This window comes from Pseudoalteromonas sp. XMcav1-K, from assembly GCF_044005875.1.
Classification (GTDB): Bacteria; Pseudomonadota; Gammaproteobacteria; order Enterobacterales; family Alteromonadaceae; genus Pseudoalteromonas; species Pseudoalteromonas spongiae.
In genome coordinates, this window is sequence record NZ_JBIPJE010000028.1 from 57,672 (window position 1) to 100,949 (window position 43,278).

At 40.8% G+C, this 43,278-nt stretch carries 40 protein-coding genes (1 of these 40 cut by a window edge); 20 read left to right on the forward strand and 20 right to left on the reverse strand.

The window, feature by feature from the left end:
- Positions 1 to 501, forward strand: partial view of a sodium-dependent transporter gene (locus tag ACHSBP_RS03785; protein ID WP_010560350.1) — the final stretch only. The gene continues 936 nt to the left of window position 1, outside the view; the window shows 501 of its 1,437 coding nt (coding positions 937–1,437); its start codon lies beyond the left edge, outside the window; it ends in the stop codon at positions 499 to 501.
- A 150-nt stretch (positions 502 to 651) separates the two neighbouring features.
- Positions 652 to 1,209, forward strand: coding sequence for a hypothetical protein (locus ACHSBP_RS03790; RefSeq protein ID WP_395388178.1), 558 nt, complete (start codon positions 652 to 654; stop codon positions 1,207 to 1,209).
- Between the two features lie 565 nt (positions 1,210 to 1,774).
- Here the strand turns inward: ACHSBP_RS03790 and ACHSBP_RS03795 are convergent.
- The 11 genes from ACHSBP_RS03795 to ACHSBP_RS03845 form a co-directional block, all read right to left on the reverse strand.
- A complete protein-coding gene (locus ACHSBP_RS03795; protein WP_010560348.1) occupies positions 1,775 to 2,107 on the reverse strand; it encodes a hypothetical protein in 333 nt (110 codons plus the stop codon).
- A gap of 85 nt (positions 2,108 to 2,192) precedes the next feature.
- Positions 2,193 to 2,702: an HNH endonuclease gene (locus ACHSBP_RS03800; protein WP_010560347.1), complete on the reverse strand. Its 510-nt coding sequence runs from the start codon at positions 2,700 to 2,702 to the stop codon at positions 2,193 to 2,195.
- 229 nt (positions 2,703 to 2,931) lie between these two features.
- The gene (locus ACHSBP_RS03805) at positions 2,932 to 3,171 is read right to left on the reverse strand and encodes a hypothetical protein (RefSeq protein ID WP_010560346.1); all 240 of its coding nucleotides are present in this window, start codon (positions 3,169 to 3,171) and stop codon (positions 2,932 to 2,934) included.
- 422 nt (positions 3,172 to 3,593) lie between these two features.
- Positions 3,594 to 4,172, reverse strand: coding sequence for an inner membrane-spanning protein YciB (locus ACHSBP_RS03810; protein ID WP_010560345.1), 579 nt, complete (start codon positions 4,170 to 4,172; stop codon positions 3,594 to 3,596).
- 114 nt (positions 4,173 to 4,286) lie between these two features.
- On the reverse strand, positions 4,287 to 5,093 hold the full coding sequence (gene trpA, locus ACHSBP_RS03815) for a tryptophan synthase subunit alpha (RefSeq protein WP_010560344.1): 807 nt from the start codon (positions 5,091 to 5,093) through the stop codon (positions 4,287 to 4,289).
- A complete protein-coding gene (gene trpB, locus ACHSBP_RS03820; RefSeq protein ID WP_010560343.1) occupies positions 5,090 to 6,280 on the reverse strand; it encodes a tryptophan synthase subunit beta in 1,191 nt (396 codons plus the stop codon). The genes trpA and trpB overlap by 4 nt, the downstream gene beginning before the upstream one ends.
- 1 nt (position 6,281) lies before the next feature.
- A complete protein-coding gene (trpCF, locus tag ACHSBP_RS03825; RefSeq protein ID WP_395388179.1) occupies positions 6,282 to 7,643 on the reverse strand; it encodes a bifunctional indole-3-glycerol-phosphate synthase TrpC/phosphoribosylanthranilate isomerase TrpF in 1,362 nt (453 codons plus the stop codon).
- Complete coding sequence (trpD, locus tag ACHSBP_RS03830) at positions 7,636 to 8,643, reverse strand: anthranilate phosphoribosyltransferase (protein ID WP_395388180.1); 1,008 nt, start codon at positions 8,641 to 8,643, stop codon at positions 7,636 to 7,638. Before trpD ends, trpCF begins: the two co-directional genes overlap by 8 nt.
- Positions 8,643 to 9,242, reverse strand: coding sequence for an aminodeoxychorismate/anthranilate synthase component II (locus ACHSBP_RS03835; RefSeq protein ID WP_010560340.1), 600 nt, complete (start codon positions 9,240 to 9,242; stop codon positions 8,643 to 8,645). The genes trpD and ACHSBP_RS03835 overlap by 1 nt, the downstream gene beginning before the upstream one ends.
- Positions 9,242 to 10,825: an anthranilate synthase component 1 gene (locus ACHSBP_RS03840; RefSeq protein WP_010560339.1), complete on the reverse strand. Its 1,584-nt coding sequence runs from the start codon at positions 10,823 to 10,825 to the stop codon at positions 9,242 to 9,244. Before ACHSBP_RS03840 ends, ACHSBP_RS03835 begins: the two co-directional genes overlap by 1 nt.
- Before the next feature lie 393 nt (positions 10,826 to 11,218).
- On the reverse strand, positions 11,219 to 12,064 hold the full coding sequence (locus ACHSBP_RS03845; RefSeq protein ID WP_010560338.1) for a DMT family transporter: 846 nt from the start codon (positions 12,062 to 12,064) through the stop codon (positions 11,219 to 11,221).
- 157 nt (positions 12,065 to 12,221) lie between these two features.
- Between ACHSBP_RS03845 and ACHSBP_RS03850 the strand changes: the two genes are divergently transcribed.
- The 5 genes from ACHSBP_RS03850 to rluB are packed head-to-tail and all read left to right on the forward strand — an operon-like array spanning position 12,222 to position 16,050.
- Complete coding sequence (locus ACHSBP_RS03850) at positions 12,222 to 13,076, forward strand: PHP domain-containing protein (protein WP_010560337.1); 855 nt, start codon at positions 12,222 to 12,224, stop codon at positions 13,074 to 13,076.
- 9 nt (positions 13,077 to 13,085) lie between these two features.
- Positions 13,086 to 13,706 (forward strand): L-threonylcarbamoyladenylate synthase, encoded by a 621-nt coding sequence (locus ACHSBP_RS03855; protein WP_010560336.1) that lies wholly within the window; start codon positions 13,086 to 13,088, stop codon positions 13,704 to 13,706.
- A gap of 24 nt (positions 13,707 to 13,730) precedes the next feature.
- Positions 13,731 to 14,525: a ScpA family protein gene (locus tag ACHSBP_RS03860; protein WP_010560335.1), complete on the forward strand. Its 795-nt coding sequence runs from the start codon at positions 13,731 to 13,733 to the stop codon at positions 14,523 to 14,525.
- Between the two features lie 17 nt (positions 14,526 to 14,542).
- Positions 14,543 to 15,121, forward strand: coding sequence for an SMC-Scp complex subunit ScpB (gene scpB, locus ACHSBP_RS03865; RefSeq protein ID WP_054979477.1), 579 nt, complete (start codon positions 14,543 to 14,545; stop codon positions 15,119 to 15,121).
- A 53-nt stretch (positions 15,122 to 15,174) separates the two neighbouring features.
- Positions 15,175 to 16,050: a 23S rRNA pseudouridine(2605) synthase RluB gene (gene rluB, locus ACHSBP_RS03870; RefSeq protein ID WP_010560333.1), complete on the forward strand. Its 876-nt coding sequence runs from the start codon at positions 15,175 to 15,177 to the stop codon at positions 16,048 to 16,050.
- Between the two features lie 76 nt (positions 16,051 to 16,126).
- Here the strand turns inward: rluB and bcp are convergent, their stop codons facing one another.
- Entirely contained in the window at positions 16,127 to 16,600 is a 474-nt protein-coding gene (gene bcp / locus ACHSBP_RS03875) for a thioredoxin-dependent thiol peroxidase (protein ID WP_010560332.1), read from the reverse strand.
- An 11-nt stretch (positions 16,601 to 16,611) separates the two neighbouring features.
- Positions 16,612 to 17,145, reverse strand: a complete 534-nt coding sequence (locus ACHSBP_RS03880) for a glycine cleavage system protein R (protein WP_010560331.1) — start codon at positions 17,143 to 17,145, stop codon at positions 16,612 to 16,614.
- A gap of 187 nt (positions 17,146 to 17,332) precedes the next feature.
- Between ACHSBP_RS03880 and bamC the strand changes: the two genes are divergently transcribed.
- Positions 17,333 to 18,463, forward strand: coding sequence for an outer membrane protein assembly factor BamC (bamC, locus tag ACHSBP_RS03885; RefSeq protein WP_010560330.1), 1,131 nt, complete (start codon positions 17,333 to 17,335; stop codon positions 18,461 to 18,463).
- A gap of 158 nt (positions 18,464 to 18,621) precedes the next feature.
- On the forward strand, positions 18,622 to 20,022 hold the full coding sequence (locus ACHSBP_RS03890; RefSeq protein WP_010560329.1) for a YjiH family protein: 1,401 nt from the start codon (positions 18,622 to 18,624) through the stop codon (positions 20,020 to 20,022).
- On the opposite strand, the gene ACHSBP_RS03895 is transcribed toward ACHSBP_RS03890, so the two are convergent.
- Positions 20,019 to 20,198: a DUF2897 family protein gene (locus ACHSBP_RS03895; protein ID WP_010560328.1), complete on the reverse strand. Its 180-nt coding sequence runs from the start codon at positions 20,196 to 20,198 to the stop codon at positions 20,019 to 20,021. The genes ACHSBP_RS03890 and ACHSBP_RS03895 overlap by 4 nt on opposite strands.
- Before the next feature lie 134 nt (positions 20,199 to 20,332).
- On the opposite strand from ACHSBP_RS03895, the gene ACHSBP_RS03900 reads away from it, so the two are divergent.
- Entirely contained in the window at positions 20,333 to 21,670 is a 1,338-nt protein-coding gene (locus ACHSBP_RS03900; protein ID WP_395388181.1) for an ankyrin repeat domain-containing protein, read from the forward strand.
- 164 nt (positions 21,671 to 21,834) lie between these two features.
- Positions 21,835 to 23,682 carry an aminotransferase class V-fold PLP-dependent enzyme gene (locus ACHSBP_RS03905; protein WP_395388182.1) on the forward strand — a complete coding sequence of 616 codons (1,848 nt, stop codon included), beginning with the start codon at positions 21,835 to 21,837 and terminating at the stop codon, positions 23,680 to 23,682.
- A 226-nt stretch (positions 23,683 to 23,908) separates the two neighbouring features.
- On the opposite strand, the gene ACHSBP_RS03910 is transcribed toward ACHSBP_RS03905, so the two are convergent.
- Positions 23,909 to 24,937, reverse strand: coding sequence for a LacI family DNA-binding transcriptional regulator (locus ACHSBP_RS03910; RefSeq protein ID WP_395388183.1), 1,029 nt, complete (start codon positions 24,935 to 24,937; stop codon positions 23,909 to 23,911).
- A gap of 285 nt (positions 24,938 to 25,222) precedes the next feature.
- Between ACHSBP_RS03910 and pgi the strand changes: the two genes are divergently transcribed.
- From pgi to pgl, 3 genes are all read left to right on the forward strand, one after another.
- A complete protein-coding gene (gene pgi / locus ACHSBP_RS03915; protein WP_395388184.1) occupies positions 25,223 to 26,866 on the forward strand; it encodes a glucose-6-phosphate isomerase in 1,644 nt (547 codons plus the stop codon).
- A 539-nt stretch (positions 26,867 to 27,405) separates the two neighbouring features.
- Positions 27,406 to 28,875, forward strand: coding sequence for a glucose-6-phosphate dehydrogenase (gene zwf / locus ACHSBP_RS03920; RefSeq protein WP_010560323.1), 1,470 nt, complete (start codon positions 27,406 to 27,408; stop codon positions 28,873 to 28,875).
- Positions 28,875 to 29,588: a 6-phosphogluconolactonase gene (pgl, locus tag ACHSBP_RS03925; RefSeq protein WP_010560322.1), complete on the forward strand. Its 714-nt coding sequence runs from the start codon at positions 28,875 to 28,877 to the stop codon at positions 29,586 to 29,588. Before zwf ends, pgl begins: the two co-directional genes overlap by 1 nt.
- Positions 29,589 to 29,639: 51 nt before the next feature.
- On the opposite strand, the gene ACHSBP_RS03930 is transcribed toward pgl, so the two are convergent.
- The 3 genes from ACHSBP_RS03930 to ACHSBP_RS03940 are packed head-to-tail and all read right to left on the reverse strand — an operon-like array spanning position 29,640 to position 31,718.
- The gene (locus ACHSBP_RS03930) at positions 29,640 to 30,533 is read right to left on the reverse strand and encodes a peroxiredoxin family protein (RefSeq protein ID WP_395388185.1); all 894 of its coding nucleotides are present in this window, start codon (positions 30,531 to 30,533) and stop codon (positions 29,640 to 29,642) included.
- Between the two features lie 5 nt (positions 30,534 to 30,538).
- Complete coding sequence (locus ACHSBP_RS03935) at positions 30,539 to 31,024, reverse strand: TlpA family protein disulfide reductase (RefSeq protein WP_395388186.1); 486 nt, start codon at positions 31,022 to 31,024, stop codon at positions 30,539 to 30,541.
- A gap of 10 nt (positions 31,025 to 31,034) precedes the next feature.
- Positions 31,035 to 31,718, reverse strand: a complete 684-nt coding sequence (locus tag ACHSBP_RS03940; protein WP_395388187.1) for a cytochrome c biogenesis protein CcdA — start codon at positions 31,716 to 31,718, stop codon at positions 31,035 to 31,037.
- Positions 31,719 to 31,925: 207 nt separating this feature from the next.
- On the opposite strand from ACHSBP_RS03940, the gene ACHSBP_RS03945 reads away from it, so the two are divergent.
- The 5 genes from ACHSBP_RS03945 (at position 31,926) to ACHSBP_RS03965 (ending at position 41,186) form a co-directional block, all read left to right on the forward strand.
- The gene (locus ACHSBP_RS03945; RefSeq protein ID WP_395388188.1) at positions 31,926 to 34,307 is read left to right on the forward strand and encodes a winged helix-turn-helix domain-containing protein; all 2,382 of its coding nucleotides are present in this window, start codon (positions 31,926 to 31,928) and stop codon (positions 34,305 to 34,307) included.
- A gap of 1,158 nt (positions 34,308 to 35,465) precedes the next feature.
- Positions 35,466 to 38,123, forward strand: a complete 2,658-nt coding sequence (locus tag ACHSBP_RS03950; protein ID WP_010560317.1) for a TonB-dependent receptor — start codon at positions 35,466 to 35,468, stop codon at positions 38,121 to 38,123.
- A 60-nt stretch (positions 38,124 to 38,183) separates the two neighbouring features.
- The gene (locus tag ACHSBP_RS03955; protein WP_395388189.1) at positions 38,184 to 39,695 is read left to right on the forward strand and encodes a tryptophan halogenase family protein; all 1,512 of its coding nucleotides are present in this window, start codon (positions 38,184 to 38,186) and stop codon (positions 39,693 to 39,695) included.
- Between the two features lie 18 nt (positions 39,696 to 39,713).
- Complete coding sequence (locus tag ACHSBP_RS03960; protein ID WP_395388190.1) at positions 39,714 to 40,361, forward strand: putative 2OG-Fe(II) oxygenase; 648 nt, start codon at positions 39,714 to 39,716, stop codon at positions 40,359 to 40,361.
- A 114-nt stretch (positions 40,362 to 40,475) separates the two neighbouring features.
- Positions 40,476 to 41,186, forward strand: a complete 711-nt coding sequence (locus tag ACHSBP_RS03965; protein ID WP_395388191.1) for a SapC family protein — start codon at positions 40,476 to 40,478, stop codon at positions 41,184 to 41,186.
- A 63-nt stretch (positions 41,187 to 41,249) separates the two neighbouring features.
- On the opposite strand, the gene ACHSBP_RS03970 is transcribed toward ACHSBP_RS03965, so the two are convergent.
- Positions 41,250 to 41,498: a YdcH family protein gene (locus tag ACHSBP_RS03970; protein WP_010560313.1), complete on the reverse strand. Its 249-nt coding sequence runs from the start codon at positions 41,496 to 41,498 to the stop codon at positions 41,250 to 41,252.
- A 12-nt stretch (positions 41,499 to 41,510) separates the two neighbouring features.
- Complete coding sequence (locus ACHSBP_RS03975; RefSeq protein WP_010560312.1) at positions 41,511 to 41,825, reverse strand: TraR/DksA C4-type zinc finger protein; 315 nt, start codon at positions 41,823 to 41,825, stop codon at positions 41,511 to 41,513.
- Positions 41,826 to 42,099: 274 nt separating this feature from the next.
- On the opposite strand from ACHSBP_RS03975, the gene ACHSBP_RS03980 reads away from it, so the two are divergent.
- Positions 42,100 to 43,116 (forward strand): isoaspartyl peptidase/L-asparaginase family protein, encoded by a 1,017-nt coding sequence (locus ACHSBP_RS03980; protein ID WP_010560311.1) that lies wholly within the window; start codon positions 42,100 to 42,102, stop codon positions 43,114 to 43,116.
- Positions 43,117 to 43,278: the final 162 nt, after the last annotated feature.

Genomic DNA, 43,278 nt, shown 5'->3' on the forward strand with positions numbered 1-43,278 from the left:
ATCGCCGTAATCTTTTTCTTACTGGTATTTTTTGCAGCAATTACATCACTTGTGTCAATTATTGAAGTACCAACAGCGACCTTAATTGAAGAAAAGGGCGTTTCGCGTTTTAAAGCATTGCTATTACTTGCAGGTAGCATGGGTATTTTAACCATTTTATGTACCATGTCGTTTGGTATGAGTGAGTGGTTAAGCACAATGTTTAACTATGGTGACCACGATCCTGCAACTAAAAAGAGCCTGTTTGATTTTATATACGATGTGTTTTACGACACCATCTTACCGTTAAACGGCTTAATGGTGTGTTTGTTCGTAATGTACCGTTGGAAAAAAGCAAAGCTAACTGAAGAGCTTAGCCAAGGTGCGCCTGAGTATGCAGGTAGCTTTACCGAGAAGTATGTAAACTTCTCACTATCAACCTTTATTCCATTTATTTTGGCGCTGATTTTTATTAATACAGTTGCTAATAAGTTCTTTGCTTACAATTTATTAGGCTTCTAATACGATTTAAATAAAGACTTAAGTTAAAAGCGGAGCAATTGCTCCGCTTTTTTGTGTTTAATGGCAATATAAGGTGATGGAAGGGCGAACTTTAATCATCTTAAAAGGTAGAATAGTTAATAGAATTAGATAGTTAAACTAGGTTGGAAGATGGTCAAAATTAACAGTGAACAAAGTAAGCGCAGCGCGCAGTTTAAGTTTGTAGCATACGCTATTTCTGTAATTTTGATTGCCGGATGCTTGATTGCAACCAGCTTGCAAGTGGCACTAAATTGGCCATTTATTGTGATTTGTTCTCTATGTATTGTTGGCCTTTTAATAGCTTCACAATCAGCAAATAATCGCTTTTTGGTGTTGGGCAAAGCGCCTTTAATGCTCGATAGTAAAATTGTGATGTTAGGTGTTGAAACAAAAGGGCAAATAGTTATTAATCAGCCGCATTTTAAGAAGTTTAATCAAGCGATACTTCAAATACTTGCGCCAGGTTATGAAAGCGGTTTAAATGAGATTTGGTCTGATACTTTACCATTAAAAATTGAGTTTGACGGCGATACTACTTTGCTTGATTTTACCTTTACGCTACCCACACAAATCAAACTTCATTCAGGCACACGTTGTTACTTAACAATAAGTTATGTTGAGAATATGCAGGAAGTGAAGCGTACTTATCGATTAAATGTGCGGGATCCGAAAGTAAGAATGTTGTAGCGGGGATTTGTAGCTGTGTTAATTGTGAGTTATTTGAAAATTGTTTAGTTGTAGCGCTTAACCTTCTCTTCTGTTAGTTGGTTCGAGCTGGCTTTTGGCAATGTCAACTGATTCTTCTATCTCCCATGAGCGTATCTTGCGCAATCCATGGCGCCCTCTTGTTCATTTTTGTTACACGACAAAAACGAGCCACAAATTTATCAGGAATAAATTTGAACAGCGAAGCTGGCCAGTATGGCGAAATACAGGGATGTATTTCGTTAAAAACGTGCCCGTAAATCAAACTGAATCTTCAAACATAATTTAAATATGAACTTAAACGCCATGAAGCTACGCGCTAAACGTCCCTGTACGCTATCCAGCTCTAAATCCTTTTATCGCGTTCATAGCTAGCCGAACTTCGTTCGTCTCTAGACGCTATTCACCCATTCATACATAGCTTGCTCGACCGCTTCGCTCCCTGTCTCGCATTATTCATTTAAATAATGTTTTCAGGTTTGATTAAGGGGAAAGATGTGTGTGAATTTTAAATGCAGCCTTTAAATGATGCCTTTTAAAATGGATATTATGTGCGCTTGTATGCCTCTTGCTGTGAGACGCCCAGACTTATTAATATTTCCTCAAAATAACCGACATTTTCTAATTCTCGATTATCTTCATAAGCTAAGCAAAAAAGAATTCTCATTTTTGCTACTTCTGATACAGATGTGTTGTAACCATCGTTACAGTCAACCCAAGACCACAAGCAGTCTCTTAACTGTTCAAGGTTAAACTCTTTATGTTCAACCCAATACTCTTTAAGTTGTAAGAAAGCATTTTTTGCCAAAAGAATTTCAGGTATACCAAGCCTTTCAAGCCAAGCAATAATATGGGCTGCATACTTATAATTTTCGTTCAAATTAGTAAATTCTCCAGAATATATAATGTCGCATTAAGCAGTAAGCAACGCATTGGGGTTCGGGTTGACCTATTTTTTAAATGCTTTACCCAAGAAGCTTTTTAATGCCACTTTGTGCCTGTTTGTACCTTAAATTTATAAGCGTCATAGCTACTTGTCCTACATCCTCATACAAGTTATCAGCGTACTCGTGTAAGTTTAGCGTGGGATCATAATTTTTAGATGCAACGAATTCATTTATGCGCTGTGTACGGGCAGCAGCTTCTTTGCCAGCTTTTGCAATAATGAACTCCAACCAAGGTCTTTGTTGCTTTTCATTGTTGCAAGGAGCACAGCATGGAACCACATTTCCCCATGCGTGTAGGCCAAGCGAAGATTTGTTCATTGGGATTAAATGATCCTGGGACAAGGACTTGCGATCAATGGATGCACCACAAAAGCAACATTGGTAATTAAAAAACTCTAACAACTCATCTTTTTGAGCTACTTTTGGACCGAATGGCTCAAAGCCTCTGGCCTCATCATAAAATTTACCAACGTCTTGTAAGAATATTCTGATGGCGCTATTTGATATGTCAGATTTACTTCGTGCCATGATGCTCCTTTTAGCACTTAACAACTTATTAGGGATACCTAACAAAGTTATGGATCTTGTAAGATAGGTGTTTTTAATCTTTGATTTCGCTTTTTAAAAAACTCATCTTAAATCAGAGTGTAAGATAAATAAACTGGTTATGTGTGGATGGTGGTGTGGGTAATAAATATTGTTATAAAAAAGGCGCTTATAAGCGCCCTTTAAATATATTGTAGAAAGTTATAGTCGTTTAATGCGGTTTGCAATCAAACTTTTCATTGGTGTAAAACGCGGCGTAGGCGATGCCGCTTAGGGTAAAGTACATGGTAAGTACAAAGAGTAAAAAAGTACCTACATTGAAGCCTGAATTATTAAATGCACTTATCATAAATACGGCAAAGCCAATACCAATCGGTAAACACAGCAGTGTTTTAAATAGGTTCTCGTTTTTTATTTCGTATTCAGGTTCTTGTTTGTTATCTGTTTCCATTTAAGCCTCGACTAATATTATTGTTCTAACCACTTTAAGTGGCCGGATTTTAGTTTTCTTTGGGCCTGTTTATCTCGTTATAGCTCCTTGAGAACAACACAACAGGTCATTAAATGTTCAATTTAATACTAGAACGATTTAATAGATTTTCCTAATTATCAAAACATAATGGGTGATATTTGTAACTTTCGCTTTATATGAAGTGTAAGTAGAAAGTTTCTAAGCAATAAATAAGTTAAACAATCGGTATTTTGCTAGCTGATAATTATATGGTAAGGGGTTGAGGCATTATTTGAGGAGCAGGGCTCAAGGCTGAGTAGCGATCGGAAAGCATTAAATCTTGAACGTCAAAACACGGATTTACTAAAAAGGAGCGGTTATCGCTCCTTTTTATATTTAAATCACGTTAAGGCTTGTTACCGTTATTCGCTTTTTTGTTCTTCATCGTCAGGCAAATATTGATAAAGCATAACGATAGTTACAATTAGCGCAACGAAAGTGGCAGCGGTAATGCCGAACACTTTGAAGTTAACCCAAAAATCCAGTGAAAATGCATAGGCAACATAAATATTAACAGCGGCGATTAGGTATAAAAACGTACTCCAAAATAAGTTTATTTTATCCCAAAGTGGCTCAGGCACTTCAATTTTCTGGCCTGTATCATTAGTTGAAGCCAAGATTGAGCCTAACATTTTTGCCATTAGGTTCTTGTTAAAGAAATAACGCGATGCTAATAAAATGGTCGCAAAGCCTGCATAGACCACGGTTGCTTTCCACTTAATAAACTGCTCATCTTGGAAAAGAATAGTGAGTGAGCCAAGACCAACCGCTAAAGCAAAGAGTCCCCAATGTTTGGTAGCGACTTTTTTCTCGATAAAGAAGTAGTAGGCTATTTGCAGAACTGACGCACCAATAAGTACCGACGTCGCCCAAAAAATATCCATGGTTTTATAAAGAATGAAAAATAAGATCAGGGGAGCATATTCAAATAATGCGAGCATTGTTTACCTCTTAAATTATGCTGAATATTTACCTTACACCAGAGTTAATATGAAACACCAGAGTTTGGGTTTAAAAAAAGGGCGCTTGGCGCCCTTTGTATTGTTTATACACAATTATTTTTGCGTTGCGGCTTTCATATTACGTACAAAGCTTTCAAGCTCGCTTAGCATAGTTTCAGGTGATTCAAGGTTATTCTCGATAATCTTAACTACTGCAGAGCCTGAAATGGCACCTGCGGCACCTGAGGCAATTGCCGCTTTTACATCTTCAGGGGTTGAAATACCAAAACCCAGAAGCGCAGGTGCTGCGTTAAAATTTAATAACTTTTTGATCATTGAATCTGCAGGCATTTGCGCTTTGGTTTCGGTACCCGTAACACCTGCGCGCGAGAGCAAATAGGTATAACCACGGCCGTAAGATGCGCATTGGCGAAGTGTATCGTCATCAGCATTTGGCGTGGCAATAAAGATAGGCTCTATCTCTGCTTGCATGGCAGCTTGTCTAAACATTTTTGACATATGCAGCGGCACATCAGCAACTAAAATTGAATCAACGCCCACTTCTTTTGCTGTGCGATAAAAGTTATCAATGCCCTGTGCTAACACTAGGTTTGAATAAAGCAGTAAGCCAATTGGAATATCCGCGTTGTACTCACGTACTTTACGAATTATTTCAAAGCTCTCAGCTGTGGTGATTTTATTTTCGAGCGCGCGAATATTGGCCGCCTGAATCACCGGGCCATCAGCGATTGGATCTGAGAATGCAATACCTAGCTCCAGCGCATCAGCGCCGCCGTCAATTAAGCGTTTAATAATCTCAAAGCTTAATTCTTTGTTTGGGTCGCCAATGGTAACAAATGGCACAAATGCACCTTGGTTAACTTCATTTAATGCGTGAAATGCTTGTTGATAGCGGCTCATAGTTTGCCTCCTTGATTTAACACTGTATGCACGTGCGCTAAATCTTTGTCACCACGGCCACTTAAATTCACTACAATAATGGTTTCTTCACTTTTTTCTTCAGCCAGCTTTAATGCGTAAGCAAGGGCATGGCTTGATTCAAGCGCCGGAATAATCCCTTCGTTTTTCGCAAGTAGCTGGAATGCTTCTAAAGCCTCATCATCACTAATGCCAACATATTGGGCACGGCCTGTTTCAGCAAGGTGTGCATGCTGAGGGCCAACCGCTGGGTAATCAAGACCTGCAGATACCGAGTAAGACTCTTCGATTTGGCCGTTGCTGTCTTGCATAATAAAGGTGTATGCACCGTGCAAAATGCCTTTTGTGCCTTTACAAATTGCCGCGCCATGCTCGTCAGTATCAAGGCCTTTACCTGCTGGCTCAACGCCAACCAGTTTTACACTTTCATCGCCAATAAAGTCATTAAACATACCAATTGCGTTAGAGCCACCACCAACACAGGCAATCACATAATCTGGTAGGCGGCCTTCTGTATCAAGTACTTGTTGTTTTGCTTCTTCACCAATCATTTTTTGGAAGTCGCGTACAAGTGTTGGGAACGGGTGCGGGCCTGCTGCTGTACCAAGTAAGTAGTGTGCCGTATCGTAGTTTGCTGACCAGTCGCGCATTGCTTCGTTAACCGCATCTTTTAATGTGCCAGAACCTGCGGTAACAGGAATGACTTCTGCGCCCATTAGTTTCATTCTAAATACGTTTGGTTGCTGGCGTTCTACGTCTTTTGCACCCATGTAAACGCGGCATTTTAAGCCAAGTAGTGCACAAGCTAGGGCGGTTGCTACACCGTGCTGACCAGCACCGGTTTCAGCAATGACTTCTTTTTTGCCCATACGTTTTGTTAGTAATGCCTGACCTAACACTTGGTTGGTTTTATGTGCGCCACCGTGCAGTAAATCTTCACGTTTAAGGTAAAGTTTTACCTTAGGGTTTTTCACTAAATTGCGTGTAAGCGTCAGTGGCGTAGGGCGACCGGCATATTCATTAAGCAGCTTTTCAAACTCTGCATGAAAGCTAGGGTCGTTCTTTGCTTTATTAAATTCACTTTCAAGTTGTTTTAAGGCGGGTACCAGAAGTTCTGGTACGTACATGCCGCCAAAATCGCCGAAATAGGCTGGGTTTTTATTTTCCACCTCAAGATTCCTTTATCTTAGAAAACACAGAATTAATTTGTTGATGACATTTTTTACCTGGGCTTGTTTCAATGCCCGAATTTAAATCAAGGCCAATGGCTTGGGTTGCAAGCGCATCAATAATATTGTCGTTATTTAAGCCGCCTGCGAGCATATAGTTGCGTTCGTTAATCAGCACATCCCAATTAAAGGTTTGCCCCGTACCACCGCTTTGGTTGCCCACTTTGGTATCAAATAAATAGCGATCAGCCCCTTGGCTCTTATGTTCAATCACATCGCTTACCGCAACGGCTTTCCATACTTGCACGCTCGCTGGTAGCGCCTTTTTAAGCGTAGCAATATAGGTTTCGTCTTCATCGCCATGTAACTGTACTGCAACCAGTTTTAGCTCAACGGCAATATGTACAATGGTGTCAATCGTTTCGTTTACAAATACGCCAACAAAGCCTAAATCGCAGCTATCGGCAATTGGTTTTGCACAGTCAATATCAACGTAACGTGGCGATTTTGCATAAAAAATCAGGCCACCAAATACCGCGCCCGCATTATATGCGGCAATCGCATCTTGTGAGCGCGTCAAACCGCACACTTTATTTTCACCTAGAATCAGCTTACGACAGGCCAAATCAAGGTTCTGTTCAGCCATCAGTGAGCTGCCAACTAAAAAGCCGTTACACAGAGATTTTAAGCGTTTTACATCAGCGTGAGTGTAAATGCCCGATTCTGAAATAACCACTTTCCCTGCAGGGATTAACGCACGAAGGGTTTCTGTAGTGGCAAGGTCGGTACTTAAATCACGCAGATTACGGTTATTAATACCAATAATCTCAGCGTCGAGTGTTAATGCGCGGTGTACTTCTTCTTCGTTACTCACTTCGGTCAAAATTTCCATATTGAGCGATTTTGCCACCTTTGCAAGCGCGGAGTACTCATCATCATTAAGCACACTTAGCATCAGTAAAATTGCATCTCCACCGTGCAGGCGTGCTAAATACACTTGGTACTCATCAATGAAGAAATCTTTACAAATAAGCGGTTGATTCACCAATGAACGTACTTTAGTTAAGTAATCAAAACTGCCTTGAAAGTATTTCTCGTCAGTCAGTACACTAATGCACGCAGCGTAATGCTTGTAAGCACCGGTAATTTCATCAAGATTAAAATCATCACGAATAAGCCCTTTGGATGGCGAGGCTTTTTTACACTCTAAAATAAAGTTAGTGCCGGGTTTTGCTAGTTCGCCGTAAAAATCACGCTCGGTTGGTACCACCTCATCAATAAAGCTTTCAAGTGGCTTATTGGCTTTACGCGATCCAAGCTCAATGCGTTTATCGGCAACAATTTTTTCTAATACATTAGCCATGAGACACCTCGATAATGCGTGATAAATGTGAAAACGCTGCGCCACTTGCCAGGTGGTTTTGTACCGCCTGTGTTGCGTCTTTAAAGTTGCTGTAGTCGCCTTGCATTACAAGCACGGCTGCAACATTTGCGGCAATCGCTGCATTGTGCGCAGGCTTGCCTTCACCTTTTAAAATCGCAAGGCTTGCCGCCGCGTTATAATCAGGCTCGCCACCTTCAATATCTGATAGGGCATAGTTATCAAGGCCAAAATCTTGCGGTTGTAGAGTGTACTCAATAATTTCACCGTCTTTTAGCTCGGCAACCTGTGTTTCACCGTGTAGGGCAATTTCATCGGTACCTGCACCGTGGACCACCATAACCCGCTTACAGCCAAGTAGTTTAAGTGTTTGCGCCATCGGGCGAAGTAATTCAGGGGTATAAACCCCAAGCAGTTGATGGCTTGGTTTTGCAGGGTTTGCCAACGGCCCTAAAATATTAAATAAGGTGCGTGTTTTAAGTGCGGTACGCACTGGCATCGCGTATTTCACACCTGCATGGTAAAGCGGTGCAAATAAAAAGGTAAAATGGGTTTTTGCTAGGCAGTTTTCTGCTTGTGCCACACTCATATTAATATTGATGCCAAGGGCATTAAGTAAGTCAGACGAGCCCGATTTACTTGAAACACTGCGGTTGCCGTGTTTTACCATATTAACGCCCATGCTCGCGGCAACAATGGCAGCAGTAGTTGACACGTTAATTGAATTGGCACCATCACCACCGGTGCCACATGAATCAAAGCTTATGGCACTTGGGTTAGTAAATGTCACTGCATTATCGCGCATGGCTTTTGCAGCACCTGCAATTTCGTTGTCGGTTTCGCCTTTAATTTTAAGCGCGGTTAACGCTGCGGTAAGCTCGATTTCGCTAACTTGACCTGTCATTACAAGATTAAAAAACTCGCTGCTCTGTTCAAACGTTAAATCTTGTTGTTCGATTAAGAGATTAACAAGTGGTTGCATTATGCGCCCTCCACATTGGCTAAATAAGCTAGGCTTTGCTTTAACAGCTGTGAGCCATTTGGCGTTAAAATTGATTCTGGGTGAAACTGAAACCCAATTACTTTATCTTGCTCTTGAATAATTGCCATAGGAATTGTGTCGTAGCTGGCAATGACATCAAGGCTATCTGGTACTTCGGTTGCCATGAGTGAATGGTAACGCGCCACTGGTATTTGCGAATGTAAGCCACTAAATACTGCGTGCTCTTTAAGTTCTATAAGTGATGATTTGCCATGCACTGTTTCACCTGCGTGACCAACCACACCACCGTAACACTCCACAATTGCTTGGTGGCCTAAACAAATACCCAGCATAGGGTAGCGGCCTTTCGCTTTATTGATAAGCTCAATTAAATTGCCCGCTTGTTTTGGGGTGCCAGGGCCAGGTGAAAGTACTAATGTTACAGGGCAAGTTTCCTCAGCCATTTTGCTTAAAATGGTGTCGGCCGGAACATGGTTACGATAAACCACCAGTTCAAAGCCCAATTGCTCAAATTCATCCACCAAGTTGTAGCTAAACGAATCAAAATTATCGATAAAGTAAATTTTTGCCTGCGCCATTAGGCTTCTCCTTGGTAGATAGACTTAATTGCACGAATAACCGCTTGTGCTTTTTGGCGAGTTTCGTTTGCTTCTAGTTGTGGCACTGAGTCATAAACTACGCCTGCACCTGCTTGCACGTAAGCCATATTATCTTTAACAAAGGCACTACGAATAACAATGCAGCTGTCCATCGCACCATCACCAGTTAAATAACCCACAGCACCACCGTAGCTGCCACGGCGTTTACCTTCGGTAATACGCACCAGCTCGGCCGCTTTTACTTTTGGTGAGCCAACCAAGGTGCCCATATTCATACACGCTTGGTAGGCATGCAGTGCATCCAGCTCAGGTTTTAATTGACCTACCACGCGCGATACTAAATGCATCACTTGCGAGTAGCGGTCAACTTTTAATAATTCTTTTACGTAGCGCGAACCCGGTGTTGAAATGCGGGCAATGTCGTTACGCGCTAAATCAACTAGCATAATGTGCTCGGCGCGCTCTTTTTTATCATCGCGCAAATCTAGTTCAATTTTGCTATCAAGGTCAAAGTTAATGCTGCCATCAACATTTTTACCACGGGCACGCGTACCGGCAATTGGGTAGACCTCTACTTGATTGGTGCTTTGGCAATATTTAAGCGCAGATTCGGGTGATGCACCAAATAACACAAAGTTTTCATCTTTCATGTAAAACATGTAAGGGCTTGGGTTTTGTGTTTTAAGCTGATGATATGCTGCAAGTGAGTCAGCACATGGTAATGAAAAACAGCGAGACGGCACGACTTGGAAAATGTCGCCATCGACAATGTGTTTTTTAAGGGTTTCGACTTGTTGACAAAAGGTTGCGTCGTCAATATCAACACTTTCACTTACAGCGCCCGGAAAGGTTGGGGCATTATAAGCTGGTAAATCGTCACACAGCTTATTAAGTGCTTCAAGTTTTTGGCCTACTTCAAAACAGTTGGCGTGTGCGTCGGGACCGCTAAATACATTGCCAATAAGTTCTGTGGTATTTGCTTGATGGTCAATAACAATCAGTGTTTCTGCAAGATAAAAAACAAAATCAGGGGTTGTGTTATCGCCGTTTGGTACGTCTGGAAGTGACTCAAAGTTGGCAACCATATCGTAGGCAAAAGTGCCGCCTAAAAATACTGCAAAATGAGATTCTGTGGTGCTTTCAATATTATTGATACATTGTCTTAATGCGGTAAATGCATTGTCAGCCACTAAGCGACTCGCTTCATCCATCAAACTGGTATCGCGTTCAAACACAATGCTTAGGCTTGAATTTGCAAGTTCAACGTTGTGATCTTTAAAAAAGCCAGCTAAATGGGGTAGTAGCTGTTTGCCGTTATTGCTTTTTGCATCAAACGTTACCGTGTCACCATTACATTCAATACGAATAGCAGCATCGGCTAAAATTAAACTCTTTACATTATCTTTTGAATCAATTTCCGCTGATTCTAACAATAAGCTATTAAAGTTAGTCGGGTTGTTACATACCGCGCTGTAAAGTGCTAGTGGACTTTCAATGTAGTCCCGCGCCAGCGAAATGCTGGTAACTTTACCGACCTCGGTTGATATATGACTAAATATCACGCCTCATTCCTTATACAAAAAAGCCCGCTTAGAAGGCGGGCTGAATAATAGACAAACAAAATCCTCCCGCGTTAATTACAGGAACCACCACCATTGGATTAGTTGTTTGTTATTACTCATTATTCACCTCAAATTAGACATAAAAAAACCCGCACATTGTGCGGGTTTTAAGAATAGTTTAGATACAATTATTCCCACCCGCGATTACGAGTGCCACCACCATACTGTTTTGATTTGTGAAGTTACTAATTGCATTTAAACGATTCCTAAAATGTTTCAGCCATAGTAAACCCCAGATTGTATACATGAGTCAACACAAAACCGCCATTTTTTATAACTAATCGGATTTGTTAGTGTTTATTGGTTATAAGCAGTGTTTAAACAGTTATAAAATCAGGGTTTTAGTGGCTTTTTACCAAGCACAACCAGCAAAATTCCGATTAGAATAATAGCTCCAGAAATTGCTAGTCGTTCACTGATAGGCTCGGATAAAAATAAAAAGCCACCAATACCGGCAATAATAGGTACCGAGAGCTGCGATACAGCTGCTTGCACTGAGGTTAAGTGTTTTAGTGCAACATACCAAATGGCGTAACCAATACCTGATGTCACACTGCCAGCTATCACAGCGAGTAAAATCCCTGTGGTTGAGGCATTAGTTGAGTTGAGTGTCATCAAGCTTAGTAACGTTATAAAAGGTAAGGTGCGCATAAAATTAAAGGCGGTATCGGCAAGGGGATTAGATGAGTTTTTGCCAGCTAAGGTATAGCCCGCCCACGCCATACCCGAAATCATCATAAGCACAAAACCAGTCAGTGAAGGTGATGAAATATCAGGCAGCACCAAGTAGCTAAAACCAATAAACGCAATTAGCGCGCCGCACCATTCGATAGGATAAATTTTGGTACCTGAAAAAAAGGTATAAGCAAGCATGCTAAATTGCACCGATGAAAAGAGCACAAGTGCCCCAATAGCGGTTTCAAGTGAAATATAGGCATAGGAAAAGGTTATGGCGTAAATAAACAAATAAACGGCGCCAAGCCATGAACCTTTGCTCGCTGTTTGTTTATTTTTATGAAAAAGGGCGTAAAGAATAAAAAGCGTTATCGCACCTGAGAATAAACGAATTGAGGTGAAGCTTGCGGCGTCAATTTGCCCTTGCCCAAGGGCTATTCGGCAAAGAATAGAGTTTCCAGCAAAGGCGATAAGTGAAAGTAGGGTAATTAGCAGTATTTTCATAAATTAAAGCGGCACTGTTTATTATTAATCGAGTTTAAACAGATAAAGACCTTTATTCGCAAATATTAATTTCCCAAATGAAAGCAAACAAATCAGCAAGAGTAATTAGCCACTGAATTTGGTATGATTACACGCAATACAAACGAAAACCATATTTATGAAATTTGACCTACACAGCCATACGTATTATTCCGATGGCAAGCTATCCCCAGAAGACTTAGTTGAACGCGCCGTTGAAAAAGGCGTTGATATATTAGCGATTACCGATCACGATACCGTTAAGGCGCTGCCAATTGCACAGCAACATATCGACAAAAATGCGTTACCGCTGACACTTGTTAAGGGCATCGAGTTTTCAACTAAGTGGGAAAGCTTTGAAATTCATATTGTTGGTTTAAACATTGATGTTGAAAATAGCACTTTGGCATGCTTGATTGCTGAGCAAACAGGAAAACGCGCAACACGCGCAGAAAAAATGGCTGAAAAGCTCGAAAAACGCGGGTTTGAAAACGTATTAGAACAAGCAAAAGCGTTAGCCAACAAAGGCCAGCTTACCCGCGCTCATTTTGCTCAAGTAATTCAAGCGCAAGGGGCAGCAAACACTTTACAAGGGGTGTTTAAAAAATTTTTAGTGCGCGGTAAACCGGGATATGTAACCAGCGAATGGTGTGATGTTGCCACTGCCGTGAAGGCAATTAAAGCTGCAGGTGGTCAAGCGGTATTAGCACATCCAAGTCGTTATAAATTATCCAATAAATGGTTGCGCCGTTTGCTTGAAGAATTTAAACATGCTGGTGGCGATGGCATTGAAGTGGCGCTGCCACAACAAGCACCGAGTGATCGTCAGTTTTTAGCCCAGCTTGCTGAAGAATATCAGCTGCTTTCGTCGCAAGGTTCAGATTTTCATTTTGCAACCAACTGGTTAGAACTTGGAAAGAACTTATACTTACCTAAAGCCAGTGTGCCAATTTGGCAGGATTGGGCGATTGCCAAAGAACAAGAATTAAATTAAGGATATCCAATGAGTCAATTTTTTCATATTCATCCAGAAAACCCACAGGCGCGTTTAGTGCGTCAAGCGGTTGATATGATCCAGCAAGGCAAGGTAATTGTGTTTCCAACCGATTCAGGTTATGCAATCGGCTGTAGCATAGGTAATAAAAATGCAATGGAGCGTATTGCGCGTATTCGTGGTTTAGAAAAACACCATAACTTTACCCTTGTTTGCCGTGATTTATCGGAACTTGCCACTTACGCCCGTGTAGATAACAGTTTGTTTCGCTTAATTAAAAATAATACGCCAGGGCAATACACCTTTATTTTCAAAGGTACTAAAGAAGTGCCACGTCGCTTGCTTAATGAGAAAAAGAAAACCATTGGTATTCGCGTGCCTGATCACATTATTACTCAAGCGATTTTGGCGGAGTTGGGTGAGCCGTTAATGTCATGTTCGTTAATTTTACCGGGTGAACAATTTGCTGAGGCGGATCCAGAAGAAATTCGTTTTCAATTAGAAAAACAAGTGGATTTAATTATTCACGGTGGCTATTTGTCTGAGCAGCCAACCACTGTGGTAGATTTTTCGGAAGACACGGTAGAGATTATTCGTGTGGGTGCAGGCGACCCAGCACCATTTGAATAAGTATCCAGAGTTTAAACAGCGCCCATGAGCGAAATGCAGCAGCAAAAATTACCGCTTGGCTTTTTACATGGCAAAGCGGTAACTGATAAACCTGAAGATCTTTATATTCCGCCCGATGCACTTGAAGTGGCACTGGAAGCATTTGAAGGTCCGCTTGATTTATTGCTGTATCTAATTAAAAAGCACAAACTCGATATTCTTGATGTTTCGATTGCCAAAATCACTGGGCAATATATGCAATATGTTGAGATGATGAAAGAGTTTAAGTTAGAGCTTGCCGCTGAATACTTAGTGATGGCGGCGTTACTTGCTCAAATTAAATCTCGCTTATTATTACCGGTACATAAAGAGCTGGAAGAAGAGGAAGATGATCCTCGGGCACTGCTGATTAAGCGCTTACAAGAATACGAACAATTTAGAAAAGCAGCCGAAAACCTAGATGCGTTACCACGAGTAGAACGCGATATTTATATTGCCCATGCGCTGTTAGATGAAACACAGTCGCAAGGTGTTGAACTGCCTGACCTCTGTGTGAAAGAGTTATTGCTGGCACTTAGTGATGTAATGGCGCGAGCGCAAACGTTAACCCATCATCAAGTTAGTGCCGAAGTGCTTTCAACCCGAGCGCGAATGTCACATATTTTATCGCTTTTAACAGAAAATGATGGCTTTTTGCCATTCTCTCAGGCGTTTGAACACGTTGAAGGCAAAGCGGCTGTAGTGGTAAGTTTTATCGCCATTTTAGAGCTGGTGAAGGAAAGCTTGATTGTGGTTCAGCAAAGCGATATAAACTCGCTCATCTACCTTAAACTAAAATAAAAAACGAAATAGGTATTATGGCGAAGCGACTTTCTGATGAGCAGTTAATTGAATTGATTGAAGCGGCAATTTTTGTTGCGAATACGCCATTAACCAAAGACAAGCTGCGAGACACCGTATTAAGTGACTTCTCTATATCCCTAAAGCGTATTCAAAGCGCTATCGATGCCATTATGGCGCACTACGCGACGCGCGGTGTGCGGTTAGTAAAAGTGGGATCAGGTTATCGGTTTCAAGCATGCAGCAGTTTATCGCCGTGGCTTAATAAACTATGGCAAGAAAAAGCCCCTAAATATTCCCGTGCATTTTTAGAAACATTAAGTTTAATTGCGTATCGTCAGCCAATTACCCGTGGTGAAATAGAGCAAGTGCGCGGCGTTACCGTAAGCAGCCAAACTATTAAAACAATGCTAGAGCACAATTGGGTCAAAGTGGTTGGCTATAAAGAAGTACCGGGCAAACCGGCGCTTTATGGCACCACCAAACAATTCTTAGATCACTTCTCATTGTCTTCATTGAATGAATTACCGCCATTACCAGTAGCGCAAGACGAAAAAATCTCACAAATCCTCAGTGAGCCTGCGCAACTTGATTAGCTCTGTGCTAGAATAGCCAACAATTCCTAGCTGCGAAGTTACATGAGAAAATAATGAGCGAAAAGTTACAAAAAGTATTAGCACGTGCTGGTAAAGGTTCACGTCGTGAATGTGAAAAATTTATTGAATCGGGTCGTGTTAGTATTGATGGCAAAGTTGCCCGTTTAGGTGACCGTGTCGAGCCAACACAGCGTATCCGCCTTGACGGACATGTTGTTAAGGTTGAAGCGTCAAACGAACGTGTTTGTCGTATTTTAATGTACCACAAGCCTGAAGGTGAGCTGTGTACACGTAAAGATCCTGAAGGTCGTCGCACCGTATTTGACCGTTTACCACCGCTTGAAAATGATCGCTGGATTGCCATTGGCCGTTTAGATATCAACACATCAGGCTTACTACTGTTTACTAACGATGGTGAACTTGCGAACCGCTTAATGCACCCAAGTTATGAAGTGGAACGTGAATACGCAGTACGTGTATTCGGTGAAGTAACGGATCAAACGCTGAAAAATGTGACAAATGGCGTTGAGTTAGACGATGGCTTTGCTAAGTTCTTATCGGTAGTGCCACAAGGCGGAAGCGGTTTAAACAACTGGTTTAACGTTACCTTAACCGAAGGCCGTAACCGAGAAGTACGTCGTTTATGGCAATCACAGGAAGTGGAAGTATCACGCCTAATTCGTGTGCGCTATGGTGACTTATTACTAAATAAACGTTTACCGCAAGGTGGTTGGGAAGAGCTAAACCTAAAAGATGTGAACTACTTACGTCAAACGGTAGGAATGCGCCGCGAAACCGAAACAAAACTATCGGTAATGCCTGAGAAGCGTAAAGATCGCCGCGCTAAGATTAACAAAATCCGTAAAGCGGTTAAAAAGCATAATCAACGTGTGACGCCGGGCAATAAACGCCGTGCACCAAAAAAGTAATTCGGTACTTAACTGAATTGTAGATATAAAAAAAGCGCCAATTGGCGCTTTTTTTAATTAAGAATGTTTTTCTTAATTAAGCATTTTCTTTTAAGTAATCGATAACCACTTGGTGGTGATCTTTGGTTTTAAATTTATTAAAGAAATGTTCAATTGTACCATCTTGTCCAATAAGGAAAGACAAACGGTGAATGCCGTCATACTCTTTACCCATAAACTTTTTTAAACCCCACACACCAAATGCATCGGCAATGGCGTGGTCTTCGTCAGATAACAGCGGGAAGTTAAGCTCTTTTTTGGTTTCGAAGTTCTTAAGGCGTTTTACTGGATCTGGGCTAATGCCAACCGCAACGGTATTAAGCGCTGCAAGTTCCGCTTTATGATCGCGCAGATTTTCAGCTTGTACTGTACAGCCCGGTGTAGATGCTTTAGGGTAAAAATAAACAAGTACTTTGTTTTCTTTTAATAATTCTGCAAGTTCTACTGTGTCACCGTTTTGATCGGCAAGTGAGAATAGCGGTGCTTTATCGCCAGCTTGAAGCGTATTCATATTATAATTTCCTATCGAATCCGTTTTAAAATGTGTTCTACGTTAGACTTTGAAAAAATGATCTCAAGTTGATGTTTAAATTCAGCTTCATCCACGTCACGCGAGAAATTAATGTCAATTTCCGAGCGCATTACCACATCACCATCTTGTTCTACACTATCGGATTTAAGTGCTGCAATATTTACTTGGTAGTCAGCCATTAATTGCGTCACTTTGCTTAGTGTGCCCGGCGTATCAGGGCCGTGGTAGGTGAGTTTATAACCTGCTTTATACTGTTTTTCCTGATGTTGGCTGGTGCGTTTCATCATGGTTAATAAACCAAGCTCAACGCTTTTTGTCGGAATATTATATTCAACACGACTAATGGCAGAAATATCGCCTTCAAGCAACATTATAAAGGTGAATTCATTGCCTAAAATGGCAATGCGGCTATCAATAATATTGCAATTAGTTTCACTTACTAGCTTGGTAAGCTCACTCACTATGCCTGGGCGATCTTCACCGATGGCAGTAACAACAAGTTGATTTCCAGTGTTTAACGTCATTTTTAGTCTCAATGGGTTAATAACGTGGCCGCGAATTTTAGCAAATTTAAATGGGTTCAACCATGTAAATATATGATGTGGTGAAAATTATAGCGAATTGTTAAGAATAAACTAAAGATAGGGTGGTGGTTTCTTGTGTTTGGTCCTTAGTAAAAGTAACATAGGCGGCAATTTTGAGAATAATATTATGAACCAAACAGTGTGTGCTGCGTCAAATCAAGCAAATAATAAAGAGCACACCAAGGAGAAATTTGTGCAGTATTGGATCCGAAATTCATTGGTTGTCGCTATCTCAATGGCGATTACTGCTTGTTCTGTTTTCACCAATGATTCGCATCATAAACGCAATTACCGTGTTAATGATGAACTTAAAGTGCCAGGTAACCTGACAAAACCATACAAAGATCCTGCCTACGATCTTGACTCGGCACAATATACATCAGCTGAAGAAAGTGCGTTATATCTGGTAAAAGCACCGGCTCAAGTGCTTACTTTTGCACAAGGTTCATGGATTAACGAAGGTGATAAAGAGTCGCGCATTTTCTTCGATAAAAACGAAGGTATTCAAGATTTAGAAAGTTTTATTTGGCAAGCGATTGACGATTTATTCGTTGAGCGCCAAGTTACCACAGAAAATAAAGCTGACAATTTCGTAGTGACTAACTGGCATACAATTGAAGAACCAATTGATGTTTGGTGGTGGGAAGAAGAGCGCGAATTAAGCCGTCAAAAATTTAAGTTTATCGTTGAAACTGAAGAGCATAAACGTACCGCATCGGTAAAGGTTGAATTAGTTGATTTTGAATCGAAATACGACGAGTTGACAGCGGTACTGCAGCAGCGTTTAGAAGTGGCGGCGCTAAATGAATTTATTGGTCAGTTTGACTTTAACTACCGACAGTTAATGGTTGAATTAAACAAAGCTCGCGGCATTGTATCGTTGCAAATGGGTTTTGATGACAAAGGTAACGCGGCGTTTGTAACTGAGCAAAAAGCACGTGCTATTTTTGAGCGCTTCCCAAGCTTCTTAGAGCGCGTTGGTTTCAATATTGATGAAATCGAGCAATCTCGTAACTTAATTTTCGCCACGTACGAAACACCAGATGAAAGCGTTTGGGATTCAATTTGGGGTGATGACGTTCGTAAACTGCCACTTGAAGCAGGTCAGTATCAATTATTGGTTGCTGAAACGAAGACCGGTGGCACATCAATTACTTGGCTTGATGCTGAGGGTGAAACATTAGAGCCGGGCACGTTAAGCGATACACTACAAGTTATTTTAGCCATGCTAAAAGAGCGCGGTGTAACCGTTCAATAATTTATAAAATTGGATTAGCAAAAAAGAGCCCTCGGCTCTTTTTTGCTTTTAAACGATAGAAAAGTAGCGATTAAAATAGCAAATAAGTAAATGGTTATGCATTTTGTTGGCAAAGATATGCAAATCAATTTACCGCTATCACTTTAAAGGTAACAAGTATGAGTTTGGAAGCTAATCAATCGACTGCACCACGCAGTAATTTTGCGACCATAATGATTTTCCTTATTCCGTCATTAATAGGCGTGTTTTTATTTATGACACCGATTAACTATGGTGGCGAATTCACTATCCCCATAGCGATATTGGCTAAGGAATTAAAAGGCGCGTTAGCACACTCAATTACGCTTATTGTGACATCGGTAATTGTGTCAATGGCAGTAATATCGGGCTTAGCTACGCTATTTAAACCAAAGTTTTTAAAAGCGGGTAGCTTTGTTCGTCACTTACTGATTGTTAGCCCGATTTGGCTTGTGGCACGTACGTTAGGCGCTATTTTTGTGCTAATGGCGTACTTAAAAGTCGGTACGTTTTCGATTGGTGATACCAAAATTGAGATTCACTCAGACGCAGTTGGTGGCTTGGTACTGCACGAGTTGATGCCAATTCTATTTTCGGTATTTATTTTAGCTGGTTTATTACTGCCTTTATTGCTTAATTTCGGTTTGCTTGAATTAGTCGGTACGTTACTGACTAAAGTAATGCGTCCACTTTTTGGTGTACCGGGTCGCAGTGCCGTTAACTGTGTTGCCTCTTGGTTAGGTGACGGCAGTGTGGGTATTTTAATGACTGCGAAGCAGTATGAAGAAAAACATTATACACAGCGTGAAGCGGCGATTATTGGTACAACTTTCTCGGCGGTTTCAATTACCTTTTGTTTGGTGGTTATTGGTCAAGTAAAATTGGCGCATTTATTTGCACCGTTTTACCTTACTGTTTGTATGGCGGGTATTGCCGCTGCACTGATTGTTCCGCGCTTGCCACCACTTAGATTCAAAAAAGACATATACATTGATGGTGAAGAAGTAAAAGGTAATCCAGAGGCATTACCTGAAGGGAAAACCTTGTTTAAACATTCACTTGATGTAGCACTTGATAAAGCACGTCATGCACAAACAATTAAAGAAACGCTTATTGATGGTTTAAAAAATGCCGTTGATATGGTGTTTGCGGTACTGCCAGTCGTTATGGCGATCGGTACGATTGCTCTTGTGATTGCTGAATATACGCCAGTATTTCAATGGTTAGGCACACCGTTTATTCCACTGTTTGAACTGATGCAAATTCCGGAAGCTGAAAAGGCTGCGCAAACTGTGGTTGTTGGCTTTGCCGACATGTTTATTCCATCAATTTTGGCGGCGCAAAATATTAACAGTGAACTGACGCGTTTTGTGGTTGCGGCAATGAGTGTAACCCAGTTGATTTACATGTCTGAAGTGGGTGCACTGTTACTAGGTAGCAAAATTCCAGTAAATATCTTTGAGTTATTTATGATTTTTATTTTACGTACATTAGTAACGCTACCGGTAATCGCCTTAATGGGACATTGGCTAGTAGGTTAATTTTCTTGATCTTTTTCGGCTCGCTGTTTTTCTTCTAATGAGCGGCGAGCTTTTTCTATCGGATCTTGATTAAAGTTTTTCATATCCATTTTTGCGGAATGCTTTAGTAAAGCGATATTGCTCCAAATCACGCCAAGCACAATTGCGATTATTAAGATTGTGGCCCAGATGCTCATAGATTTGCCTAAAAGTTGTGAATTTCTTTAATTTTAACCCAGTAAATGGAACTTAATAAGTTCTTTTTCATCAATTAAATAGTTGTTACTATTAGCGCGTTTCGCGTAATTACATTTTATTCTGGAGCACTGCGTTGTCACTTGAGCGAGTATTAGTTTGGCCTGAGGCTTATCCACTTTTATTAAAAGGTTTGTTAGAGCAAAATGGCGCATTTATTTTGGATGCCCTTGAAGCTTGGCCGAAATGCGAAGAGACCAAAGACGCGCAAGGGATCAGCACCAGCGTGCTACCACCACTGTATTATTTATTGTGGTTAAAGCCGGCAGAGCCATTTGAGCAATGTTTCTATCAGCATATATTTGAATACGATGATAATGCTCAGCAGTATATTGAATCGGCTATTGCGCATTTACATCTGCAACTCAACAGCAAAGAAGCAATAAGCGAACTCTTGTTATCACGAATCGACCAATACGCAGCGATTGGCAATCAGGTTGCAATGCAAAGTGAGCTAACACTTACCTCACTGTGTATGCACTTGCGTTTCTTTAAGTTGTTTCAGCAGTTTTTAAACCTCGGCATGCCGTTATCACACGACGATGTGTTAGCGATTTGGGCGGATGATGATTTTCGTGAAGTTGCCTTACCCTTTATTAAAAGTAATGTAACTGGCGATACCAATGTATTGGCAGAAGAAATCGCCGATAGATTGCGTCAAGGCGAAGACTTTTTTGATTTGTTGCTTGCACTCTCTGATGGCGAAGTTGATAACCGTTTGTTAGAGCGCGCGCTGCTATCTCATATTTCACAGCCTGATGCTAAACAAAGCTTATGTATGCGATTTATCGAGCAGGGGGCAAAAGGGCAGATCACTGATGAAGATGGTTTAACTGCCTTAATTTGGTCAGCTAAGCAAGGCTTTGCAAATGTATTTGATGCTTTGCTAAGCAAAGAACGTGCAAGTGAATGCGACTTAAAAGGTAATAACTTGCTGCATTTTGCGGTGCGAGCTCGCAGTTTGGATATTATTAGTAAAGCGCTTAACGGTGGCGTAAATTATCATCAAAAAGACAGCGATGGCCTTACACCATATCGCTTAGCGGTTGAACTAGAGCTGCCTGAAGTGATAAAGCACTTCGAACACAAGTTTGGTATTAAAGAATTGAGTGAAGAAGGGCAATTAAAACTGATCCAGCATGTGCATTTGTTACATGCATTAGTGTGTTTTATTTTGCCGTTACAGATTTTTCTGATTTTTTCAGACTCAATTACTATTAAAACAGAAATCAGCATTGCGACAACGCTAGTGTCACTTGGTGCATTTGCTTTTGCCTTGTCATTAAAGCGCAGCAATTTATACCCAAATATTAAGCACCCGTTTGCACTGACGCTCATTCGCATATTGTCGCCAATATCACTCATATTAGCGTTATTACTGTTATTGGTGATCTTAACAACTGTGCTCAGCTAAGCTGTTTTTAATAATTATTAAAGGCCACTTATACAGTGGCCTTTTTTGTTTGTGGTAAAAGCTTTATAAAAAGCCGTTAGGTCAAAACGAAATGTTATTAGCCTTTCTGATCGATATTTGAAATAATGTTATAAGATATTCCATAAAGTAATAAAGCCGTAACCATGAGCCAATCTTTAATTTATTTAGACGCCAATGCAACAACACCGGTTTACAGTGAAATCGCTCAGGACGTGATGCACTGTATGGAAGTGGAGTTTGGTAACCCGTCGTCATCTCACATTACCGGGTTAAAAGCCAAGCGTTTAATGGAAGACACACGCCAATTAGGCAAACGATTAATTGGCGCTGAAAAGGGAAGGTTGCTATTTACCTCGGGTGCAACAGAGGGGATCCAAACGTCGGTTGTATCTGCATTGGTTGCTGCAAAAAATCACACCATCGAAAAGCCAGTATTGCTTTATGGTGCAACAGAGCACAAAGCCGTGCCAAATACGCTAAAGCATTGGAATGAGTTACTTGAAATTAACGCTGAAATATTAGCAATTCCAGTTGATAAAAAAGGCTTGCTCGATCATCAGTTTATTGCAGAGCACAGCAAAAATGCTCTGCTAATTTGTACCATGATAGTAAACAATGAAACAGGTGCAACACAAGACATCGCAACATTAGATAAAGTGATCCGTGATAACAATCCAAATGTGTTTTGGATGGTGGATTGTGTACAAGGTTTAGGTAAACAAAAATTGAATCTTGACCAAACAAGCATCAATTATGCGCCGTTTTCTGGTCACAAGCTGTATGCACCTAAAGGTATTGGCTTTTTATATTTAAGTGAAGATGCGCCACTGACACCTTTTATTGCAGGTGGTGGGCAAGAAAGTGGCGCGCGTTCAGGTACCGAGAATTTGCCAGGCATAGCAGGTTTAAAAAAGTTATTTGAATTAATGCAAAGGGGCGAAGCAAGCCCGTTTAAATCGGCAGATGTGTTGGCGAGTTACCGTGATAAGTTAGCAAACGCATTGTCACATACATTTGAAGAAATCGTTTTTAATAACGACTTTTCAGTATCGGTTCCAACCACAATTAACTTTAGTGTTGCTAACATTGCAGGCAGCGAAGTAATGAATTTATTTGATGCTGCTGGCATTCGAGTGAGTGCAGGCTCTGCTTGTAGTTCAGGTGCTGCGAGTAGCTTTGTACTCGATGCGATGAATCTAGCGCCATGGCAAAGTGAGAACGCAATTCGCCTATCGTTTGGCCCAATGGCAAGTGAAGATGAAATTAACAGTGCGTGTGAGCGCATTATGGCGCTTAAAGATAAGCTCGCAAATGCATGTATGTTAACGAGTTATACCAAAGAAACACCGTGTGCGGTTGGTATTAACCAATATGTGGTCGATGGCGATATTATGTACCTTATTGTCAACCAATCACTTGATACTTTACTAATTAACCCTATCTTTTCTGAGATAAACAAGGTTAAACGTTTAGCAACTAAGCAAGGGTTGAAGATCACCCATATTATTAGCGATAAATCTGACTACGTAGACGTATTTTTAGACAGTCAATTCGTTGATTTAGCAACAGATAAAGTAATGCCTGAGTTTAATGTTGAACTGTGTGATCGCGCAGTTCTATTTACTCATCAAGGTAGTCAGTTAAAGCTTGCATTAACATTAAACGCACCTAACGCCGTTACTGAAATAAACAGTACAGAGCTTAAAGCACAATTAGCCGCTAATAAATTGGATGGCATCATTGATATTCGCGAGCATTATGAACATCAAGAAGGTGAGCTGAGTGACTATTTAAAGGTCCCACGCGATATGGTGACGAATATTCCAAGTCACCGTTTGCTAAATGAGTTTGCTTCAGGACAGCTGGTAAAAGACAAACATTATGTGTTGGTGTGTCGCAGTGGTCGTCGCTCTAAAGCCTGTTGTGAGCTACTTACTAGCCTTAACTTTACTAAGTTAAATAATCTCTCTGGTGGCGTTGCCTTTATTTAGCAGTGGATAACAGCACGAATAGAATTCACTTACATAGCAGGTCATCCTAGCGGGTTAAGTTTAATGCTAACAGTGTTTGAATTTATCAATGTAGAGCAACCGCATAAGAAAAGTTTTGCTCCGTGATGATTTATTTATCAGCACAAACTCTGACTACATTCTTAACAGAATTGGTATAAAAAAAGCAGCTTAAAGCTGCTTTTTTTATAATTTAAATGGATTGTCGTTACAGCGCATTACCGGTTGAATCCCTCACAACTAATTCAGGTGTAAAACAAATTGCCATTTTTTCTTCTTTAATTTTAGTTGGACGGCTGTTTGCAAATAGTAGCTTCGCTGCTTGCGTAGCAATATCTTGGTTAGACTGATGAGCCGTTGTTAATTTTGGCCATGTTTGTTTTGAGAAGGGTGAATCCTCAAATCCAGTAATAGACAGTTGCTCAGGAATCTTAATATCCATCAAACGCGACGCGAATAATGCACCCGCCGCGATTTCATCGTTACAGGCAAAAATAGCGGTGACTTTTTCGTTATTCGCCATCAGTGCTTTAGCGCCTTCAACACCGGATTCAAACGAGTACTTACCCGGAAATATCAACGCATCGTTTAGCGTAATATTATGAGCAGACAATGCGGCTTTGTAGCCCGCTAAGCGCTCAAGTGTTGATTTGTGTTCTTCTTCACCGGTAATAAATGCAATGTGCTTGTGGCCGAGCGAAATTAAATGCTCGGTAATTTGATATGCAGCATCGTGGTCATTTACGAAAATGGCGTTAGGCTTACTTTCTTTTTCGCTTGGTTCGCGGCCCGATAATATGCGCACATAGTTAATGCCGATAGAATCAAGTAAATCTGTAACATCTTGACGCTCAGACAGCGGTGGCGTTAATACTAATCCCGATAAACGCGAGCGCTCGATCATGGTTTGAATTTCTTCTAGCACATGTTCGTCGGTACTGCTGCAGGGGTGAATAAGTAGTTCGTAACCTTCTTCTTTACAGCGAGATAAAATACCATTTTGCATATCAATGACATAATAAGCATTCGGGTTGCTATAAACGAAGCCGATAGCAAATGACTTGGTGCCTGCTAAACTACGCGCCGCTAAGTTCGGCTTGTAGTTTAATTCTTTAACAGCTGCCATAACCTTATCGGAGGTTTTTTTTCTAACAGAAGGCTCGTTGTTCATAACACGAGATACTGTTTTCATTGATACGCCGGCTAGGCGTGCAACATCATTTATGGTGACTTTCATATTGTTATTATATCTTTTGCTGATGAGCTTTGCGTAAAGCATGGGGTTAATAACACACAACGTATTATTCTAACTGTTTTTTTTTCAAGTCTGTAGCTATGTTTCATAATTTATACAATTAATATGACGTGATACCGGTGTCAAAAAGTTTAAATTGCCAATTGACAGCGTTGTCATTTTTACTTATTGTTAATCTAGACATTTTAATAAGTAGTAACTTTAGCAAGTGTTTAGCGAGTTTCAAGTTGCAAACACATGCTTAGGGTAAAGAGAGTTAGGTAGAGTATGAGTAGTCGTTCTTCTTTAGCAAGTTGGCAAACACTGGCAGGCCTTGCAAGTGATATAAAGCAACAGCACTTAGTTGATTTATTTGCTAATGATGCACAAAGATTTGAGCGTTTTTCCACGCAAATCGATGGCGTTTTCTTTGATTACTCAAAAAACCTGATCACTCAAGATGTTAAAAATGCGTTATTAGCACTCGCCAATGATGTTGATTTGGCATCATGGCGCGACAAAATGTTTTCTGGTGAAAAAATTAATATTACCGAAAACCGCGCTGTGCTGCATACTGCCTTGCGTAAACGCAATAATCAGGCGGTGTATGTTGACGGCGAAAATGTGGTTGATGCCGTTAACGTAGAATTAAATAAAATCAGTGCATTTACCGAAAAAGTGCGTAGTGGCGCTTGGTTAGGTTACACAGGTAAGCGCATTACTGATGTGGTGAGCATCGGTGTTGGCGGTTCAAACCTTGGTCCGCAAATGGCAACAGAAGCGCTTGCTGCATACGCAGATGAGACGCTTAAAGTGCATTATGCATCAAACGCCGATGGCATGCAGATAGCAAATGTACTAAGCAAAGTGAATGCGGAAACCACGCTATTTATTATCTCAAGTAAAACCTTTACCACATCAGAAACCATGGCAAACGCGAAAACTGCTGTTGCATGGTTGAAACAGGCTGCTGGTAATGACGATGCGGTTGCAAAGCATTTTGCTGCAGTGAGCACCAATTTAGAAAAAACGTCAGAATTCGGTATTAATCCAGATAACGTATTTACCATGTGGGACTGGGTTGGCGGTCGTTTTTCAATGTGGTCAGCAATTGGTTTACCTATCGCTTTGTATCTTGGTTTTGATGCGTTTGTTGAATTACTTGAAGGTGCATTTGAAGTTGATCAGCACTTTGTAGAAACAAACTTTGAAAATAATATTCCTGTGCTTATGGCGCTTTTAAGTGTGTGGAATACTAGCTTTTTGGATGCACGAGCGCAGGCTATTTTACCTTACGACCAAAGCATGCATATGTTACCGGCATACCTGCAACAAGCTGAGATGGAAAGTAACGGCAAGTCAGTCACGTTTGATGGCAAAGCAATTGATTATACGAGTGTACCACTTATTTGGGGTATGACAGGGATCAATGGTCAACACGCGTTTTACCAATATTTACACCAAGGTACGACGATTGTGCCGGCCGATTTTATTGGTTCAATAAAGCCTGTGCATGAGGTGAACAATCATCATGAAATTTTAATGGCAAACTTTTTTGCGCAAACTGAAGCCATGATGGCAGGCGTTAGCAAAGCGCAAGTTGAAAAAGAATTAGCAAGCAAAGGCTTAAGCGAAGCGCGTATTGCTGAACTGGTTGAGCATAAAGTACATCAAGGCAATCGTCCTACCACATCAATTTTACTTGATACCATTGATGCGAAGCATTTAGGCCGTTTAATTGCACTTTATGAACATAAGATTTTCTGTCAGGGCATTATTTTAGAAATTTGTTCATTCGACCAATGGGGCGTGGAATTGGGCAAAGGCTTAGCAAATGCCATTCAAAAAGAATTAGAGACAGATGAAACGCTGGCACACGATAGCTCAACAGCGGGCTTAATTGCACTGTATAAAAATAAGCGAAAAAATTAAAAAGCGGTCAAATGTCAGGGTTAAGTGATTGGCATTAGCTTAGACTGCGCGGTTTTCAAAATGCCTTAGGCTGTTTTTAAACTGCAACAAATACCTTTGAACGGGTAGCACTGAGTTATTTGGAACGTCAATTGGTGAGAGAGTTGACGCTTCCAAACACTCTTATTTACCGGTTCAAATAGCAACTTGGCAAATGCAAGTTGAACGTAATCAAATAGTAAAAAATACCTTTGAACGGGTAGCGCTGAGTGATTTGGAGCGTCAATTGGTGAGAGAGTTGACGCCTCCAAAGCTCATATCCGTTTATAAAGCGAACTGAGTAGCGCTGAGTATTCAGGGGTAACAGTGGGTGAGAGCATTGTTACTCCTGAAAACTCTTTTCTTCATAGCCCCATTTGCGTGAGCAGTTACATACGAATTCAATATAAATTAGCAATCATAAATAGCTTACCCAAGCGCTATTTAGTGCTAACATAACGAACTAAAAACACATTCTATATTGTACTTAACAACAAGTTACTAAAACGAAGAGAACAATTATGCTAAACCCATTTGATATCGTTATTTTTGGTGGTGGTGGTGATTTATCACTGCGTAAACTGCTGCCTGCAATGTACCGTGCCTATCAAGAAGGAAACCTGCCGGAAGGGACGCGAATTCTGCCAACCGTTAGGGCATTAGCAAATGAACAAGAATTTGTTGATAAAGTACAAAGCAGCCTTAAGTCGTTTTTAGGTAAAGGCGAATATAACGCGAAAGACTGGAAAGCGTTTTCTACGTTTTTAAAACCAATTGTTGTTAATGTCACTGAGCAAGATGATAACTGGTTACGCTTAAAAGAAATTTTAGAGTCAGACGAACAAGACAAAGCGCGCGTTTTCTATTACTCATTACCGCCTGCAGTATACGGTCGTTGTAGCGAACTTTTATCTGATAATCAGCTGATTACTAAATCAACACGTGTCGTGGTGGAAAAACCAATTGGTTACTGTGGCGCGTCAGCAGAAGAAATTAACGCGAAAATCGCAGAATACTTTAAAGAAAGCCAAATTTATCGTATCGATCATTATCTGGGTAAAGAGACAGTTCAAAACTTAATGGCACTGCGTTTTTCAAATGTGATGTTTGAGAATATGTGGGATGCAAAATCGATTGATAATATTCAGATCAGTATTTCTGAAACTGTTGGCCTAGAAAGCCGAGCGGGCTTTTACGACAAAGCCGGTGCGCTGCGCGACATGGTGCAAAACCACTTGTTACAACTACTGTGCCTTGTAGCGATGGAATCACCAAATAAGCTAACGGCTAAAAGCATTCGCACGGAAAAATTAAAAGTACTTGAAGCTTTGCGTCCACTTGTAGGTGATGACGTTGAAGCAAACACCGTACGTGGTCAATACGTACCGGGCCAACTTGACGGCAAATTGGTACCTGGCTATTTAGAAGAACTTGGCGAAAACAGCGAGACCGAAACCTTTGTAGCGATCCGCGCACACATTGAAAACTGGCGTTGGGCTGGCGTACCATTCTACCTAAGAACCGGTAAACGCATGAAGCAGCGTTGTGCCGAGATTATCGTAGAATACAAAAATGTATCACACAACGTGTATGACGAAACGGTTGGCGGCATTGAACCAAACCGATTAGTGATCCGCTTACAGCCGGAAGAAAGCATTCAGTTAACGCTAATGTCTAAGCGTTTAGATAATTTAGAAATGCAACTTGAACCAGTAACGCTTGACTTAGATTTGTCTAAAAACTACGAAAATGGCTTCCATTCAGATGCATACAAGCGCTTAATGCTTGATGCCGCGGCAGGTAATGCATCACTATTTATTCACCGTGACGAAGTACGTCAAGCATGGGCGTGGATTGATCCAATTATTGAACAGTGGCAAACAGCGGGTATGCCAGCACTTTATCGTGCAGGTACGTGGGGGCCAGAAGATGCAGACGAGCTACTCGCTGAAAATAATCACGCATGGTACAACGCAGGGAATAACAAATAATGTCAGCCAATATTATTGAAAAATTTTTCGATTCAAAAGGTGCCTATAACGCTGAATTAGGTGAAGATCTTGCTAAGTGTTTAGCACAAGGTATTGAACAAGATGGTCGTGCTGTACTAATGGTATCAGGTGGTTCGTCACCGGCGCCAGCATATCGCTATTTAAGTGGTCTTGAGTTAGCGTGGGATAAAATCGACGTAGCTATGGTTGATGAACGTTGGGTTGAGCAAAGCCATGATAAAAGTAATGAAGCGTTTATTAAATCAACGCTATTACAAGATAAAGCTGCAGCTGCTAACTTTGTAACCATGAAAAACTCAGCGGACAGTGCGCAACTTGGTCAAGTTGAGTGTCAAAACGCATATGCGGCACTTAAACAAAATTTTGATGTGACGATTCTAGGTATGGGACCAGATGGTCATACCGCATCACTTTTCCCGCATGCTCAAGGCCTTGATAATGCGTTAACAACTTCTGATTTAGTCGCGGCAATTGATGCAATTAAGAGTGATGTAACTGGTGATATTACTGAGCGCATGACATTAACGCGTGCTGCTATTCTACAATCGAAAGTGATTAAGCTTTTGATCAGCGGTGAAGAAAAACTGGCAGTTTATAAAGAAGCTAAAGCTGGCGGAGAGGTTGCAGATATGCCACTTCGCGCTATTTTACAGCAAACAAAGGTACCGGTAGAAGTGTACTGGACAGCTTAATGTTCGACTAAAATAGATTAAAAAGCCCAACTCAAGTTGGGCTTTTTTTATTTAGAAAGCTTGACGCTTCAAGATAGTTCCGCGATGATCTATGGCAATTTTATAAGGCGTTTGAGAGACACCATAACGTTTAAAAATCACATTTTCGCTGTCCCAAATTACCGGCATTTGTAATTGATGGGTTTCAATAAATTTACGTACATGGGCTTCGTTAACGTAGTAGCCACTGATCACAGCCAGATACAATTTACCTGGTTTAAGTTGATTTTCAGCTAATTGCTTTAGGCTTGACTCACAATTTGGAAAGTGTGGCATTGGACACAAACTATCAAGAAATACCAACTCAAGCGTATTACTGGGTTTGAGCATTTTTATGGTATTGCCTAACGATACCGTTTTCCCCGATAAACTTTCACGAACAAAATCTGAAAATTGTTCACCAACGGCAATATGATTTACCGGCGGTTGTTTTTTAAAGCGTGGTGAAGACGCTTTTTCTAATAATTTGCTTTTATAGTGTGCAAACTGGGCTTGTGAAATTTGTTGGTTTAATTTTAGATATGCCAATAGCGCAGCATCATCACCTTTAAACAAAACTCTGCCATCGTGCTCAATAATATGAAACGGTGTTTGCCAAACGTCATATTGCCGCATTAACTTAAACCCTTTATCGATCTCAATGGATGCAAATTGCGGGTAGTAGCTTTTAAATTCAGCTATTTGAGTGGGTGTTACATTGAGATCTTGTTGTTTATAGCTGACGCTATAGCTTTGTTGATTTAGCCAGTCAATAAACACGGAATTTGCGCCATCATAATGTGCCCAAATATCCATAAACACTGTGTGTTTAATTGGTTCTTGTGTTTTTGTATACGCAGGATTAGCAAAAAATAGTAAGCCTAAAGTAACAACTAGGATGTGCAATGCTTTAAATTGATTAAACATAGGTACTATTCCTTTTCTGGTAACGCAGCGATATAGGCGTCAATTTTGTCTGAGTGTAAAAAGCTCGTTAGCGCAACCTTGCCGCTTTGGTCGATTAAAATATGATAAGGCGTACCTAATACGCCAAAGTTTTGCGTGATTTCGCCGTTTGTATCAAACACTGTATCTATCGACAGATTATTGCGATTAAAGTAGGCGTTAATATTGTCAATTGAGTCATTAATGCCAACGTTTACCGTAATGATGGCGATTTTGTCGCTGTGGTTTTTATTTAACTCTGCTAAATGTGGCATTTCAGCTTGGCAATATTGGCACCATGTTGCCCAAAACTTAAGGTAAACGGGTTTTTCCTTTAGTAATTCGTTTAAATTAATAGCCTCGCCTTTTAGAGTATGGCTAACTAAATTAGGTGCTTTGTCGCCAACCTTAAGCGGTGATGCAAACAAAGGGGTGGCAAGAGTAAGTAACACAAAAGCCAGTATATTTTTCATATTAATATCCTTAAAACGTGATTTGAAAATAGAAATAAAGGGCCACGCCAATCAGCAAGGCCGCCAATATGTATTTGAAGCCGTTAAGCCAAGGGCCGCTTTTTGGCAGCGAGTTCAAAACGTTGGAAAAAATGCCTGCAATGAACAGTAAGGCACTTAATCCAAGTGCAAATGCGAACAAATAAATAGGGCCAACGAGTGGTGCTTGCTCAGTTGAAACATACATCAGTAACATACCAAGTACCGGCGACGTGCAGGGCGCCATTACTAAGCCGGATAACGCACCACTAACAAATACATTGAGTGGCGCATATGAACTGAATGAACTTTTGGCGACAGAAAGCTGCGGCATGTTTATCCAGCCAAGCATCCATGCAGCCATGACTAAGCAAAAACTACCCGCAATAAATAACATTGCAGGGTGGGTGGCGACACTGCCAAACAAATATCCCAGCTTGGCGGCAAAATAACCTAATAAACTGTAGCTAAGTGCAAGACCTAACACATATAAACAGGTATATGCTGTTGACTGGTAAACATTGTTTGCATGCTGGCGTATCACTGCAACGGTAATTGGCAGCATTGGGTAAACACAGGGTGTTAGGCTGGTTAATACGCCTGTTACAAATATTACCAGCACCACATACAGCGAAGCTTTATCGCTGACGAGGGCTTCTTGAATAAACATTTCCATACTGAGCTCGCTTTAAAAATTGGCTTGCATCAGTGTTGCTGTTATTTGCCCCAAACCCTATTAAATCGATATAAAATCCATCTAAAATAAATATATTTATATATTTTTCAATGTATTAAGTTCTAGCTTGGCGTTTGTTAAAGGTTTTGTTTTGCTGTGCTTTGATTTATTATTTAGGCCTATTTTGATTTGTGGATGGATGCGCTGTTGTTTCGTTTTAGTGATTATGAATTTGAACCAGAAACAGGTTACCTAACGCGGCTGAACGATGCCCAAACTCAGCAGCCGGTGTTACTGCGAAACAAGGTTGCTAATTTACTGACCTATTTTTTGCAGCACCCAAATGAACTAATAGCGAAAGAAACCCTACTTACACATTTATGGCAGCATGGTGACTATCGCGAATCAGCATTAACGCAAAGTATTCGTGAGTTACGTTTGGCCCTAAACGATGATGCTAAATCGCCGCACTACATTAAAACAATTCCACAACGTGGTTATCAGTGGATTTGCCCAATAACACGTGACGTAAATCAGGCAGAATCAAAGCATTCTGAACAACCACCAGCAAAAGAAATACAGACAGAAAACACGTTAAATAAATCCCTAGGTTTATGGATTGTTGTGGGCGTTTTAATGTTAGCCGGGTTAATATTGGCTATTGGAATTTGGCAACTTAATAGCGGTAATGTTGCTAACCATAGCGAACAACAAAACCAAGTTACATCGCGTTTACGAGTAATGGTGCTGCCGTTTATTAACGATACACAGCAGCCAAGCATGGCATGGCTTGAACATGGCCTGTCAGATATGTTGGCGGTTGATTTAAAGCGCTCTCAACGGGTTGATGTGATTTCGCCCTCTGAGGCACATTTATCGTTGTTGAAAAATGAGTTACCGTGGCCCGCAATGCCAGTACAAATACGTAACTTACTCGATAAGCTTGAGGCAAATGTCGCTATTTTCGCAAGTGTGCGCATGCATCAGCAAAAACAAGTTATCGACTTTCAGGCAATCTATTCTGATGGACGCATCAAACAGGGTAGTTTGAGCTATGACGAGTTAGCGTCGCATATTGAAGTTATCTCGCAGCAGATCCTAGCAATGATAAACGTTCATAAACACAATAATAAAAAAGCGCTTCCTGATATTTCCGCAATGGCGATCGCTCAAGGCATGCAAGCATTGCAAACCACGGGTGCTGCAGAGGCGATTAAATATTTTCAAGCAGCAAACACCATATCGCAAACAAATTGGGCAAGCGCTTATTTGGCAAGAAGTTATATTGCTGTGGGAAAATGGTCACAGGCTCGCATCGAATTTAGTAAAATTGGGCAAAACGACCTAAAATACGACCCACTACTTAATGCCTTTATCGCGTATTGGCAGGCAATTATCGCGATACGTCAAGGTAGTAGTAATCAACAGGCTTTGATTGAGAAAAGTATTCACGCCAGTATCAACAGCCAAGACCCACAATTAATCGCTGAGAGTTATCGTTTACAAGCATCATTGGCTTGGCAAGCAATGAAATGGCAGCAACATGATGAATTACTAAAAAAAGCAGCGAAGTTAACTGATGAGTATACTGAGTTAGCCGCGACGGCAGATTCACTATTTTATTTGGGCCAACCAAATAATGTGGGACTAGAAAAAAGCCCGTATAACGATTTAGCCAAAAATAAAGAGCGACTTACCAAGGCGCTGAGTTTTTACCAAACCCTCGGCAATCAAGAAAAAATCGCCGCAACGCAACTGGCTATTGCGCAAAATTATTATTTTGACCAAGAAAAGCGTGAAATCGCTTTGCAAGATGCGTTAGCGCACTTTACCGAGCTTAACTTACCGTATGAGTTAGCAATGGCAGAACTTTATGCGGGTTTTTATCATATGCAATTGCACCAAGGACAACTTGCTGAGCAGTATTTTAAGCAAGCAAAGCATGGGTTTGAAAAGCTGGGTGCCAAATCGGCGTTGCTGTGGGCTGATTTTTATATAGCGTTTTCCTACCTCGACCAAGGACTAGATCAAAGTGAACTGGGCCGCCATGGACAAAACCCAGAAATGCTTAAGCGAGCGATTAATGCGTTTCAGACACTATTACCGAATACGCAATCGGATTTGATAAAAGCAAGCAGTTATGTATTTGTTGCATGGGCATACACCGACTTACACCAGTTTGATAAGGCCAAGCACGCACTTAAATTAGCGTTAACCCATTCTAGCGACCCTGCGTTAACCTTAACAAATGAATATGCGCGTTATTCGTTAATGTATATTTACCTGCTACAAGACCAAGCGCAAAAAGTACTGGAAATAGAGAAACGCCCTTGGCGTACAAGATTACAAGCGGTTTATGTCGCCAAAGCGTATGCTGCATTAGCGCAATATAATAAGGCGGCCAACACGCTTAATGAATTAAAAGAAGTAATGCCGGGGTATTTCACAACACAAGATAATGACCTGCTTGAAGCTTATCGCAGACAAAATAGGGCAGGCAGTATCATGCTCGAACAAACTCTGCCTAAAGCACATTCCGTTTATTGTGAAACAGATTGGTCGATTGATATCAGCAAACATGCTAACTAACAGCGCTCTAATCACTATCGTTTTACCAGTCATTTTGTGCCTTTATGCAAGCTGGGTGGTTATTGCTTGCTTTATGTAAAAGGGTTACAAATTCGCTGAATAACAAGGGCTGTTTTTCTTTACAGCCATTATTCAGCGTGTATTTATTGCGGTGCTTATGTTGCCTAGCGATCTAAGTGAATATAGAGCAAAGCTTGCATGCTCAGTTCACATCCCTTACCTGGATTTTGTTGACAATAATGATAAAAGTTTGAGTAATAGTACTGTTCGCCTGCGCTTGTTGGTTTTCTACTGTGTTATCGCTTATTTATGCTGACTAACCCCATTGCGTTCTCGGCATTGTTTGAATATCGTGAAAATAAGCATGAAAGCTTAATAGGCTTTCATGTATAAAACAGCTAACCCGCATCGCTGCCTTACATATCAATCACCGCCTTATCGGATTATGGAGCAGAATTCACTTTATCTGTGTAAACAACAATTCGATATGCGTGGCGTGGTTATTTTTTGACGATACGACAGGCTCGCTTAAGGTGACTCAAACGCTTACTTTGTAACCTAATGTGTTTTTAAAAAGATAATCATGGCTAATTTTACGAAAAGTTCGAAATATGACTAGACAAATGACACCGGTGTCTTTATTATTCTCATTAACAAATGACAGCGCTGTCATTATATCCCCTTGTAAGTAATGTGAATTAAGATTTGAGGGCTCCGCTTCTATCATTCTGCCCAGTGATAGGGGCCCTCAATTAGCTAACACAGAGTTAACCAACGTAACGTTAAGCAAGCGCTTTTTCAGGCAATGTAATAATTGCCTGACATTTTTCTAAAATCGCTCCAAGCACCTGATCCGACCTCCACCTGATTAAACTTTTCTTACAGATTAAGCTTTACAGATAATATTTGCCGTGTGTTATAGTAAAAAGGTCGCTAGCCCTCGTATTTAGCGGGTGTTATGAAAATTTATTATTGCAAATGTAAATAAATTGTTCTTATTTGTTATATATAAATGAACGCGATTGTTTAAAAAATGCAAAAATAATTGTAGCGATATTGTAATTTTACGTGTAAGGTTTGTTATCAGATGACAACGCTGTCATCTTCACTGGGCAGAAAGTGAATTAAACCAAAACAAAATGATTCAAGGGGAATCCTGTGTTAGCTAAAAATTTCAAAAAAAGCTTATTAGCAGTTAACATCGGTTTAGCAATGGGCGCTGGTTTTTCAGGCGTGGCTGTTGCAGCTGATTCAGAAGTACAAGCAAAAGAAGATGTGGAAGTAATTGAGGTACGTGGTATTCGTCGCTCACTTGCAGCATCGGTAAATACTAAACGTTTCGAAAACTCAGTTGTAGATGCGCTTACAGCTGAAGATATCGGTAAACTTCCAGATTCTGACGTAGGTCAGTCTTTAGCACGTATTCCGGGTATTTCTGTAAATAGAACATTCGGTCAAGGTAGTTCAGTTTCTATCCGTGGTACAGACCCACGTATGACACTAACAACGCTTAACGGCCAAAACGTAGCGTCAACTGGTTGGTATGACCAAATGAACATTGACCGTTCATTTAACTATTCAATGCTTCCACCTGAGCTTATCGGTGGCATGGAAGTTTATAAAACTTCTCAAGCGAATATTGTTGAAGGCGGTATTGGTGGTACGGTTATCGTTAAAACTCGTAAACCGCTTGACCTAGATGCAAACACTATTTTCGGCTCAGTTAAAGGCGAATATGGTTCAATCAATGAAAATGTAGCACCAGATGTATCAGCGTTATACAGCTGGAAAAATGATGCTGAAACTTTTGGTGTTTTAGTATCAGGCGCTTACGTTGACCGTGAATATCTTCGTCGTGGTACAGAAGCAGATTTAGATTGGGGTGGACGTTCGTCTATTCAGCCTTCAAGCTTCCTACAAGAGCAAGAGCGTACGGCATTAAACGTAGCACTACAGTATCGTCCAACTGATAACCTTGAGTTCGGCGCATCAGTTATGATGCTAGAACTAGGTGCAGACAGCATCGGTGCAAACATGTACATCGAAACTGATACAGATTGGGGTGACGGTGAGTCAGTTTGTCAATCTAAAAACTCAGCTGGCGTTTGTACATACAGTGATACTCCTGAAAATGCAGCTTCTCGCGTATTCTTCCAAAACTGGGCTCGTCAAGGTGAAATGACATCTGACACAATCGAGTTAAATGCTAAATACGAAGGCGATAACTACACAGTAAAAGCAGTGGCTGGTAGCACGAAAGCTGACGGTGGTACTCAAATGAGTGCAAACTTTGGCTACGGTTGGTGGGGCGATCGTTTTGGCGAAGTTAAATGGGCTGGTGTAGTAGACGCGACAGGCAAAAAAGTTGACATCGATGGCCGTGACATGGGCTTCACTGTAGATCAACTTGATACTACAGTTGGTACATCTCAGTGGACTGGTATTAAAGGTCCTAACTCAGATGAAGAAGTTTATGCGCAGGTTGATTTAGACCTTGATGTAGATCTAGGTGCAATTAATAAGTTCAAAACGGGTATTCGTTACACGCAACACGAATTCGAGCGCTTCCAGTACAGTGCAGTATATGGCGACGGTGCAAATGTATTTAATACAAGCGATTTATACAGTGGCACTATGGAATTAGGTTCAGAAGGTTGGACGATTCCAAAAGCAAACCTAGACGCGATGATCAATTCAACGGTATCGTTAGTGGATGAGTTTGTATACTCACGTCCAGGTTACGGCAAAATTGAAGAAGATAACCTTTCTGCATACGCAATGTTTGAGTTCCAAAGTGACGGCTTACGCGGTAACTTCGGTGTTCGTTACATTTCAACAGACGTAACGTCTAAAGGTCATTACATTGATAACTCACCGGCAGACAAATTAGGTACTAATGCGGGTTGGAGTACGGGTCTTACTTCGGCTGAAGGTGATTACAGTGACTTCTTACCGAGCATCAATATTGCGTATGACCTATCAGAAGATATGATTTTACGTTTTGCTGCGTCACAAGCGATTACACGTCCTAACTATGACGCGCTATTCTTAGCAAGCCTTGACGGATACCCAGATGACCGTCGCGGTAACGAAAACATCACATACGGTAACCCTGCACTTGAGCCGATGAAAGCGTCTCAAGCTGATATCAGCTTAGAATACTACTATGGTGACAGTAACTTATTTGCAGTGACTTTCTTTATGAAAGACATTAGCAACTTTATCGTAGGTACAACTGAAGACAATGTTGCTATCGGTGTAATTAACAACGATTTAGAAACGCCAGCTGATAGCTGGATCGTTAATAACTTCGTTAACGCGGGTGGCGGTACAATTGACGGTATCGAATTCCAACTTAACCATGCATTTGGCAATGGTTTTGGTGTGAACGCTAACTACACGTACTCAGATGCTGAAGCGCCTAAAGAAGTATACACAGATCAGCTAAGCGTTTTCTCTGAGTCGTCTAAGCACACGGGTAACTTAGTTGGTTACTGGGAAAATGAGACGTTCTCTGCGCGTGCGGCATACAACTACCGTTCAGAATATATGATCCGTGAATACGGCGCATATTATGGTAACCGTATGCACGATGATTACGGTTCGCTAGACCTATCATTCGGTTGGAATGCAACGGATAACATCGCAGTACGTTTAGAAATTGTAAACTTAACTGCTGAAGATGATATCCAATATGGTGCAGCATCAGGTACAGATTCTAATGTACAAGTTAAGCCTTCACTTAAAGATGGCTTCCCAGTATGGTCATTCGAAGGTGAAACAACTTATAAACTTGGTGTGAACTTCACGTTCTAATTCATGTTTTAATAAAAACCCAGTATTGTTACTGGGTTTTTTTCGTTTTGGAGCACAAAAATGATAAAAAAAGTCGCTATTCTAGGTGGGGGCACTGCCGGCTGGTTAGCTGCAAATCATTTAGGGCATGCGCTTTCAGCAACTGATATCGAAGTTACACTTATCGAGTCAGAAGACGTACCGTCAATAGGTGTTGGCGAGGGCACCGTTCCGTTTATTAAAGATACACTGCAAAAGTTTGGTATTTGTGAAGTTGATTTATTACTCAATTGTGACGCAACGTTTAAGCAAGGCATAAAATTCACCAATTGGATGGATAAGACCCGTCACGGTGAATACAACCATTATTACCACCCGTTCGAATCCCCGTACCCAAATGAGTTTGATGTCACTAATTATATGCTAAGTGAGGGGAGTGAATTACGCTTTGATGATGTAACGATACAGTCAACCGTTTGTGAGTTAGGGTTAGCACCGAAACTTGTGTCTTCTGCTCCTTACCAGGGCGTTCTAAACTACGCATATCATTTTGACGCCGCGAAGTTTGCATTATTATTAGCACGTAACGTCAAAGAAAGATTTAACGTTAAACATTTAAAAGCAACGGTTGAGAACGTACAACTTGATGATACCGGTAATGTAAAAGCAGTAACGAGTGTCAATGGTGATACACTTGCTTTCGACTTTTTTGTTGATTGTACAGGTTTTGCATCGCTGCTTATTGATAAAGCGCTTAATGTACCCTTTGTTAGTAAGGCGGACGAATTACTAACGGATAAAGCGCTCGTTAAACAAGTGCTCCTTAACCCTAAACAAGGGATATTTCCATATACCAAAGCAACGGCACATCAGGCAGGTTGGATATGGGATATTCCGTTAACCACCCGACGTGGCACTGGCTTTGTCTATGCTAGCGAATTTATGAGTGAAGATGACGCATACCGTAAATATGCACACTACTTGGGTTTAGATGCAGATAAACTTGATGTCAGAAAAATCGACATGGAAGTAGGCTACAGAGAAGTGTCATGGTATAAAAATTGTGTGTGTTTAGGCCTTGCACAAGGATTTTTAGAGCCGCTTGAAGCGACTTCAATTTTATTAACCGATTTTACAGCAGATCTGCTTGCTAAAAACTTTCCAAAAAATCAATCTGATGCGGATGTGATGCGCGATGATTTCAATAAAGCTGTGACATATGCATGGGATAGAACGACGGATTTTATCAAGCTACATTATTGTATTTCTGATCGTCAAGATTCTGATTTTTGGTTAAAAAACCAATCATTGGCGCGCAGCTCTGAAGAACTTAAAACACGCTTAGCCAAATTTAAGATTAGACCACCGCACCGTCAGGATTTTTTTAGTCGCTTTGATCTTTTTGATGAAAAAAACTATCTCTATGTGCTGTACGGTATGCGCTACCCAACGTCTAAACCGCACTGTTCTGAGCAAGAGATCAAGCTAAGTCGTGAACTATTAGCACGTAACAAAGAGATGCTGTCAATGGCACAAGAAAAACTACTGTTAACGGATGAATGGTTAACTAAGTTGAAGCATGCGGCACGTTAATTTTACTTTAGAGGTTTTGTGGAAATTATAAATCCAGATAAAAAAATAGCGGTTTTTGATTATGATGAGTCATCACGCACCGAAGAACTCGCGTTTTTAACACAAGGGTTAGATCATTTATTTGCTCTGCCTGAAGTTCAAAACGTAGAAAATGTACCCGATGCATCAGGTGCGAGAGCACTTTCAACGGTACACTTAAGTGACCGTTTAAATCTTGTTAATTTTTTACAATTAAAGACAATGCCAATAGGACATTGGCTTTTTAATAGTATCAGTCAAGCTGCGTCCCAATTTGGATTAGGGAAAACTCGAAACATTCGCCAGTTTAAGTTTCATCGCACTTGGGCAAATAGAATAGAACAAGGTTGCAATACCATCGCACATCGACATGCCCAAAAAGATTGGGCTGCACCTCATGTGGTTGCAATCTTATACGTTGAATGTGCCCCAGGAAGTGCCGATTTAGTGTTTGTTGATGACGACTCAAATGTAATGCGAGCAGAGCATATCAGTCACTACAATGCAAAGTTGTGCACCAAAATTGCAAGTAAAGCAGCAAGATTAGTGGTCCATGATGCGACGTATTTACACGGCACGACAGAACATGCGCTTGATCAAACTAGATCTTGCATTATTTTTGAAGTAGGATTTCCACCATTAACATAACATTCATATTTTTTGGGCTTGTTTTTTACTAATGCAACCCATATAACGGTATAAACGCTGATTAATTGTTAGCAAAACTATTTATAATTATTAGAATTCCACTGGAGCAGTAAGATGACGGACGTAATAAAGCCACTTCATAATGTTGAACATAAAGATGTTAAAATTAAAAACGGTTTCAACACAGACCTAGTTAAAGATCAACACTTAGTACCAGTTGTGGCGCACGAATTTGCACGTGTAGCTAACGAATACCCAATTGTATTTGTAAAAAATAACGAAACTGAAGAATTCCAGCCAGTTGCAATGTTAGGTCTTGAGCCTGGTGAGAACCTATTTGTTAAAGATGGCAAATGGCAGGGTGCTTATCTTCCGCACGCACTTACGCGTTACCCGTTAGTACTGAGCAAGAACCCTGAAAATGAAGAGCAACTATTTGTTGGTATCAACGAATCTAGCGACCTTGTAAATAAAGAAGAAGGTAATGCACTTTTCGATGAGAAGGGCGAAGAAACAGACTACCTTAAGCGTCGCAAAGAAGGCTTAATTGCGTTTGTTGAATTCTCACAAGTTACTGCTGCGTTCACTAAGTTCTTAGCTGATAAAGAGCTACTTATCCCGCAAACACTAACGCTTGAAATTAAAGGCGAGAAGCGTGATATCAATGGTATCTACCTAATCGACGAGAAAAAGCTAAACGAGATGGCTGATGACGAGTTCCTAGAGCTTCGTAAGCGTGGTTACTTACCACCAATCTACTCGTTCTTAACATCAATGCCTCAAGTAAATCGTCTTGCACGTTTAAAAGCAGAGCAAGGTGCTTAATTTAACGGCTAAACGTTAAGTAAAAAAAGCGCCAGTTGGCGCTTTTTTTGTGTTTGTTGTTTGTTAATTTTCTTTATGTGTTTTCAGCATCGCGTACAGCTCGTCTTTTAGGTGTAAACGACGCATTTTTTGTTTTTCTAGGTATGCGTCAGAAGTATTTTCAACGCCTTCTTCAATGCGGATCACTTCGTGATCAAGATCGTGGTATTCCTTAAATAATTTAGAAAAGTGCGCATTAGTCATTTTTAATTCGCGAATTTCTTCATTAAACTCTGGAAACTCATGATGCATGTCGTGTTTTTCAATAAACATGGGTGTTATTCCTTATTGTGCACAGTTGATACAAGTTTGAACATAGGGTAATGCATGTAAACGCTCGCGTGATATTTCGCTCTCGCACTGGCTACAAATGCCATAATTATTGTTTTCTAAGCGCGAAATAGCGGCATTTACTTGTTGTAATTCCAATTTTGCCTCATGGCGAATGCCGTCGAGCACTTGGTCGTTTTCACTCTCTGTCGCTTGCTCTGCAAAGTCTTGCGAGCGACCTTTTTTAAAATCTGAACCAATCGCATTGATGCGTTTATTGAGTTCGATTTGTTTTTCTTTAAGCTCGATTAAAATTGCGTTTTTGTTCATAACGCCTCCTATTCTTTAATTATTAATCTACGCCGCTTTGATGGGATTGCGTTGATCTAGCGCAAAAAAATAACGCCTTTGTGCTGTTCATCGAAAATGCTTGAAATTGACGCGTTTGCCTTGCAAATTGAATAGAGTGTTTTGTTCTTTGTTGTTGCTTCTTGACTTAGACCACTAGGACTACAAAGCCACGCCGCGATCAAAAAAGCTTTGGATTTGAACAGAATTTAGACCACAAAGATCAATACGCTCTAAAAACAAAAGGAAAACAATAATGAACAAACGACTCGCAACTGCGTTTTTAACAGCGTTTTTATCTACTAGCGTGTTTGCATCCAGTGAACAGCCTTTCTCAATCGCCATTCACGGTGGAGCAGGCACGATAGACAAAAGTAAATTTACCCCTGAAAAGGAAGCGGCGTATCGCGCTAAACTGCAAGAAGCAGTAGAAGCAGGTTATAAAGTGCTTGAAAACGGTGGTGAGAGCTTAACGGCGGTCACTACAGCCATTAATATTTTAGAAAATTCGCCGTTTTTTAACGCCGGCATTGGTGCCGTTTACACTTATGATGGACACCATGAACTTGACGCATCAATTATGGATGGGCGCGACCGTCAAGCGGGTGCCGTTGCGGGTGTAAAGCACATTAAAAACCCAATCGATTTAGCACGGTTAGTAATGGAAGAGTCTGTACACGTGATGCTAAGCGGCAATGGCGCAGAACAATTTGCTAAGAAAAACGGCATGAGTTTAGTTAATAACAGTGTGTTCGACACCGAGCACCGATATAAAGCGCTAGAACGCGCTAAAAAGAAACTCAATAAAACAGAGAACTACCAAGCAAATCATCGTGCACTGCCTGAGCAATATAAAATGGGCACGGTCGGCGCTGTGGCGTTAGATAAACACGGTAACTTGGCAGCTGGTACGTCAACGGGTGGTATGACGGCAAAACGCTTTGGTCGTATTGGTGATTCGCCTGTGATTGGTGCGGGTACCTTTGCCGATAACCGTTCATGTGCGGTGTCTGCTACAGGCCATGGTGAATATTTCATCCGTTACAGTGTGGCGTCTGATATTTGTGCTCGTGTGCAGTATCAAGGCAAAACCATTCAGCAAGCCGGTGATGAAGTAATTCATGATGTACTTAAACCAATAGGGGGCACAGGTGGTGTAATTATTGTTGATAGTAAAGGTAATATTAGTCTGCCATTTAATACCAAAGGCATGTATCGCGCGTCAAAACTGGCAAATCAGCCTACCTATGTGGCAATTTTTAAAGACGAATAAAGGCATTTTTTAGGGTCTGTTGACCTTTCAAGTTTGTTTTTGCAGCAGTTTGATTGGGTTTTATACAAGGCAGAGGCTGCGTGGCATAGTTATTCTATGTGAGCCAGCCGATAACACAGTAGAAAAGCCAATCAAGCGCTGCCGAACGGTTCTTTTGAGCGC

Excerpts from the sequence above, each read along its gene's own strand:
- ACHSBP_RS03910 (WP_395388183.1), bottom strand. The coding sequence starts at position 24,937 with ATGAAAGTCACCATAAATGATGTTGCACGCCTAGCCGGCGTATCAATG.
- ACHSBP_RS03835 (WP_010560340.1), bottom strand. The coding sequence starts at position 9,242 with ATGGCGCAGGCAAAAATTTACTTTATCGATAATTTTGATTCGTTTAGC.
- ACHSBP_RS03975 (WP_010560312.1), bottom strand. The coding sequence starts at position 41,825 with ATGAACAAAAACGCAATTTTAATCGAGCTTAAAGAAAAACAAATCGAA.
- ACHSBP_RS03845 (WP_010560338.1), bottom strand. The coding sequence starts at position 12,064 with ATGAAAATACTGCTAATTACCCTACTTTCACTTATCGCCTTTGCTGGA.
- trpCF (WP_395388179.1), bottom strand. The coding sequence starts at position 7,643 with ATGGCTAATGTATTAGAAAAAATTGTTGCCGATAAACGCATTGAGCTT.
- ACHSBP_RS03880 (WP_010560331.1), bottom strand. The coding sequence starts at position 17,145 with ATGACGTTAAACACTGGAAATCAACTTGTTGTTACTGCCATCGGTGAA.
- ACHSBP_RS03965 (WP_395388191.1), top strand. The coding sequence starts at position 40,476 with ATGACGGACGTAATAAAGCCACTTCATAATGTTGAACATAAAGATGTT.
- ACHSBP_RS03850 (WP_010560337.1), top strand. The coding sequence starts at position 12,222 with ATGAAATTTGACCTACACAGCCATACGTATTATTCCGATGGCAAGCTA.
- pgl (WP_010560322.1), top strand. The coding sequence starts at position 28,875 with ATGTCAGCCAATATTATTGAAAAATTTTTCGATTCAAAAGGTGCCTAT.
- ACHSBP_RS03955 (WP_395388189.1), top strand. The coding sequence starts at position 38,184 with ATGATAAAAAAAGTCGCTATTCTAGGTGGGGGCACTGCCGGCTGGTTA.
- zwf (WP_010560323.1), top strand. The coding sequence starts at position 27,406 with ATGCTAAACCCATTTGATATCGTTATTTTTGGTGGTGGTGGTGATTTA.
- ACHSBP_RS03970 (WP_010560313.1), bottom strand. The coding sequence starts at position 41,498 with ATGTTTATTGAAAAACACGACATGCATCATGAGTTTCCAGAGTTTAAT.
- ACHSBP_RS03935 (WP_395388186.1), bottom strand. The coding sequence starts at position 31,024 with ATGAAAAATATACTGGCTTTTGTGTTACTTACTCTTGCCACCCCTTTG.
- rluB (WP_010560333.1), top strand. The coding sequence starts at position 15,175 with ATGAGCGAAAAGTTACAAAAAGTATTAGCACGTGCTGGTAAAGGTTCA.
- pgi (WP_395388184.1), top strand. The coding sequence starts at position 25,223 with ATGAGTAGTCGTTCTTCTTTAGCAAGTTGGCAAACACTGGCAGGCCTT.
- ACHSBP_RS03810 (WP_010560345.1), bottom strand. The coding sequence starts at position 4,172 with ATGCTCGCATTATTTGAATATGCTCCCCTGATCTTATTTTTCATTCTT.
- trpD (WP_395388180.1), bottom strand. The coding sequence starts at position 8,643 with ATGCAACCACTTGTTAATCTCTTAATCGAACAACAAGATTTAACGTTT.
- ACHSBP_RS03980 (WP_010560311.1), top strand. The coding sequence starts at position 42,100 with ATGAACAAACGACTCGCAACTGCGTTTTTAACAGCGTTTTTATCTACT.
- ACHSBP_RS03905 (WP_395388182.1), top strand. The coding sequence starts at position 21,835 with ATGAGCCAATCTTTAATTTATTTAGACGCCAATGCAACAACACCGGTT.
- ACHSBP_RS03895 (WP_010560328.1), bottom strand. The coding sequence starts at position 20,198 with ATGAGCATCTGGGCCACAATCTTAATAATCGCAATTGTGCTTGGCGTG.
- bamC (WP_010560330.1), top strand. The coding sequence starts at position 17,333 with ATGAACCAAACAGTGTGTGCTGCGTCAAATCAAGCAAATAATAAAGAG.
- trpA (WP_010560344.1), bottom strand. The coding sequence starts at position 5,093 with ATGAGCCGCTATCAACAAGCATTTCACGCATTAAATGAAGTTAACCAA.
- ACHSBP_RS03805 (WP_010560346.1), bottom strand. The coding sequence starts at position 3,171 with ATGGAAACAGATAACAAACAAGAACCTGAATACGAAATAAAAAACGAG.
- scpB (WP_054979477.1), top strand. The coding sequence starts at position 14,543 with ATGGCGAAGCGACTTTCTGATGAGCAGTTAATTGAATTGATTGAAGCG.
- ACHSBP_RS03790 (WP_395388178.1), top strand. The coding sequence starts at position 652 with ATGGTCAAAATTAACAGTGAACAAAGTAAGCGCAGCGCGCAGTTTAAG.
- ACHSBP_RS03855 (WP_010560336.1), top strand. The coding sequence starts at position 13,086 with ATGAGTCAATTTTTTCATATTCATCCAGAAAACCCACAGGCGCGTTTA.
- ACHSBP_RS03860 (WP_010560335.1), top strand. The coding sequence starts at position 13,731 with ATGAGCGAAATGCAGCAGCAAAAATTACCGCTTGGCTTTTTACATGGC.
- ACHSBP_RS03930 (WP_395388185.1), bottom strand. The coding sequence starts at position 30,533 with ATGTTTAATCAATTTAAAGCATTGCACATCCTAGTTGTTACTTTAGGC.
- ACHSBP_RS03890 (WP_010560329.1), top strand. The coding sequence starts at position 18,622 with ATGAGTTTGGAAGCTAATCAATCGACTGCACCACGCAGTAATTTTGCG.
- ACHSBP_RS03940 (WP_395388187.1), bottom strand. The coding sequence starts at position 31,718 with ATGGAAATGTTTATTCAAGAAGCCCTCGTCAGCGATAAAGCTTCGCTG.
- bcp (WP_010560332.1), bottom strand. The coding sequence starts at position 16,600 with ATGAATACGCTTCAAGCTGGCGATAAAGCACCGCTATTCTCACTTGCC.
- ACHSBP_RS03800 (WP_010560347.1), bottom strand. The coding sequence starts at position 2,702 with ATGGCACGAAGTAAATCTGACATATCAAATAGCGCCATCAGAATATTC.